Annotated in this window: 53 protein-coding genes, 1 tRNA gene and 1 pseudogene (1 of these 55 only partly in view); 12 read left to right on the top strand and 43 right to left on the bottom strand. The window is 74.6% G+C overall.

From position 1 onward, the window contains the following. Positions 1–75: 75 nt before the first annotated feature. The 5 genes from rlmB to ACI793_RS01900 are packed head-to-tail and all read right to left on the bottom strand — an operon-like array spanning position 76 to position 4,168. The gene (gene rlmB / locus ACI793_RS01920) at positions 76–1,053 is read right to left on the bottom strand and encodes a 23S rRNA (guanosine(2251)-2'-O)-methyltransferase RlmB (protein ID WP_456604668.1); all 978 of its coding nucleotides are present in this window, start codon (positions 1,051–1,053) and stop codon (positions 76–78) included. Continuing rightward, entirely contained in the window at positions 1,035–2,435 is a 1,401-nt protein-coding gene (cysS, locus tag ACI793_RS01915; RefSeq protein WP_456604667.1) for a cysteine--tRNA ligase, read from the bottom strand. The genes rlmB and cysS overlap by 19 nt, the downstream gene beginning before the upstream one ends. Before the next feature lie 10 nt (positions 2,436–2,445). Then, the gene (gene ispF / locus ACI793_RS01910) at positions 2,446–2,967 is read right to left on the bottom strand and encodes a 2-C-methyl-D-erythritol 2,4-cyclodiphosphate synthase (RefSeq protein ID WP_456604666.1); all 522 of its coding nucleotides are present in this window, start codon (positions 2,965–2,967) and stop codon (positions 2,446–2,448) included. Beyond that, on the bottom strand, positions 2,964–3,641 hold the full coding sequence (gene ispD, locus ACI793_RS01905; RefSeq protein WP_456604665.1) for a 2-C-methyl-D-erythritol 4-phosphate cytidylyltransferase: 678 nt from the start codon (positions 3,639–3,641) through the stop codon (positions 2,964–2,966). The genes ispF and ispD overlap by 4 nt, the downstream gene beginning before the upstream one ends. Before the next feature lie 44 nt (positions 3,642–3,685). Continuing rightward, positions 3,686–4,168 carry a CarD family transcriptional regulator gene (locus tag ACI793_RS01900; protein ID WP_040337433.1) on the bottom strand — a complete coding sequence of 161 codons (483 nt, stop codon included), beginning with the start codon at positions 4,166–4,168 and terminating at the stop codon, positions 3,686–3,688. Positions 4,169–4,375: 207 nt separating this feature from the next. Here ACI793_RS01900 and ACI793_RS01895 point away from each other — a divergent pair, with 207 nt between their 5' ends. Further along, entirely contained in the window at positions 4,376–5,146 is a 771-nt protein-coding gene (locus tag ACI793_RS01895; protein ID WP_456604664.1) for a UbiA family prenyltransferase, read from the top strand. Here ACI793_RS01895 and ACI793_RS01890 read toward each other — a convergent pair whose 3' ends face one another. Further along, entirely contained in the window at positions 5,147–5,329 is a 183-nt protein-coding gene (locus tag ACI793_RS01890) for a hypothetical protein (protein ID WP_456604663.1), read from the bottom strand. A 192-nt stretch (positions 5,330–5,521) separates the two neighbouring features. Between ACI793_RS01890 and ACI793_RS01885 the strand changes: the two genes are divergently transcribed. From ACI793_RS01885 to disA, 3 genes are all read left to right on the top strand, one after another. After that, entirely contained in the window at positions 5,522–6,145 is a 624-nt protein-coding gene (locus tag ACI793_RS01885; protein WP_456604662.1) for a copper chaperone PCu(A)C, read from the top strand. A gap of 58 nt (positions 6,146–6,203) precedes the next feature. Next, positions 6,204–7,568 (top strand): DNA repair protein RadA, encoded by a 1,365-nt coding sequence (gene radA, locus ACI793_RS01880; protein ID WP_456604661.1) that lies wholly within the window; start codon positions 6,204–6,206, stop codon positions 7,566–7,568. Between the two features lie 107 nt (positions 7,569–7,675). Continuing rightward, on the top strand, positions 7,676–8,761 hold the full coding sequence (gene disA / locus ACI793_RS01875) for a DNA integrity scanning diadenylate cyclase DisA (protein WP_311344667.1): 1,086 nt from the start codon (positions 7,676–7,678) through the stop codon (positions 8,759–8,761). Here disA and ACI793_RS01870 read toward each other — a convergent pair. Both ACI793_RS01870 and ACI793_RS01865 read right to left on the bottom strand, forming a co-directional pair. After that, complete coding sequence (locus ACI793_RS01870) at positions 8,752–9,042, bottom strand: hypothetical protein (protein WP_456604660.1); 291 nt, start codon at positions 9,040–9,042, stop codon at positions 8,752–8,754. The genes disA and ACI793_RS01870 overlap by 10 nt on opposite strands. Positions 9,043–9,291: 249 nt before the next feature. Then, entirely contained in the window at positions 9,292–9,996 is a 705-nt protein-coding gene (locus ACI793_RS01865; RefSeq protein WP_456604659.1) for a MucR family transcriptional regulator, read from the bottom strand. A 76-nt stretch (positions 9,997–10,072) separates the two neighbouring features. On the opposite strand from ACI793_RS01865, the gene ACI793_RS01860 reads away from it, so the two are divergent. After that, positions 10,073–10,975, top strand: coding sequence for an A/G-specific adenine glycosylase (locus ACI793_RS01860; RefSeq protein WP_456604658.1), 903 nt, complete (start codon positions 10,073–10,075; stop codon positions 10,973–10,975). A gap of 180 nt (positions 10,976–11,155) precedes the next feature. On the opposite strand, the gene ACI793_RS01855 is transcribed toward ACI793_RS01860, so the two are convergent. From ACI793_RS01855 to ACI793_RS01825, 7 genes are all read right to left on the bottom strand, one after another. Beyond that, positions 11,156–13,693, bottom strand: a complete 2,538-nt coding sequence (locus tag ACI793_RS01855; protein WP_456604657.1) for an ATP-dependent Clp protease ATP-binding subunit — start codon at positions 13,691–13,693, stop codon at positions 11,156–11,158. 293 nt (positions 13,694–13,986) lie between these two features. Next, entirely contained in the window at positions 13,987–14,334 is a 348-nt protein-coding gene (locus ACI793_RS01850; protein ID WP_456604656.1) for a histone-like nucleoid-structuring protein Lsr2, read from the bottom strand. A gap of 156 nt (positions 14,335–14,490) precedes the next feature. Continuing rightward, positions 14,491–16,014 carry a lysine--tRNA ligase gene (gene lysS, locus ACI793_RS01845; RefSeq protein WP_456604655.1) on the bottom strand — a complete coding sequence of 508 codons (1,524 nt, stop codon included), beginning with the start codon at positions 16,012–16,014 and terminating at the stop codon, positions 14,491–14,493. A gap of 25 nt (positions 16,015–16,039) precedes the next feature. Then, on the bottom strand, positions 16,040–16,825 hold the full coding sequence (locus ACI793_RS01840; protein WP_456604654.1) for a type III pantothenate kinase: 786 nt from the start codon (positions 16,823–16,825) through the stop codon (positions 16,040–16,042). Between the two features lie 25 nt (positions 16,826–16,850). Next, on the bottom strand, positions 16,851–17,264 hold the full coding sequence (panD, locus tag ACI793_RS01835) for an aspartate 1-decarboxylase (protein WP_311344675.1): 414 nt from the start codon (positions 17,262–17,264) through the stop codon (positions 16,851–16,853). A gap of 8 nt (positions 17,265–17,272) precedes the next feature. Next, on the bottom strand, positions 17,273–18,121 hold the full coding sequence (panC, locus tag ACI793_RS01830; protein WP_456604653.1) for a pantoate--beta-alanine ligase: 849 nt from the start codon (positions 18,119–18,121) through the stop codon (positions 17,273–17,275). Next, positions 18,118–19,089, bottom strand: a complete 972-nt coding sequence (locus ACI793_RS01825) for a Rossmann-like and DUF2520 domain-containing protein (protein WP_456604652.1) — start codon at positions 19,087–19,089, stop codon at positions 18,118–18,120. Before ACI793_RS01825 ends, panC begins: the two co-directional genes overlap by 4 nt. A 291-nt stretch (positions 19,090–19,380) precedes the next feature. Between ACI793_RS01825 and ACI793_RS01820 the strand changes: the two genes are divergently transcribed. Further along, the gene (locus ACI793_RS01820; RefSeq protein ID WP_456604651.1) at positions 19,381–20,130 is read left to right on the top strand and encodes an SDR family oxidoreductase; all 750 of its coding nucleotides are present in this window, start codon (positions 19,381–19,383) and stop codon (positions 20,128–20,130) included. A 99-nt stretch (positions 20,131–20,229) separates the two neighbouring features. On the opposite strand, the gene ACI793_RS01815 is transcribed toward ACI793_RS01820, so the two are convergent. Beyond that, a complete protein-coding gene (locus tag ACI793_RS01815) occupies positions 20,230–21,735 on the bottom strand; it encodes a DUF6779 domain-containing protein (protein ID WP_456604650.1) in 1,506 nt (501 codons plus the stop codon). A gap of 92 nt (positions 21,736–21,827) precedes the next feature. On the opposite strand from ACI793_RS01815, the gene ACI793_RS01810 reads away from it, so the two are divergent. After that, the gene (locus ACI793_RS01810) at positions 21,828–22,436 is read left to right on the top strand and encodes a DUF1684 domain-containing protein (protein ID WP_456604649.1); all 609 of its coding nucleotides are present in this window, start codon (positions 21,828–21,830) and stop codon (positions 22,434–22,436) included. A gap of 1 nt (position 22,437) precedes the next feature. Here the strand turns inward: ACI793_RS01810 and ACI793_RS01805 are convergent, their stop codons facing one another. The 3 genes from ACI793_RS01805 to ACI793_RS01795 form a co-directional block, all read right to left on the bottom strand. Continuing rightward, the gene (locus ACI793_RS01805; protein WP_456604648.1) at positions 22,438–23,436 is read right to left on the bottom strand and encodes a glycine betaine ABC transporter substrate-binding protein; all 999 of its coding nucleotides are present in this window, start codon (positions 23,434–23,436) and stop codon (positions 22,438–22,440) included. Positions 23,437–23,580: 144 nt separating this feature from the next. Next, positions 23,581–24,315 (bottom strand): ABC transporter permease, encoded by a 735-nt coding sequence (locus ACI793_RS01800; protein ID WP_456604647.1) that lies wholly within the window; start codon positions 24,313–24,315, stop codon positions 23,581–23,583. Next, positions 24,312–24,977, bottom strand: coding sequence for an ABC transporter permease (locus ACI793_RS01795; protein WP_456604646.1), 666 nt, complete (start codon positions 24,975–24,977; stop codon positions 24,312–24,314). Before ACI793_RS01795 ends, ACI793_RS01800 begins: the two co-directional genes overlap by 4 nt. Before the next feature lie 59 nt (positions 24,978–25,036). Between ACI793_RS01795 and ACI793_RS01790 the strand changes: the two genes are divergently transcribed. Beyond that, positions 25,037–26,233, top strand: coding sequence for an ABC transporter ATP-binding protein (locus tag ACI793_RS01790; RefSeq protein ID WP_456604645.1), 1,197 nt, complete (start codon positions 25,037–25,039; stop codon positions 26,231–26,233). Positions 26,234–26,345: 112 nt separating this feature from the next. Here ACI793_RS01790 and ACI793_RS01785 read toward each other — a convergent pair whose 3' ends face one another. The 10 genes from ACI793_RS01785 to dacB form a co-directional block, all read right to left on the bottom strand. Further along, on the bottom strand, positions 26,346–26,852 hold the full coding sequence (locus tag ACI793_RS01785; protein WP_456604644.1) for a DUF3180 domain-containing protein: 507 nt from the start codon (positions 26,850–26,852) through the stop codon (positions 26,346–26,348). 10 nt (positions 26,853–26,862) lie between these two features. After that, positions 26,863–27,363, bottom strand: a complete 501-nt coding sequence (gene folK / locus ACI793_RS01780; RefSeq protein ID WP_456604643.1) for a 2-amino-4-hydroxy-6-hydroxymethyldihydropteridine diphosphokinase — start codon at positions 27,361–27,363, stop codon at positions 26,863–26,865. Continuing rightward, positions 27,360–27,746 (bottom strand): dihydroneopterin aldolase, encoded by a 387-nt coding sequence (folB, locus tag ACI793_RS01775; RefSeq protein ID WP_456604642.1) that lies wholly within the window; start codon positions 27,744–27,746, stop codon positions 27,360–27,362. Before folB ends, folK begins: the two co-directional genes overlap by 4 nt. Next, positions 27,739–28,587, bottom strand: coding sequence for a dihydropteroate synthase (gene folP, locus ACI793_RS01770; protein WP_456604641.1), 849 nt, complete (start codon positions 28,585–28,587; stop codon positions 27,739–27,741). Before folP ends, folB begins: the two co-directional genes overlap by 8 nt. 11 nt (positions 28,588–28,598) lie before the next feature. Continuing rightward, positions 28,599–29,216, bottom strand: a complete 618-nt coding sequence (folE, locus tag ACI793_RS01765; RefSeq protein ID WP_456604640.1) for a GTP cyclohydrolase I FolE — start codon at positions 29,214–29,216, stop codon at positions 28,599–28,601. 25 nt (positions 29,217–29,241) lie between these two features. Continuing rightward, positions 29,242–31,221, bottom strand: a complete 1,980-nt coding sequence (ftsH, locus tag ACI793_RS01760) for an ATP-dependent zinc metalloprotease FtsH (RefSeq protein WP_456604639.1) — start codon at positions 31,219–31,221, stop codon at positions 29,242–29,244. Between the two features lie 398 nt (positions 31,222–31,619). Next, positions 31,620–32,204 (bottom strand): hypoxanthine phosphoribosyltransferase, encoded by a 585-nt coding sequence (hpt, locus tag ACI793_RS01755; RefSeq protein ID WP_456604638.1) that lies wholly within the window; start codon positions 32,202–32,204, stop codon positions 31,620–31,622. Then, positions 32,201–33,223 carry a tRNA lysidine(34) synthetase TilS gene (gene tilS, locus ACI793_RS01750; protein WP_456604637.1) on the bottom strand — a complete coding sequence of 341 codons (1,023 nt, stop codon included), beginning with the start codon at positions 33,221–33,223 and terminating at the stop codon, positions 32,201–32,203. Before tilS ends, hpt begins: the two co-directional genes overlap by 4 nt. Positions 33,224–33,225: 2 nt before the next feature. Continuing rightward, on the bottom strand, positions 33,226–34,308 hold the full coding sequence (locus tag ACI793_RS01745; protein WP_456604636.1) for a zinc-dependent metalloprotease: 1,083 nt from the start codon (positions 34,306–34,308) through the stop codon (positions 33,226–33,228). Positions 34,309–34,360: 52 nt separating this feature from the next. After that, positions 34,361–35,785 carry a D-alanyl-D-alanine carboxypeptidase/D-alanyl-D-alanine endopeptidase gene (gene dacB / locus ACI793_RS01740; protein WP_456604635.1) on the bottom strand — a complete coding sequence of 475 codons (1,425 nt, stop codon included), beginning with the start codon at positions 35,783–35,785 and terminating at the stop codon, positions 34,361–34,363. A gap of 57 nt (positions 35,786–35,842) precedes the next feature. Here dacB and ACI793_RS01735 point away from each other — a divergent pair, with 57 nt between their 5' ends. Next, complete coding sequence (locus ACI793_RS01735; protein WP_456604634.1) at positions 35,843–36,337, top strand: inorganic diphosphatase; 495 nt, start codon at positions 35,843–35,845, stop codon at positions 36,335–36,337. A gap of 121 nt (positions 36,338–36,458) precedes the next feature. After that, positions 36,459–36,926, top strand: a complete 468-nt coding sequence (locus tag ACI793_RS01730; RefSeq protein WP_456604633.1) for a hypothetical protein — start codon at positions 36,459–36,461, stop codon at positions 36,924–36,926. A 3-nt stretch (positions 36,927–36,929) separates the two neighbouring features. Here the strand turns inward: ACI793_RS01730 and ACI793_RS01725 are convergent. From ACI793_RS01725 to ACI793_RS01695, 7 genes are all read right to left on the bottom strand, one after another. Beyond that, positions 36,930–37,002: transfer RNA gene (locus ACI793_RS01725), tRNA-Thr, on the bottom strand. Positions 37,003–37,059: 57 nt separating this feature from the next. Next, positions 37,060–38,235 carry a DNA polymerase III subunit delta' gene (locus ACI793_RS01720; protein WP_456604632.1) on the bottom strand — a complete coding sequence of 392 codons (1,176 nt, stop codon included), beginning with the start codon at positions 38,233–38,235 and terminating at the stop codon, positions 37,060–37,062. Beyond that, positions 38,232–40,445, bottom strand: coding sequence for a dTMP kinase (gene tmk / locus ACI793_RS01715; RefSeq protein ID WP_456604631.1), 2,214 nt, complete (start codon positions 40,443–40,445; stop codon positions 38,232–38,234). The genes ACI793_RS01720 and tmk overlap by 4 nt, the downstream gene beginning before the upstream one ends. A gap of 401 nt (positions 40,446–40,846) precedes the next feature. Continuing rightward, positions 40,847–43,681 carry a type I DNA topoisomerase gene (gene topA / locus ACI793_RS01710; protein WP_456604630.1) on the bottom strand — a complete coding sequence of 945 codons (2,835 nt, stop codon included), beginning with the start codon at positions 43,679–43,681 and terminating at the stop codon, positions 40,847–40,849. Positions 43,682–43,922: 241 nt separating this feature from the next. Beyond that, positions 43,923–45,440, bottom strand: coding sequence for an alpha/beta hydrolase (locus ACI793_RS01705; RefSeq protein WP_456604629.1), 1,518 nt, complete (start codon positions 45,438–45,440; stop codon positions 43,923–43,925). Between the two features lie 22 nt (positions 45,441–45,462). Then, positions 45,463–45,786, bottom strand: a complete 324-nt coding sequence (locus ACI793_RS01700) for a type VII secretion target (protein WP_456604628.1) — start codon at positions 45,784–45,786, stop codon at positions 45,463–45,465. A gap of 173 nt (positions 45,787–45,959) precedes the next feature. Then, positions 45,960–48,236 (bottom strand): sodium-translocating pyrophosphatase, encoded by a 2,277-nt coding sequence (locus ACI793_RS01695; RefSeq protein WP_456604791.1) that lies wholly within the window; start codon positions 48,234–48,236, stop codon positions 45,960–45,962. A gap of 363 nt (positions 48,237–48,599) precedes the next feature. On the opposite strand from ACI793_RS01695, the gene ACI793_RS01690 reads away from it, so the two are divergent. After that, positions 48,600–51,047, top strand: coding sequence for a DEAD/DEAH box helicase (locus ACI793_RS01690; RefSeq protein ID WP_456604627.1), 2,448 nt, complete (start codon positions 48,600–48,602; stop codon positions 51,045–51,047). A 54-nt stretch (positions 51,048–51,101) separates the two neighbouring features. Here the strand turns inward: ACI793_RS01690 and ACI793_RS01685 are convergent. The 7 genes and pseudogenes from ACI793_RS01685 to ssd all read right to left on the bottom strand — a co-directional run. Continuing rightward, positions 51,102–51,434: pseudogene (locus ACI793_RS01685) on the bottom strand (Rv3654c family TadE-like protein); the annotation flags it as partial. Continuing rightward, positions 51,431–51,823 carry a TadE family type IV pilus minor pilin gene (locus ACI793_RS01680; RefSeq protein WP_456604626.1) on the bottom strand — a complete coding sequence of 131 codons (393 nt, stop codon included), beginning with the start codon at positions 51,821–51,823 and terminating at the stop codon, positions 51,431–51,433. The gene ACI793_RS01680 and the pseudogene ACI793_RS01685, both read right to left, overlap by 4 nt. A 1-nt stretch (position 51,824) precedes the next feature. Then, complete coding sequence (locus ACI793_RS01675) at positions 51,825–52,106, bottom strand: DUF4244 domain-containing protein (RefSeq protein ID WP_456604625.1); 282 nt, start codon at positions 52,104–52,106, stop codon at positions 51,825–51,827. A 143-nt stretch (positions 52,107–52,249) separates the two neighbouring features. Further along, positions 52,250–52,996, bottom strand: a complete 747-nt coding sequence (locus tag ACI793_RS01670; RefSeq protein ID WP_456604624.1) for a type II secretion system F family protein — start codon at positions 52,994–52,996, stop codon at positions 52,250–52,252. A 19-nt stretch (positions 52,997–53,015) separates the two neighbouring features. Beyond that, positions 53,016–53,789 (bottom strand): type II secretion system F family protein, encoded by a 774-nt coding sequence (locus ACI793_RS01665; RefSeq protein WP_456604790.1) that lies wholly within the window; start codon positions 53,787–53,789, stop codon positions 53,016–53,018. A 5-nt stretch (positions 53,790–53,794) separates the two neighbouring features. Continuing rightward, positions 53,795–54,934, bottom strand: coding sequence for a TadA family conjugal transfer-associated ATPase (locus ACI793_RS01660; RefSeq protein ID WP_456604623.1), 1,140 nt, complete (start codon positions 54,932–54,934; stop codon positions 53,795–53,797). After that, positions 54,931–56,016 (bottom strand): septum site-determining protein Ssd, encoded by a 1,086-nt coding sequence (gene ssd / locus ACI793_RS01655; RefSeq protein WP_456604622.1) that lies wholly within the window; start codon positions 56,014–56,016, stop codon positions 54,931–54,933. Before ssd ends, ACI793_RS01660 begins: the two co-directional genes overlap by 4 nt. Positions 56,017–56,143: 127 nt before the next feature. On the opposite strand from ssd, the gene ACI793_RS01650 reads away from it, so the two are divergent. Continuing rightward, on the top strand, positions 56,144–56,168 hold the 5' portion of the coding sequence (locus tag ACI793_RS01650) for an HAD family hydrolase (RefSeq protein ID WP_456604621.1). The gene runs 821 nt beyond the window's last position; 25 of the gene's 846 nt are visible here — the first part of the coding sequence; it begins with the start codon at positions 56,144–56,146; the stop codon falls past the right edge of the window.

The raw sequence follows: 56,168 nt of genomic DNA, 5'->3' as shown, positions 1-56,168 counted from the left end.
CTCGGAGCGGTGCCGGGAGTGTGCAGCTCCTCCGGCCCCGCGGGCAACGGTGGCGTCCGCACCGCCGCGCACCGATCAGCGGCGGGCCATCCCGGCGGCGTACAAGGCGATGCCGGCGGCGACGCTGACGTTGAGGGACTCGGTGTCGCGGTCGATCGGGATGCGCACGACGACGTCGCACTTCTCCCGGACCAGCCGGGACAGACCCGTGCCCTCGGCGCCGACGACCAGCGCCACCGGGTCGGCGAAGCCGTCGTACTCGTGCAGGTCCACGTCGCCGTCACCGGCCAGGCCCACGGTCTGCAGCCCGGCGTCCTGGTACGAGGCGAGCGTGCGGGCCAGGTTGACCGCCCGGGCCACCGGGATCCGTGCGGCCGCACCGGCGCTGGTGCGCCAGGCCGACGCCGTCATGCCCACGGCCCGACGCTGCGGGACGACGACGCCGTGGGCGTCGAAGGCGGCCGCCGAGCGGACGACGGCGCCGAGGTTGCGCGGGTCGGTCACGCCGTCGAGCGCGACGAGCAGCGGCGGACGCCCGGAGTTCCGGGCCACGTCGATCAGGTCGTCCGGGTGCGCGTAGTCGTAGGGCGGCACCTGCAGGCCGATCCCCTGGTGCAGGGCGCCCTGGGACATCCGGTCGAACTCGGCCTTGCCCACCTCGAGCAGCGGCAGGCCGCGGTCGGCGGCCAGCCCCAGCGCCTCGGTGATCCGCTCGTCGGTGGCGCGGGCGCTGTCGCCGGTGACCACGTACAGCGCGGTCGCCGGGATGCGGGCGCGCAACGCCTCCACGACCGGGTTGCGGCCGAGCAGGAGTTCCGGGGCCTCCTCGGCGCGCTGGCGGGCGCGGGTGCGGTCGGCGCGCTGCCGCTCCGCGGCCTGCGCCTTGCGCTGCGCGGGGTGGCCGTAGCGCTCGGCGGCCGGCGGGGTCGCCCCGCGGCCGGCCAGCGACCGGCGGTTCTTGCCGCCGGTGCCCGCCGTGGCGGTCTTCTTGCCTGCGCCGGTCGTGCGGCCGCGGCGCTGGCTGTTGCCGGCCATCAGCGGGTCAGCTCCCATCGGGGTCCGTGCGGGGTGTCCTCGACGGAGACGCCGAGGGTGGTGAGCTGGTCGCGGATCGCGTCGGCGGCGGCGAAGTCCTTGCGGGCACGGGCGGCCTGGCGCTGCTCGAGCGCGAGCGCCACCAGCCCGTCGGTCGCCTGTGCGAGGCGGTCGTCCGAGCCGGTGGCCCACTGCGGGTCCAGCGGGTCCAGGCCGAGGACGCGCAGCATCGCGCGCACCGCGCCCAGCGCGGCGGCGGTGGCTGCGTCGTCGCCGTCGGCCAGTGCGGTGTTGCCCTCCCGGACCGCCTCGTGGACGGCGGCGATCGCGGCCGGCGTACCGAGGTCGTCGTCCATCGCGGCGCGGAACGCCCCCGGCAGGGTGGACTCACCGGAGTCGGCCCCCACCGTCTCCGCGGCCCGCTTCACGAAGGACTCGATCCGCCGGTAGCCGGCCGCCGCCTCGTCCAGCGCGGTGTCGGTGAACTCGATCATCGAGCGGTAGTGCGGCGCGACCAGGTAGTAGCGCAGCTCCACCGGGCGCACCCGCGTGACGACCTCGTCGACCTGCGCGGTGTTGCCCAGCGACTTGCTCATCTTCTCGCCGCCGAGCGTGACCCAGCCGTTGTGCATCCAGTACTGCGCGAACCGGTCACCGGCCGCGCAGGACTGTGCCTGCTCGTTCTCGTGGTGCGGGAAGCGCAGGTCCAGGCCGCCGCCGTGGATGTCGAACGCCTCGCCCAGGTACTTGCCGGCCATCGCCGAGCACTCCAGGTGCCAGCCGGGGCGGCCCCGCCCCCACGGCGTCGCCCAGGAGGCGGTCTCCGGCTCGCCGGGCTTGGCCGCCTTCCAGAGCGCGAAGTCGCGAGGGTCGCGCTTGCGCTCGTCGGTGTCGGTGTCGGCCGCGGGCTCGAGGTTCTCCAGCCGCTGGCCGGTGAGCGCGCCGTACGCGGGGAACGACCGCACGTCGAAGTACACGTCGCCGTCGACGGCGTAGGCGTGCCCGCGGTCGATCAGCCGCTGCATCAGCTCGACCATCTCGGGGATGTGGCCGGTGGCCCGCGGCTCGTAGGTGGGCGGCAGCACGCCGAGGACGTCGTAGGCCCGGGTGCAGGCGCGCTCGTTGAGGTACGCCCAGGCCCACCACGGGACGTCGCGCTCGGCGGACTTCGCCAGGATCTTGTCGTCGATGTCGGTGACGTTGCGGACGTAGGTGACCTCGAGGCCGCCGGCCTCCAGCCAGCGGCGCAGCACGTCGAACGACACGGCGGCCCGGATGTGCCCGACGTGCGGCGGGCCCTGCACGGTCAGACCGCAGACGTAGAGCGACGCCCGACCGGCACGCAGGGGCGTGAAGTCGCGGACCGCACGGGCGGCCGTGTCGTACAGGCGGAGGCTCACCGGTGGGAGTCTACGGAGTCCCGGGAGCCCCTTCCGCCTGCGTTGAGCCCGCCTCCTCCGTCCGGACCACCAGGGCGGTGGCCACCGCGGCCCGGCCCTCGCCCCGCCCGGTCAGGCCCAGGCCGTCGGTCGTGGTCGCGGTCACGCTGACCGGGGCGCCCAGCGCGATCGAGAGCACCGCCTCGGCCTCGGCCCGGCGAGGTCCGACCTTGGGGCTGTTCCCGATCAGCTGCACCGAGGCGTTGCCCACCTGCCAGCCCGCGGCGGTGAGCACCTCGCGCACGTGCGCGAGGACGTCGGCCCCTCGGGCTCCGGCCCACCGCGGCTCGTCGGTGCCCAGCAGCCCGCCGATGTCGCCCAGGCCGGCGGCGGACAGGACGGCGTCGGTCAGCGCGTGGGCGACGACGTCGCCGTCGGAGTGCCCGGCGCAGCCGTCGACGCCGGGCCACTCCAGACCGGCGACCCAGCAGGTGCGGCCGGCCTCGATCGGGTGCACGTCGGTGCCGACGCCGATCCGGGGCAGCGGGTTCACGGGGTGGCCTCTCCGGCGGTCAGTGCGAGTGCGGCCAGGCTGAGGTCGTGGGCGACGGTGACCTTCGCGCACCGCTCGTCGCCCTCCACGGTGGTCACCGTCACGCCCGCGCGCCGGACGACGGCGGCGTCGTCGGTGAGGTCGGCGTCGGCGTCGAGCGCTGCGTAGGCGGCCTCGAGCGACGCGCGGTCGAAGCCCTGCGGTGTCTGCACGCGGCGCAGCGGCGCCCGCGGCACGGCGTCGGTGACCAGGCCGTCGTCGTCCACCAGCACCGTGGTGTCGACGACGGGGAGCACCGGGATCACCGCGGGGGTGCCGGAGTCGAGCGCGGCGAGCACCCGGGCGATGACCGCGGCCGGCGTGAGCGGGCGGGCCGCGTCGTGCACCAGGACGGCGGTCGCCGCCGGACCGATCGCGACCAGGCCGGCGCGGACCGAGGCCGTCCGGGTAGCCCCTCCGTCGACGACGGCGACGCCGCGGGGCAGCACGGCCTCGAACTCGGCGCGCTGCGCGGCGGGCACGACGACCACCACCTCGGCCACCCCGCCCTCGAGCAGGGCGTCGACCGCCCAGCAGACGAGCGGGCGGCCGCCGAGCGGGACCAGTGCCTTCGGCAGTTCGGCCCCCAGACGCGAACCACTCCCGGCCGCTGCGACGATCGCTGCAGCGTGCACGGGAGTGGTCCGGATGTCTTTCTGGGTGCTCGGGGAACGCGAGCTCAGCTGGCGAGAACCTCGTCGAGCAGGATCTCGGCCTTGTCCTCGTTCGTGCCCTCGGCGAGCGCGAGCTCGCTGACCAGGATCTGACGGGCCTTGGAGAGCATGCGCTTCTCCCCCGCCGACAGACCACGGTCCTTGTCGCGGCGCCAGAGGTCGCGGACGACCTCGGCCACCTTGTTCACGTCACCCGAGGCCAGCTTCTCGAGGTTGGCCTTGTAGCGGCGCGACCAGTTGGTCGGCTCCTCGGTGTGCGGTGCACGCAGCACCTCGAAGACCTTGTCCAGGCCTTCCTGACCGACGACGTCGCGCACGCCGACGATCTCTGCGTTGTCAGCCGGGACGCGCACGGTGAGGTCGCCCTGGGCGACCTTCAGCACGAGGTACGCCCTCTCGACTCCCTTGATGGTCCGCTGCTCGATCGCCTCGATCAGCGCGGCACCATGATGCGGATAGACGACGGTCTCGCCGACAGTGAAGCCCATGTGAATGTGACCCCTTTCGCTGTCCCCAGGCTACCACGGCAGACTGACCCGACGGACCCGAGCCGTGCCGCAAAGGTGCAGGTCAGAAGGCAGGTCCGCCTCCAGCGAGGGGTTGACAGAGGCATGTCCGATGTGCGTGCACCCGGGGGGCGCAGGGGTCTCGGGGCGGCCCTGACGCGCGCGACGCACCCCGGCCCGACGGTCGCGGTGACGCTCGTCGGCACGCTGCTGGCGGTCGCGGCGGGCGCGGGCCCGGGACGGACGGCGCTGGTCTGCGCCGCCGTATTCGCAGGTCAGCTGTCCATCGGGTGGAGCAACGACTGGCTGGACGCCGACCGCGACCGCGCCGTCGCGCGCTCCGACAAGCCGGTCGTGCGGGGCGCGGTCGACCCGGTGCTGCTGCGGACCGCCGCCCTCTCGGCACTCCTCGCCGCCGTCGTCCTGTCGCTGCTGCTCGGGGTCGTGCCCGGGCTGCTCCTGCTGGTCCTGGTGGCCAGCGGCTGGGCCTACAACGCCGGCCTGAAGCGCACCGCCGCGTCCGTACTCCCCTACGTCACCGGGTTCGGTGCACTGCCGGCCGGCGTGGTCGCCGCGGCCCCGGGCACGCCCGCGGCGCCGTGGTGGCTCGTCGCCGCGGGCGGGGCCCTCGGCGCCGCCGCCCACCTGGCCAACGTCGCCCCCGACATCGAGGAGGACCTCGCCACCGGCGTGCGGGGGCTCCCGCACCGCCTGGGGGCCACCGCCTCGGCGGTCACCTGCGCCGTGCTGCTGCTGTCGGCCTCGGTGGTCCTCGTCCTCGGTCCGGACGGGTCGCCGACCCTCGCCGGGTGGGCCGGACTGGTCGTCGCGGTGCCGGTGGCCGTCGTCGCCGCCCTGGCGGGCACCGCGCGCTACCGGCGGCTCGCCTTCCCGGCCGTCATGCTGCTCACCGTGCTGGACGTGGTCCTGCTCCTGACCGGCGGCGCGTCGCTCGGCTGACTACGGCGGCTCGGTGCCGCGCAGCCGTTCCTGCTCCACCACCCCGGGCAGGTCCGCGAGCCGGTCGAGGCCCTGCAGCGGCCGGCGCATCCGGTGGTTGCCGGCCAGCCGGTCGCGGGTGCGGTCGAGGAAGGCCCAGTACCCCGCGATGAAGGGGTAGGGAGCTGCCCGGCGAAGCACCACCTCCGGGCAGCCGGCCCCCGGAGGCGGTGAAGTCAGCGAGAGCGGGGTCGCGGCGATCGCCGTCCCCGGCTGCGCTGGACGCCAACGACCTCACCTCCCGGCGATCATCGTGGGGTGACCGATACGCTGGGCGCGACTCGGTCCCGATCCCCCGGGAACCGCTACCCCGAACCCGTGTGGAGGTCGACGGCCGTGACCCGCGCTCTGCGCGCCGCCATCGTGGGCGTTGCTCTGTTCTCCCCCATCGCCCTCTCCGCGTGCAGCGCGGGTCAGGTGACGCAGACGGCCACCCAGGAGCGCGACAAGGTCGGCGCGATGGCGCAGACCGGCGACATCACGCTGCGCGCGGTGCAGCTGGCCTACCCGCGCAGCGAGAGCTACGACGCCGGTGACGACGCAGAGCTCACCATGGCCGTCGTCAACACCGGCGACGAGACCGACCGGCTCGTCTCGGTCGAGGGCGAGGGCTTCGGCTCCGCCGAGATCTCCGGTTCCTCGACGACGGGCGCGGGCTCCTCCGACGAGCTCGAGCTGCCTCCGGACGTCACCGTCTTCGTCGGGCCCGACGAGGACGCCACGGTCACGCTGACCGACCTGTCCGAGTCGCTCACGGTCGGCCAGCAGGTCCCCCTCGTGCTGACCTTCGAGAACGCCGGCGAGATCTCCCTGCAGGCCACGGTCGCCACCCCGGACTCCGAGCTCGAGCGCGGGGAGGCCTTCGACTTCCACCACTCGGAGGAAGAGGGCGGCGAGGGTGCCGAGGGCGCCGAGGACATCGCCCGCGAGCGCGAGTCCGACATCGGCGACGAGGACTGACCCTCCCGGTCCGCTGCGGCTGCCCGGACTTGTCGGTGGCCGGGGTTAGCGTCGCCGCGTGCCGCCTGCTGGAGTGAAGACCGCCCGCCCCGCCCACCGCTGCACCGAGTGCGGCTACGCCTCGGCCAAGTGGGTCGGCCGATGCCCCGAGTGCCAGGCGTGGGGGACGATCGCCGAGATCGGCACGACCGGCCCCGGCCTGCGTGCGGTGTCCGCCGGACCTGTCACCGCTCCGGCCCGCCCGATCGCAGAGGTGGAGCTGGCCGGCGCCCGGGCGGTGCCCACGGGCATCGGCGAGTTCGACCGGGTCCTCGGGGGCGGGCTGGTGCCCGGCGCGGTGCTGCTGGTCGCGGGTGAGCCCGGGGTCGGCAAGTCCACGCTCCTGCTCGAGGTCGCCCACCGCGTCGCGGCGAGCAACGGCCCGGCGCTGGTCGTCTCGGGCGAGGAGTCGGCCGGTCAGGTCCGGCTGCGCGCCGAGCGCATCGGTGCGCTGCACGAGCGGCTCTTCCTCGCCGCCGAGACGGAGCTGTCGGCCGTCCTGTCCCACGTCGAGCAGGTGAACCCGACGCTGCTCGTCCTCGACAGCGTCCAGACCGTCCGCTCCCCCGGTGACGGCACCGACGGGGGTGCCACACAGGTCCGGGCGGTGGCCAGCGCGCTGACCGCCGTCGCCAAGAGCCGCGGCATGACCACGATCCTGGTCGGCCACGTGACCAAGGACGGCGCCATCGCCGGTCCGCGCACCCTCGAGCACCTGGTCGACGTGGTGATCTCGTTCGACGGCGAGCGGCACTCGACGCTCCGCCTGGTCCGCGCCACGAAGAACCGCTTCGGACCGGCCGACGAGATCGGCTGCTTCGAGATCGGGGACTCCGGTGTCGTCGGCGTCCCCGATCCCTCGGCGCTGTTCGTCTCCCGCCGCGCGGCTCCGGTGCCCGGCAGCTGCGTCACGGTCACGATGGAGGGCAGCCGGCCGCTGCTGGCCGAGGTGCAGGCGCTGGTCGCGAGTTCGTCCGGCGGGGGCTCACCGCGCCGGGCGGTGAGCGGTCTGGACGCTCAGCGCGTCGCGATGGTGAACGCCGTCGTCGAGCGCCGCGGCGGGGTCAAGCTGGCCGACGCCGACGTCTTCGCAGCCTCCGTCGGCGGCGTGCGCATCGCCGAACCGGCGGCCGACCTCGCGCTGGCCCTCGCCATCGCCTCTGCCGCGCACGACCGCGCGCTCCCGGCCGGGATGATCGCCCTGGGCGAGGTCGGGCTGTCCGGCGAGATCCGCCGGGTGGGGGGCACCGGGCGTCGGCTGGCCGAGGCAGCCCGGCAGGGCTACAAGGTGGCGCTCGTGCCGGAGGACGCCGGCCCGCCCCCTCCGGGGATCCGCCTGGTCGAGGTGCCCGACCTCGGGTCCGCCTTCCAGCGGCTTTTCTGACCCGGACCGGTCTCGCATCTGGGATGCTGACCGGCAGCCGAGCCCGGTGACCGTCCGAACGGGCACGTAGACTCGGCATCCGTACCACTCGACCGTCAGGAGCGCTCGTGCCCGCCGTTGAGGACCCCGAGGTCGCACTGCGCGAACTCCTCGGCCGGATCGCTCCCGGTACCGCGCTGCGGGACGGGCTGGAGCGGATCCTTGCCGGGCGCACGGGGGCACTGATCGTCCTCGGGTACGACCGCGTGGTCGAGGGGCTGTGCACCGGCGGGTTCGCCCTGGACGTCCAGCTCTCCGCCACCCGCCTCCGCGAGCTGGCCAAGATGGACGGCGCGGTGATCGTCTCCTACGACGGCACCCGGATCGTCCGCGCCGGCGTGCATCTCATGCCCGATCCGACCGTCCCCACCGAGGAGTCGGGCACCCGGCACCGCACCGCCGAGCGGGTCGCGATCCAGACGGGCTTCCCGGTGATCTCGGTCAGCCAGTCGATGCACATCATCAGCGTCTACGTGGCCGGGCGCCGCTACACCCTCGAGCACCCCACCACGATCCTGGCCCGCGCCAACCAGGCCCTCGCGGCCCTGGAGCGGTACAAGCTGCGGCTCGACGAGGTGGCCAGCACCCTCTCCGCACTGGAGATCGAGGACCTGGTCACGGTGCGCGACGCGATGAGCGTCAGCCAGCGGCTGGAGATGGTCCGCCGGATCGCCGACGAGATCGAGGGCTTCGTCGTCGAGCTGGGCACCGACGGCCGCCTGCTGGCCCTCCAGCTGGACGAGATGCTGGCCGGCGTCGAGGAGGACCGCGGCCTGCTCGTGCGCGACTACCTCCCCGACGGTGGCCGGCGGGTGCGCACCATCGACCAGGTGCTCACCGACCTGCGGGCGCTGTCGGCCACCGAGCTGCTCGACCTGTCGGCGGTGGCCCGCTGCTACGGGCTGCCGACGTCGCCCGATGCGCTCGACTCGCCGGTCAGCCCGCGGGGATACCGGCTGCTCAACCGGGTCCCCCGGCTGCCCTCCGGGATCATCGACCGGCTCGTCGACCACTTCGGCGGGCTGCAGAAGCTCCTGGCCGCCACCATCGAGGACCTGCTGGCCGTCGAGGGCGTGGGCGAGGCCCGGGCCCGGGGCATCCGCGAGGGGCTCTCCCGCCTCGCCGAGACCTCGATCCTCGACCGCTACAGCTGACGCCCCGGCGGAGGGCGCCACCGCGTCGCCAGGACCAGCATCCCGACGTACGCCACGACGGCCACCGTCCCGAGCACGCCGCGCGCCACGTGCAGCCACGTCCCGCCGACGTCGAGCAGGCCGTCGAAGACGAATCGGGAGATCACCGCTGCACCCCAGGCGGCGATGGCCGCGTCCGACCAGGCGCGCGCCCGGACGACGGCCGGGTCGTCTGCGACCGGGAGGACGGACCAGGCCCGGCGCAGGAACACCGGAGCGAGCAGGGCGCTGATTGCGGCCACGACGAGGAGGATGCCCACCGCCGGCCGCAGCTCCTCCCGGTCGGCGAGCCAGGTCAGCAGCGCCGCGACGCCGCAGGCGACCGCCAGCTAGCCCAGCACCAGACCGGTGCGCCGCCACCCGGGAACGCTCCGCACGTCGGCCGCGGAACGGGCCTCATTCGCCGCGTCGGGTACGGGCTCGCTGCTCATGTCGGCAGACCGTAACGGTTCCGGGCATCCCGTTCCGGGCGCACGTGCCACCTCCGCCGATCAGGTGAGGGTGAGCGGGGCGTCCGGCGAGACCGTGGTGTCCAGCCGACCGCGCACCGAGTAGTCGCCCGGCGGTGGCGGGTTCCGCTCGGCGGCGCAGTCCGGGTCGCTGGTGAGCCCGCCCCACACCACCGGGAAGACGACGTCCTCGCCGGGGGCCAGCGTCCGCACGTCGGGGCCGGACTCCGGGAAGCAGTCGTTGCTGCCCCACACCCGGGCGCCGTCGCCGTCGAGCAGGATCAGCTCCTGCAGCCCCTTGTCCAGGTCCCGCACGCAGGGCACCTCCGACGCGTTGGTCACCACCAGCTCGAAGACGGGCTTGGTGCCCGTCGCCACCGATCCCGGCGTGCGCACCTCGATGGCCAGCATCTCGTCCGTGCAGGGTCCCCCGGCCACAGGTCCGGGCGACGCAGCGGCGCTGGGCGGGGGCGGCAGGGCCTCGGCCGCGTCGTCGGCCACCGGTTCGGGTGCCACCGGGGTGCGCACGGCGGTCAGCGGTGGGACCACGTCGGCGAGCGCCGGCGTGGGGACAGCGGAGCCGGCGGCCGCGGGCACCGTCCGCTCGTCCGCCGCACCGGCACCACCGGACAGCAGCACCACGCCGCCCCAGGCGCCGGCGCCCAGGAACGCCAGCAACACGGTCAGCACGACCGCCCGGCGGCGCCAGTAGACGCGCGCCGGCAGGGGTCCGACCGGGTGCAGCACGGGGAGGACGCTAGCCCGGGGTCGCCCGGCGCCCGACCCGGCACGCCGCTCCCCCGGGACGGCACACTGGACCCCCGTGACCAGTTCTCCGACCCGTCCCGCGCCGGAACCCGGCCCGGAGGCCGGCGAGGTGATCGTCGACTGGTTCGCCACGGCCGCCCGTGACCTGCCGTGGCGCCGTCCAGGCGTGGACGGATGGGCGGTGCTGGTCAGCGAGGTGATGCTGCAGCAGACCCCCGTGGCCCGGGTGGAGCCGGTCTGGCGCGACTGGCTGGCGCGCTGGCCCACGCCGTCCGCCCTGGCCGCGGCAAGCCCGGCAGAGGTCATCCGCGCCTGGGGGAAGCTCGGCTACCCCCGGCGGGCCCTGCGGCTGCGGGAGGCCGCGGCGGCGATCGCCGAGCGGCACGGCGACGTCGTCCCCTCGTCGGTGCCCGACCTCGAGGCGCTGCCGGGCATCGGCACCTACACCGCGCGGGCCGTGGCCTGCTTCGGCTACGGCCAGCGGCAGCCGGTCGTCGACACCAACGTCCGGCGCGTGGTGGCCCGGCTGGTCCACGGCCGGGCCGAGGCCGCGAACGCCCGGGCCGCCGATCTGGCCGACATCGCAGCACTGGCACCGGAGGACGACGGGCGCGCGGTCCGGTTCTCGATCGCGATCATGGAGCTGGGTGCGCTGGTGTGCGTGGCCGGCACGCCCCGGTGCGGCGCCTGCCCGGTGCGCGACCGCTGCGTGTGGCGACTGGCGGGGTCCCCCGCCCACGAAGGGCCCGCCCGGCGGGTGCAGAAGTTCGCCGGCACCGACCGGCAGGTGCGCGGACGGCTGCTCGACGTCCTGCGGGCGGCATCGGAGCCGGTGGACGCCCCCGCGCTGGAGCCGGCGTGGGACGACCCTGCCCAGCGCGCGCGCTGCTTGGACTCGCTGCTCACCGACGGCCTGGTCGAGCAGACCGAGGACGGCCTCTTCCGCCTCCCCGCCTGAGGCAACCCCGCGCCCGGAAACGTCCTCCCTCACCGGAGAGCGTCCTCCCCCGCGGTGCACTGTGAGGGAGGACGCGCCACGATCAGGTCACCTGATCCCAGCAGTGCCCAGCCCGGACAGCGACGAGGGCCGCCCCCACCTCGCGGTGGGAACGGCCCTCGTCGTCGTGCGGGTCGGTCGTTACTCGGCGGCTGCCGCCGGCCCGTCCTCGTCACCGTCGGCGCCCGAGAGGGCCACCGGCGGGGTGTCGGGGAGGTCGACCGGCTTCGCCTCGCCGCGGAAGGTGAACTTCTGCGCCGGGCCCTCCGCGTCGTCGACGTCCACCACGATGATCTGACCCGCGGTCAGCTCGCCGTAGAGGATCTTCTCGCTCAGCGCGTCCTCGATCTCGCGCTGGATGGTCCGGCGCAGCGGCCGGGCACCCAGGACGGGGTCGAAGCCACGGGCGGCCAGCAGCTGCTTGGCCGCGGGCGTGATCTCCAGCGCCATGTCCTTGTTCGCCAGCTGGGTCTCGAGCCGGGCGACCATCAGATCGACGATCTGGATGATCTCGTTCTCGGTCAGCTGGTGGAACACGACGATGTCGTCGATGCGGTTGAGGAACTCCGGCCGGAAGTGCTGCTTGAGCTCTTCGTTGACCTTGAGCTTCATCCGGTCGTAGTTGCTCGACGAGTCGTTGCCGGCCTGGAATCCGAGACCGACGGCCTTCGAGATGTCCCGCGTACCGAGGTTGGTCGTGAGGATCAGGATCGTGTTCTTGAAGTCCACGATCCGGCCCTGACCATCGGTGAGGCGACCGTCCTCGAGAACCTGCAGCAGCGTGTTGAACACATCTGCGTGCGCCTTCTCGATCTCGTCGAAGAGGACCACCGAGAACGGCTTGCGCCGCACCTTCTCGGTCAGCTGTCCACCCTCGTCGTAACCGACGTAACCGGGAGGTGCACCGACCAGTCGCGACACGGTGAACTTGTCGTGGAACTCACCCATGTCGATCTGGATCAGGGCGTCGTCCTCACCGAAGAGGAACTGCGCGAGCGCCTTGGCGAGCTCGGTCTTACCGACACCCGAGGGGCCGGCGAAGATGAACGAACCACCGGGACGGCGCGGGTCCTTGAGACCCGCCCGCGTGCGCCGGATCGCCTGGCTGACGCTCTTGATGGCCTCTTCCTGGCCGATGATCCGCTTGTGGAGCTCGTCCTCCATGCGGAGCAGCCGCGAGGTCTCCTCCTCGGTCAGCTTGAACACCGGGATACCGGTCCAGTTGGCCAGGACCTCGGCGATCTGCTCGTCGTCGACCTCGGCGACGACGTCCATGTCGCCGGCCTTCCACTGCTTCTCGCGCTCGGCCTTCTCGCCCAGGAGGGTCTTCTCGGTGTCGCGCAGCGATGCGGCCTTCTCGAAGTCCTGCGCGTCGATCGCCGACTCCTTCTCGCGGCGCACGGCCGCGATCTTGTCGTCGAACTCGCGCAGGTCCGGCGGCGCGGTCATCCGCTTGATCCGCATCCGGGCACCGGCCTCGTCGATCAGGTCGATCGCCTTGTCCGGCAGGAAGCGGTCGGAGATGTACCGGTCGGCCAGCGTCGCGGCGGCCACGAGGGCGCTGTCGGTGATGCTGATCCGGTGGTGCGCCTCGTAGCGGTCGCGCAGGCCCTTCAGGATCTCCACCGTGTGGGCGAGGGTCGGCTCGCTGACCTGGATGGGCTGGAAGCGGCGCTCGAGAGCGGCGTCCTTCTCCAGGTGCTTGCGGTACTCGTCCAGCGTGGTGGCGCCGATGGTCTGCAGCTCACCGCGAGCCAGCATCGGCTTGAGGATGCTGGCGGCGTCGATCGCGCCCTCCGCGGCACCGGCCCCGACGAGGGTGTGGATCTCGTCGATGAACAGGATGATGTCGCCGCGGGTGCGGATCTCCTTGAGGACCTTCTTCAGCCGCTCCTCGAAGTCACCGCGGTAGCGGGAACCGGCGACGAGCGCGCCGAGGTCCAGGGTGTAGAGCTGCTTGTCCTTCAGCGTCTCGGGCACCTCGCCCTTGACGATGGCCTGCGCCAGGCCCTCGACGGCGGCGGTCTTGCCGACGCCGGGCTCCCCGATGAGCACCGGGTTGTTCTTGGTGCGTCGGGACAGCACCTGCATGACCCGCTCGATCTCCTTGGCCCGCCCGATGACCGGGTCGAGCTTCTGGTCGCGCGCGGCCTGGGTCAGGTTGCGCCCGAACTGGTCGAGGACCAGCGAGGTCGACGGGGTGCCCTCGGCGGGGCCGCCGGCCGCGGCCGGCTCCTTGCCCTGGTAGCCCGAGAGCAGCTGGATGACCTGCTGGCGGACGCGGTTGAGGTCGGCGCCGAGCTTCACGAGCACCTGGGCGGCGACGCCCTCGCCCTCGCGGATCAGGCCGAGCAGGATGTGCTCGGTGCCGATGTAGTTGTGGCCGAGCTGCAGGGCCTCGCGCAGCGAGAGCTCGAGGACCTTCTTCGCCCGCGGGGTGAAGGGGATGTGACCGGACGGCGCCTGCTGGCCCTGCCCGATGATCTCCTCGACCTGCTGGCGGACGCCCTCGAGCGAGATGCCGAGGGACTCGAGCGCCTTGGCGGCGACGCCTTCACCCTCGTGGATCAGGCCCAGGAGGATGTGCTCGGTGCCGATGTAGTTGTGGTTGAGCATCCGGGCCTCTTCTTGGGCCAGGACGACGACACGGCGGGCTCGGTCGGTGAACCGTTCGAACATCTGCTGTTTCTCCTTCGACCGGCTGGTCCGGCACTGTCCCTCCCTGGTCTGGGGAAGGAGCACCCGACATCCGTCGGCGCTGGGGGCACCGGTCATTCCACTGTAGTCGCGAACCAGGCCGTCCCGTCGCTGTCGACGGGCGCGGTGGATGGCTGCTGGGTAGAACCGTCGCCCACCCGGGCCTGTTCCGGGGTGGTTACGCCGTCAGCGGACGCGACCGGGCCGCTCCCGGGACGACGAAGGCCCGGCTCCCCCGAGGGGGAGCCGGGCCTGTCGGCGTGCTGGAGCAGCGCTCAGTGAGCGGCTTCGTACGCCTCGACGACGCCGGCCGGGATGCGGCCGCGGTCGCTGACCTGGTGGCCGTTCTTGCGGGCCCAGTCCCGGATGGCACCGGCCTGCTCGCGATCCATGCGGCCGCCGGTCGCGCGGGAGCGGCCACCACCGGAGGCGCCGCGGCTGCCGCGACCCACCTTGCGCGCGGCCGACACGTAGCGCGCGAAGACGTCGCGCAGTTCCTTGGCGTTCTTCTCCGCGAGGTCGATCTCGTACGACGTGCCGTCGAGCGAGAAGCTCACGGTCTCGTCGGCGGGGAGGTTCTCGTCGAGGTCGTCACTCAGGATGACCTGTACCTTGCGCGCCATTTGTTGTTCCTCACTTCTGTTTCCCCAGCCCCGTGTTCGGATGGGTGCGTCACCGTCGGCGACAGAACCATTACAGCACACCGCCGGACCCATTCGCTGCGACAAATGCGCAGGGGACCCGAATAGGGCAGGCAACAGAAACGTGCGTTCTCGGAATTACGACGATGCGATCGGGCGGACGAGCGGGAACAGGATGGTCTCGCGAATACCGAGACCGGTGAGCGTCATCATGAGTCGGTCCATCCCCATGCCCATCCCGCCGGTGGGCGGCATTCCGTACTCGAGCGCCTCGAGGAAGTCCTCGTCCAGCGCCATCGCCTCGGGATCGCCGGTCGCGGCCAGGACGGCCTGGGCGGTGAAGCGCTCGCGCTGCACGACCGGGTCGACCAGCTCGGAGTAGGCGGTGGCCCGCTCGGTCCCCCCGATGTAGAGGTCCCACTTCTCGGCGAGCCCCGGCGTCGACCGGTGGGCGCGGGTCAGCGGCGAGGTGTCCACCGGGTAGTCGACGACGAAGGTCGGCGCCTGCAGCGTGTGCTGCACGAGCGCCTCGAAGATCTCCTCGACGACCTTGCCGGGCAGCCAGGTGGGGTCGACGCCGACGTCGTGCCGCTCGGCGACCGCCCGCAACGCCTCGACCGGCGTCTCGGGGGTGATCTCCTCGCCGACGGCGTCGGACACCGCCGTGTAGAGCGGGATCTGCGGCCACTCCCCCGACAGGTCCACCTCGGTGCCGTCGTGGTGCCGGGCGGTGTGGTCACCGAACAGGGCGAGCGAGGCGTCCTGGATGAGCTCACGGGTCACCGTGGCCATCTCCTGGTAGTCCGCGTACGCCTGGTACGCCTCGAGCATCGCGAACTCCGGCGAATGGGTGCTGTCGGCGCCCTCGTTGCGGAAGTTCCGGTTGATCTCGAAGACCCGGTCCAGCCCGCCGACGATGCAGCGCTTGAGGAACAGCTCCGGCGCGATGCGGAGGTACAGGTCGAGGTCGAAGGCGTTCATGTGCGTGCGGAAGGGACGGGCCGCCGCACCACCGTGCACGGTCTGGAGCATCGGCGTCTCGACCTCGAGGTAGCCGCGCGCGGTGAGCCCGGCCCGTACCGAGGACATCACGGTCGCGCGCTGGCGCACCGTGCGGCGGGCCTCGTCGCGCACGATCAGGTCGACGTAGCGCCGGCGGACCCGCAGCTCCTCGCTCATCGGCTTGTGGGCGACCGGCAGCGGCCGCAGCGCCTTGGCGGTCAGCTGCCAGGAGTCGGCGAAGACGGACAGCTCGCCGCGGCGCGACGTCCCCACCTCGCCGGTGACCAGGACGTGGTCACCGAGGTCGACGTCGGCCTTCCACGCCGCCAGCGACTCCTCGCCGACGCGGTCGCGGGACAGCATCACCTGCAGCTCGGCGTCGCCCTCGCGCAGCGTGGCGAAGCAGAGCTTGCCGGTGTTGCGGAAGAAGATGACCCGCCCGGTGACGCCGACCTGCTCGCCGGTCATGGTGTCGGGTTCGAGGTCCGGGTGCGCGCCCCGCACCGCGGCGAGCGTCGTCGTCCGCGCGACGGTCACCGGGTAGGGGTCGACGTCGGACTCACGGAGCCGGTCGAGCTTGGCGCGGCGCACCCGCATCTGCTCGGGCAGCTCGTCGGTGCCGCCGTCGTCCTCGCCTGGGGCGTTGGGTCCGTCGTTCACGGGGTCCGAGCCTACGGGCAGGGGCCTACCGGGCCTGCTGGCGCTCGAACGCCAGCCGGAGGCCGTGCACGGTCAGGTCGGGTTCCCGCTCGGAGATCGTCCGGCAGTTGTCGGCCATCAGCGGTGCCAGTCCCCCGGTGGCGACGACGACGGGAGCGGCGCCGAACTGGGCCACCAGCTCCGCCGCGATCCGGCCGACCAGCCCGTCGACGAGCCCGGCGAACCCGAGCACCAGCCCCGACTGCAGCGCGGCCACGGTGTTCTTCCCGATCGCCTGGCCGGGCACCGTGAGCTCCACCGAGCGCAGCTGCGCGGCCCGGGAGGCCAGCGCGTCGTGGCTGACCTCGACGCCCGGGGCCAGCGCACCGCCGAGGAACTGCCCGCCGGGCCCCACGGCGTCGACGTTGGTGGACGTGCCGAAGTCGACGACGACCACGGGCCGGCCGGCGCCGTCGGGCCGCCGGCCGAACATCTCGTGCGCGGCCAGCGCGGTGACGACGCGGTCGGCACCGACCTCGCGGGGGTTGTCGACGTGCAGCGGCACGCCGGTGCGGACGCCCGGGCCGATGAGGACCACGGGTACCTCGAGGGAGTCGAGGAGCTGGCGCAGCGCGGGCAGGAGCGCGGGCACCGCCGAGCAGACGGCCACGCCGGTGACCGTGGTGTCTCGCAGCAGACCGCGCCAGAGCATGCGCAGCTCGTCGGCGGTCGCCTTCGGCGCGGTCGTCACCCGCCAGCAGTCCACCCGCCGCGGGCCGTCGAAGGTGGCGAGGACGGTCTGGCTGTTGCCGACGTCGACGGTCAGCAGCACGGCCGCACCCCGCCCTGCCCCGGGGTCACCGGACCGGGACGCCGAGGTCGCTGCGCCGCTGGTCGGGAGCGCCGGGGACGGGGGCCGAGGGGTCGGCGCCGAGCTCCACGATCCGGTTGTCGCCGTCGACGTGCACGACCGTCGGGAGGTAGCTCTTGGCCTCGGTCTCGTCCATCAGGCCGTAGCTGATCAGGATCACCATGTCGCCGGGGTGCACCAGGTGCGCGGCCGCGCCGTTGATGCCGATGACGCCGGTGCCGCGCTCGCCGGGGATGACGTAGGTCTCCAGCCGGGCGCCGTTGGTGATGTCGACGATCGCGACCTGCTCGCCGGGCAGCAGGTCGGCGGCGTCGAGGAGGTCCTCGTCGACGGTCACCGAGCCGACGTAGTGCAGGTCGGCCTGGGTGACCGTCGCGCGGTGGATCTTGGACTTGAGCATCGTGCGCATCATCGGGTCGCTCCCAGGGTGATCGGTGCGTTGTCGAGGAGTCGGGTGCTGCCGGCGCGGACCGCGACCAGCAGGCGGGCGGGACCGGCGGCGGGCGCCGGCCCCAGATCGGTATCGGTGAGTTCCAGGTAGTCCTGGAGCAGGTCGGGGCGCTCCGCGAGCACGGCCCGGGCGGCGGCGAGCACGGCATCGGCGCCCTGCGGCCCGGCCGCGGCACCTGCCCGCAGCGCGGCCGAGATCGTCGCGGCGGCGGACCGCTGGGCGGGGTCCAGGTAGCGGTTGCGGCTGGACAGGGCCAGCCCGTCGTCCTCGCGGACGGTCGGGACACCGACGACCTCGACGCCGAGTGCCAGCTCCCGGGCCAGAGCGCGGACGAGCGTGAGCTGCTGGTAGTCCTTCTCGCCGAAGAAGGCGAGGTCGGGGCGCACGAGGCCGAACAGCTTGGCGACGACGGTGAGCACGCCGGCGAAGTGGCCGGGGCGGACCGCCCCTTCCAGCACCGAGCCCAGCGGCCCCGGGTCGACGGTCACGTCCACCGCGCCGGGCGGGTAGACCTCCTCGACCGGCGGGTGGAGGACGACGTCGGCGCCCTCGTCGGCGACCGCGGCGAGGTCGGCGTCCCAGGTGCGGGGGTAGCGCTCGAAGTCCTCTCCGGGACCGAACTGGGTGGGGTTGACGAAGACGGAGACGACGACGGTGGCCGCGCGCTCGCGGGCGGCGCGGACCAGCGTCCGGTGCCCCTCGTGCAGCGCGCCCATCGTCGGCACCAGCGCGACCGGCCCGGGCAGGTCGGCGAGGAGCTTCCGGAGGTCGGCGGCGGTCTCGACGACCACCGGCCCGCCGGTCACCGGGAGCCCGCCTCGTCGTGGGTGTCCGCCGGGGTCGTGGGGTGGGTGGACGAGCGCAGCAGGTCGAGCAGCGGCGCGCCCTCGTGCCGCTTCAGCCGGCCGGCGGCCAGCGCGCGCTCGGTGGTCCGGCGGGCCATCGCGACGTAGCCGGCGACGGACTCCGGGGCCCGCTCCGCGAGCGTCTCCAGGTGACCGCCGACCGTGCCGACGTCGCCCCGGCTGACCGGGCCGGTGAGCCCGCGGTCGCCCCGGCGCAGGCCGTTGTCCAGCGCCGCGGTCAGCAGCGGCGCCAGGACGCGGGCCGGCTCGGCCACCCCGGCGGTGCGCAGCAGGTCCGCGGCCTCGGCGACGAGGGTGACCAGGTGGTTGGCGCCGGTGACCAGCGCCGCGTGGTAGAGCCCGCGGTCGGACTCGGCGACGAAGAACGGCTCCCCGCCCATCTCCAGGACCAGGGTCTCGGCGACCGGCCGGTAGGCCGGGTGGCTGGTCACCCCGAAGGGGGACCCCTGGAGCCGGTCGGCGTCCTCGGGAGCGCCGGTGAAGGTCATCGCCGGGTGCAGCGCCAGCGGCAGCACACCGGCCCGCTCGGCCGGGGCCAGCACGGCCAGGCCGTGGGCACCCGAGGTGTGGAAGGCGAGCTGGCCGGCCCGCCAGGCGCCGGTCTCGGCCAGTCCCGCGACGAGGCCCGGGAGGGTGTCGTCGGGGACGGCCAGGACGACCAGGTCGGCGGCGGCGACCACCTGGTCGGCGGGCAGCAGCGGGACGCCGGGCAGCAGCCGGGCGGCGCGTTCGGCGGAGGCGGCGGACAGCCCCGAGGCGGCCACGACGTCGTGACCTGCGGCGGAGAGCGCGGCACCGACGACGGCGCCGACGCGGCCGGCGCCGATGATCCCCACGCGCAGTCGCGCGGGCGCTTCGCTCGCTGCGGGGAGGCCGGCAGCGCGGACGTTCCTGCGGGCAGCAGGCATCGGTGCACCTCTCGTTCCAGTCCCGAACGGGTACCGGACGTCGGTTCCCGGCCCCCTGTCAGGAGCCGGTTCGTGCTGGTCTCGCTGGCCGTGCACGGCGGGTCCTGCTGCAACCGTCTGTGTCGCGCAGGTGCCGCACTCGTGCAACGCCGGGAGAGAGTCTGGAACTCCCTCGTCCGCCGTGCAACGCGCGGGAGGTGTGGCATGGCTCACCCGAGGTGGCTGCGTGCCTGTGCAGCGGCGCCCCTAACGTGACCGGGAACACCCCACCAGCGACGAACGGGAGACGGCGTGAGCAGCTTCGAGGGAAAGACCGCCCTGGTCACCGGCGGCAGCCGCGGGATCGGCCTGGGCATCGCCCAGAGCCTGGTGAACCGCGGGGCCAAGGTGGTCCTCACCGCCCGCAAGCCCGAGGCGCTCGCCGAGGCGGTGGAGTCGCTCGGCGGCTCCGACGTCGCCGTGGCGGTCGCGGGTAACGCCGGCGACGCCGAGCACCGCGCCACCGCCGTCCGCACCGCCGTGGACACCTTCGGCAGCCTGGACGTGCTGGTCGGCAACGTCGGGATCAACCCGGTCTACGGGCCGATGATGGACCTCGACCTCGGCGCCTTCCGCAAGATCCTGGACACCAACGTCGTCGCGTCGCTGGACCTGGTGCAGCAGGCGTGGCGGGCGTGGATGTCCGAGCACGGCGGCTCGGTGCTGTTCGTGGCCTCGGTGGCCGGGCTGCGCTCCTCGCAGAACATCGGCGGCTACGGCGTCAGCAAGGCCGCGGTCATCAACCTCACCACCCAGCTCGCGGTGGAGATGGGGCCGAAGGTCCGGGTCAACGCCGTGGCCCCGGCCGTCGTGAAGACCCGTTTCGCCGAGGCTCTCTTCGAGGGCCGGGAGGCCGAGGTCGCCTCCGGCTACCCGGCGGGCCGGCTCGGCGTTCCCGAGGACATCGGCGAGGCCGCGGCGTACCTGCTGGGCGACGGCGCCGGCTGGGTCACCGGCCAGACGCTGGTACTGGACGGCGGCTCGGGGTCGCGCGGCCGCTGATCGCCCGGACCGCCGCTCGCCCGTCCCACCGGCAGCCGCCGGCCCCCTCGCAGGGTCCACCCCGAGCCTGCGAGGGGTGGGGGGCGAGGGGGCCCTCGTTCAGTCCCGGCCGAGCACCCGGGAGAGCACGTCGTCGGACTCGTCGTCGTCCCGGTAGCGCCGGCGCCGGCGGCCACCGGTCACCGGGCTGACGCCGTTCTCCGCCAGGATCTCGGCCAGCCGGTTCCCGCTGCCCGGTGAGGTCGTGGGATCGGCTGCGGCGGGGTGCACGGGCGCGGGCGGCGGGGTCGGCGCCGGGTCCGGTACCGCGACGCGGTAGCCGCCCCGGTCCTCGATGCGCGTGCGGGGCGTCGGGCTCGGCCGCTCCGCCGTCCTGGCCTGCGCGTCCGGCAGCTCCGGCCGGTCACCGCGCCGGCGACGCGGCGCGGGCGGTGGCGGCGGCTGCCAGGCCTGTGGCGCGTCCGGGATGTCCAGGTCCTGCGGGGCGGCCGGGGTGTCGAGCAGCTCGCGGGCCACCAGCCAGTCCAGCGGCGAGGGCGGCGGCTCGACGGGGGGCGGCGGCGGGAGCTCCTCCGGGGCGGCCGGGGGCAACAGCGGGAACGACGCCGTCGACGGCGCGGCGGGGGCGGGGTCCGGCAGCGCGGGCGTCGCGGTCGGCGCCGCTCCGGCCGGCGACGGCGGCGGCCCCAGCCGGGAGGGCTGCGGCCCGGCGAACATCGCCGTCGGGGGTGACGGCGTCCAGGATCCGGTCGTGTGGGTCTCGCGTGCGCGGGGCTCGGCAGCCGGCGCCGACCGGGCGTCGGTCCGCTCGACCCGGATCTGCTCGAACTGGCGGGTCTCCCGCGGCTCGTCGAGGTGGACCGCCGGCCAGCCACCGGTCAGCTCCCGCGGCGGCTCCTGGCTCCACGGCTGCCCGTCCAGCGTCCGCGCGGGGCCGTCCAGGCGGCCCGGCTCGCCCGGGAACCGGCTGGCCTGGGTGCGCATGACGATCCGCTCGACCAGCATCTCCGAGGACAGCTGCTCGGTCAGCTCCACGCGCAGCCGGCCCATGTCGTCGCGGAGCTCGTGCAGCTGGCCCAGCTCCTGCCGCAGCGAACCCAGCGCGACGATGTCCTCGCGCAGCGCGGCCACGCGCGCGACCTCGTCCCGCAGCGCGGAGAGCCCGGCGATGTCCGAGCGGAGCGCCGCGACGCCCGCGACCTGGTCCCGCAGGTCGGCCAGCGCCGCCAGTTCGCCGCGGAGGGCGTCGACCTCCTCGCGCATCGACTGCTCGGTCTCGCGGCGCAGCTCGTTCTCCAGCTCCAGCTCGTACTCGCGCCGGGCGGCGACCTCGCGGTCGAGCTCGTGCTCGTAGGCCCGGCGGAGCTCCGCCTCGCGGGCCGCGGCGACCTCCCGGTCCCCGCCGCGGCGACCGGCGGCGAACGTCGCCAGCACGAAGGCCCAGGCCACGGCGACGACGGCGATCCGCAGGTACTGCGGGTTGTCGGTGAGGAAGACGGCCAGGGTGGCGCCGACCGCGAGCAGGAACCCCCCGGCGACGACCAGGGCGCGTCGGCCAACGAGGGCTGACCCCCCTGCGGCGTCGTCGTCCGGGCGGCGGGGCATGCACCAAGAGTAGCGGCGCGCGACCCTCTGTCCCACTCTCCGAGGGCCGACGTCGCGGTCGTCCCGTCGCCCGTTGCTGCGACAGTGGGCGGGTGACCTTGTCGCTGCTGGACTGGCGCCGCCGCACCGCCGCGCTCTACGCCGCCGCCCGCTCGGCCACCGACCCGGAGGTGGGCTGGCGGACCTGGCGGGACGGGCGGGACGAGCTGTTCGCGACCCACCCCGACTCACCGCTGGACGACACCGCGCGCGGGGGGTTCCGCGGGCTGCCGTTCTCCGCCTACGACCCGGCGCTGCGGTTCGAGCCGGTCCTGGAGGCCGCTCCCCCGGGTCGGCTGGAGATCCCCACCGCCGCCGACGGCAGCGTGCCGCTGGAGCGGATCGGTGCGGTGACGCTGCCGGGCCTGGGCCGGCTGGACGTGTGGTGGGTCGCGCTCTACGGCGGTGGGGTGTTCCTGCCGCTGCGCGACGGGACGGCGGGCCGTACGACCTACGGCGGCGGCCGCTACCTGCTGGACACCGTCAAGGGCGCCGATCTCGGCGCGGACGGCGACCGGCTGGTGGTCGACCTGAACCTCGCGTACCACCCGTCGTGCGCCTACGACCCGCGCTGGTCGTGCCCACTGGCGCCCGAGGGCAACCGGGTCGAGGAACCGGTCGCCGCCGGGGAGCAGCTGCCCCCCGGCGGCGGTTGGTACTGACTCAGCCCTGGGCGAGCGCGCCGTCGGAGCTGAACACCAGGCCGATCGAGATCTCACCCTGCTGGATGGCCGCCTTGGTCAGCGGGCCGCCGGGGTCGAGCTCGCGGAAGCTCTCGAACTCCAGCCCGTAGGTCTCCTCGAGACCCGGCTGGCAGAACGGCCGGGTCGGGCACTCGGTGGGCCCGCCCAGGATCAGCGACCCGTCGTCGCAGGCCTCGGCCAGCTCGGAGAGGGTGCTGACCCCCAGCTCGTCGGCGAATGCCTGGGTCACGGCGAAGGCGTTCTGGTCGGCGGCTTCCGACGGCTCGCCGAACACCAGCCCGTTGGCCTCGGCCAGCGGCTGGAGGGCGGCCAGCGTCTCGTCCACGTCGGGGGAGGCCACCTGGGTGGCGTCGTCGCCCTCGAGGAACTCGGTCACGGTGGAGAGGTACTCCGGGAACACCTGGATCTGCCCGTCCTGCAGGGCCTGCAGGTAGAGCTCCCGGCTGCCCACCTCCTGGACCGAGGCGTCGAAGCCCGCAGCCGTGAGGACGTCGGCGTAGATGGTCGCGAGCACGGTGGACTCGGTGAAGTTGCCGCCGCCCACGACGATCGCGCCGCTGCCCTGCTGCAGCCCGTCGGTGACGCCGTTCTCCTCGACCCAGGTCGCGGCCACCTCCTCGGCGCTCTGCCGCTGGACGTCCACCGCGGCGTTGAGCTCGATCAGCTCCTCGGTGGTCAGCGCCTCGGACACCGCGTTCAGCGCCGGCAGCAGCGCCGGGTTCGCCTCGGCGGTGGCCGCGTTGACCGCCGGGATGATGTTGTCCGCGTTCTGCAGGTTCTGGTCGTCCTCGAGGACCACCAGCTGGTCGTCCTCCATGGGGGCGCAGGCCTCGCCGGAGGCCGTACCGCCGCCGCCACTGCCGCCGTCGTCGGAACCGGAGGAGCCGGACTCCCCGCAGCCGGCGGTGAGCGCCACCACCATCGCGAGAGGAGCTACGACCCGGATACGCGTGCGCATGTGCCCGCCTTCTGTGTCCCGTGGCTGCCCTGTTGCAACCACGCGTGTCTGGCGGGAGAACTCCCGCAGCCCTGATCGAACCGCTCCGTTGCGCGCAACGCAATCCGATTCCGCGTCTCGCCGTCGAACCGTGACACCCCCAGGTCAGAGCGGGACGCCGCTCGCCGTCGGTTCGGGCACTCCTGCCGACGTGCGCTCGCGGAGCCGGGCGAACGGCCGTCGCCTCGGGCCGGGGGTGACCGCCCGCGTGACGAGCACCAGGGCGAGCTCGGTGAGCAGTGCGAGGGCGGCGATGAGAACCGCCCCGGCGATGATCTGGCCGTAGTCCTGCTGGCCGAAGCCGAGGTTCACGATCCGGCCCAGCCCACCGCCCCCGACGAGGGCGGCCAGTCCCGCGGTGGCCACGACCTGCACCGCCGCCGTCCGCAGGCCGGTCATGACCAGGGGGAGGGCGAGCGGGAACTCGACCCGGCCGACCACCTGCCACCGGCTCATGCCCATGCCCCGCGCTGCCTCCCGGACGTCGGCATCGACGCCGCGGAACCCGACGAACGTGTTGGTCAGGATGGGCGGGACCGCGAAGACGGCCAGGGCGATGGTCGTCGCCTCGTTGCCGAACCCGATGGGGCTGACGGCGAACAGCGTCAGCAGGGCGAGGGTCGGGACCGCACGGCTGACGTTGGACAGGACGACGACGATGCCGCTCCCCCGGCCCGAGGTGGCCAGCCCGATCGCGACGGGCACGGCGAGCACGAGGGCAGCGAGCACCGCGACGGCGGAGATCGCCAGGTGCTCGCGGAGCAGCTCCAGGATCCCCCCGCGGCGGGTCCAGTTGAGCGGGTCGTTCAGGTAGACCAGCGCGTCGGAGAAGCCGGTCATGACCGCACCGCCCGAGCCCAGGGGGTGAGCAGCCGCTCGACGCCGGCCAGCAGCACGTCGGCGACGAGGGCGAGCAGCACGCAGGCGATCGCGCCGGTGACGATCTCGGCCCGGTAGAAGTTGGCGTTGAACCCACCGTAGATGAGCTGTCCGAGGCCGCCGTGGCCGACCAGCACGCCCACCGTCGTGAGCGCGACGGTCGAGACGGTGGCGATCCGCAGCCCGGCCATGAACGCAGGCAGCGCCAGCGGGAGGTCGATCTGCCAGAACTGGCGCAGGCTGCCGTACCCCATGCCGCGGGCCGCCTCGCGCACGTCGGCGGGCACCCCCTGCAGGCCGACGAGGAAGTTGCGCACCAGGATCACCAGCGAGTACGCGGTCAGCCCGACGAGCACCGTGGTCGCCGACAGCCCGGTGAACGGGAAGATCAGCGCGAACATGGCCAGGGACGGGATCGTGTAGACGATCGTGGACAGGCCCAGGACGGCCCCGCCGAGCAGGCGGTGGCGGCGGGCGAGCAGGGCCAGCGGCAGCGCGATCGCCGCGCCGATGAGGACCGCGCCGATCGTGAGGCGCACGTGCTCGCCCAGGTACCGCAGAATGGTGTCCCAGTTGTCGGCCACGTAGGAGCCGTCGAACCACGGATTCGGTGCAGCCTCCACCGCGAGCAACGCATCCGCCCCCGCGCTCAGCACCGGGCGCCGTCCAGGAAGGCCACGACGTGGACGCTACTGCGCAGGCCGGTCGCCCGGCGAGTGCGAAGGACGCCGCCCCTGCAGTCGACATCCGGCTCGAGGGGATCAGCAAGGTCTACGCCGACGGCACCGTCGGCGTGGCCGAGCTCGACCTGACCTTCGCCGCCGGTGAGCTGACCGTGCTGGTGGGCCCGTCCGGGTGCGGCAAGACCACGACGATGAAGATGATCAACCGGCTCATCGAGCCGACGACCGGCCGGATCCTGCTCGGCGGTGAGGACGTCACCCGGGCCGATGCGCAGCAGCTGCGGCGGCGCATCGGCTACGTCATCCAGAGCATCGGACTCTTCCCGCACCAGTCGGTGCGCGCCAACGTCGGCACCGTGCCGCGGCTGCTCGGCTGGGACAAGGACCGCATCCGCACGCGGGTGGACGAGCTGCTGACCACCGTCGGGCTGGACCCCGCGGCCCACGGCGACCGCTACCCCGCGCAGCTGTCCGGGGGGCAGCGGCAGCGGGCCGGCGTCGCCCGCGCGCTGGCCGCCGATCCCCCCGTGCTGCTCGTCGACGAGCCGTTCTCCGCCGTCGACCCGGTGGTGCGCGAGCGCCTCCAGTCGGAGTTCCTGCGGCTGCAGCAGGCCGTCCGGAAGACGATCGTGTTCGTCACCCACGACATCGAGGAGGCCGTCCGGATCGGCGACCGGATCGCCGTGATGAGCCAGGGGGGCCGGGTCGAGCAGTACGCCACCCCCGCCGAACTGCTCGGCCGCCCGGCCAACGACTTCGTGGCCGACTTCGTGGGCGCGGACCGCGGCCTCAAGCGCCTCGCGGTCACCGGCATCGACCCGCGGGACCTGGAGCGGCCGCCGGTCGTGCACGTCGCCGACGGGCTGGCCGACGCCCGCGCCGCGCAGGAGCGCGCCGGCGCCCGCTGGGCCGTCGTCCTCGACGACGACGAGAAGCTGCACGGCTGGCTCTCGCTGGAGCGCACCGTCGGCGCCGGGACGGTCGGCTCCGCCGCCCGGCGGATGGAGGCGTGGGTGCCCGCCGACTCCTCGCTCAAGGCCGCGTTCGCCACGATGCTGCAGCACGAGGCCGGCTGGGTCGCGGTGCTCGACGGGGACCGCTTCCTCGGCGTCCTCACCCCCGAGTCGCTGCACGCCGCGCTGCGCCGCTCGGTCGAGGGCACCGTTCCCGAGACCGCGGGCGCGACGCTGGTCTGATCCGTGTCGTCCCGAGTGGGCCCCGGAGGGGTCCGCGCAGGGACGACGAAGCGGCTCAGCGGCACGGGGGACGGCTCGCGGCCGCGGTGTCGTCCGGAGGACGACGAGGTGCTCAGGCGCTGACGCCCTCGGTGGGCTCCTGGTCCTCCGGCGGGATGCGGCAGACCGACTCGAGCCAGAGCGCAGCGGCGACCAGGGCGAGGGAGCAGAGCACCCCGATCACCGCGGTGACCGTGTCGCTGCGTGCGTCCTGGACCCGGGCGGCGAGCGGACCCGCGTGCGCCAGAACCCCTGCCCACACGCCCGTGAAGACCGCGCCGACGTAGGCGCTGGCCTGGGCGAGCACCGCCACCCTCGCGACCAGCAGCGGCTCGACCGGGCGGGCAGCCCTCTCCCCCGCCCGCGGTGCGCGGCCCGCGCGCGCCGCGCGCTGGGCGGCCAGCCGGGCCCGCAGGGTGCGCGCACCGAGCGCCTCCACCAGGGCGAGCACCGCCAGTGACACCGGCAGCCACCAGTCCAGGGCGGGCAGTTCGCCGTACCAGGCGCGGACCAGCAGCCAGGCGGCCACGGCCAGCCCTCCGGCGAGGACGACGAGATCACGACGGCGCACCGGGGTCATCGGCGGCGGGTCACCCCTCGTGCCACGGGACGACGGCGGCGACCTCGGCGGGGTCCAGGGTCGCGACCAGGTCGCCGACGCGTCCGCGCCCGGGCAGCTCGGCGTCGGCGTCCACGGCCAGCCACGGCACGAGGACGAACGCCCGCTCGTGCGCCCGGGGGTGCGGCAGCGTCAGCTCCGGGTCATCGGCGAGCACGGGGTCCCCGTGCTTCCCCGTGACGGTCACGACGTCGACGTCGAGGGTGCGCGCACCCCAGCGGACCTCCCGCGTACGCCCGGCGGCCTGCTCCAGCTCGTGGGCACGGGCGAGCCAGCCCCGGGCGCTCCGGTCGCCCTCCAGGACGGCGACCGCGTTCAGGTACGGGGGCTGCTCGACCGGCCCCCAGGGTGGGGTCTCGTAGAGGCCGGAGTGCGCCAACGGGCCCTCCTCGGCCAGCGCGGCGAGGGCCGCGCGGACGGTGCCGGCCCGATCGCCGAGGTTGGCGCCCAGCGAGAGGACGACCCGGCTCATGCGCGCTCGCGCCGGATGCTCACGGTCACGTCGTCGAAGGGCACGCCCAGCTCGGCCTGCGGCTTGTGCACGGTGATCTCCACCGCCTCGACGAGCGGGTCGGCCAGGCAGACGTCGGCCAGCCGCTGGCACAGGGTCTCCAGCAGGTCGACCGGGTCGCCGGCCAGCACGTGGTGCAGCCGCTGGGCGAGGTCGGCGTAGTTGACCGTGAGCGCCAGGTCGTCGCCCGCCGCGGCGGGCGCGGTGTCCAGCTCGAGGACGGCGTCGACCGTGAAGATCTGCCCGCGCTCGCGCTCGAAGGCGTAGACGCCGTGGTGGGCGTGGGCCCGGACGCCGCGCAGCTCGATGCGGTCGGGACGGCGGGAAAGGGGGCGCTCAGCCACGACGGGCTCCTCGGGAAGCGCGGACGGCGTCCAGTGTGCGCAGCGCGTCCACCGACGCGCCGGCGTCGTGCACCCGCACGCCCCAGGCGCCGGCCTGGGCGGCCAGCACCGTCGTCGCCAGCGTCGCGGCGTCGCGCTCGTCGGCCGGCCTCGGGGCACCGTCGGCGCCGGCGAGCAGCCGGCCCAGGAACGTCTTGCGGGAGGCACCGACCAGCACCGGCAGGCCGAGTGCGGTCAGCCGGTCGAGCCCGGCCAGCAGCGCCCAGTTGTGCTCGGCGCGCTTGGCGAAGCCCAGTCCCGGGTCCAGGACCAGCTGCTCGGGGGCGACGCCCGCGGCCACGACGTCCTCGACCCGGGCGGTGAGCTCGGCGGTGACCTCGGTGACCACGTCGCCGTACTGCGCGGCCGCGTACATCTCCCGGCTGTGCCCGCGCCAGTGCATGAGCACCCACGGGACGCGGGCCTCGGCGACGAGGTCGGCCATGTTCTTGTCCGCCAGGCCGCCGCTGACGTCGTTGACCAGCTCCGCTCCGGCGGCCAGCGCCGCCTCGGCGACCTCGGCCCGGGTGGTGTCCACGCTGGTGCGCACGCCCGCCGCCGACAGTTCGCGGATCACCGGCACCACCCGGCTGCACTCCTCGCCGGCGTCGACGCGGTCGGCGCCGGGGCGGGTCGACTCCCCGCCGACGTCGACGTAGTCGGCCCCGGCCGCGTGCATGGCCAGGCCGTGCTCGATCGCCGTCGCCGGGTCGGAGAAGCAGCCGCCGTCGGAGAACGAGTCGGGCGTGACGTTGAGGACGCCCATCACCACGCACCGGCCAGGGCGGGGCAGCGGGATCACCGGGATCTCCCTCAGCGGCCCAGCACGAGGCTCATCGCCTCGGCGCGGGTCGCGGCGCTCTCGCGGAAGATCCCCCGGACCGCGGAGGTGACCGTGCTCGTGCCGGGCTTGCGGATCCCGCGCATGGCCATGCAGAGGTGCTCGGCCTCGATGACGACGATCACGCCCTGCGGCTTGAGGACGTCGTTCAGCGCGTCGGCGATCTGGCGGGTCAGCCGCTCCTGGACCTGGGGGCGGCGGGCGTAGACCTCGACCAGCCGGGCGACCTTCGACAGGCCGGTCACCCGGCCGTCGGCGCCCGGGATGTAGCCGACGTGCGCGACCCCGTGGAAGGGCACCAGGTGGTGCTCGCAGGTCGAGTACATCGCGATGTCCTTGACCAGCACGAGCTCGTCGTGGTTCTCGTCGAACGTCGTCGCCAGGATCTCGTAGGGGTCCTGCCAGAGCCCGGCGAAGGTCTCGGCGTAGGCGCGGGCGACTCGCGCAGGGGTGTCCTGCAGCCCGGGGCGGTCGGGGTCCTCCCCCACGGCCACCAGCAGCTCCCGGACGGCCGCCTCCGCGCGGGCGGAGTCGATCCGGTCGAACGCGGGCGCGACCTGGTCCTCGGGCTCGACCGGGATCTCACTCACGCGTGCCCCACGGCCGTCACCGGGCTCACCGCTGGACCGGCGCGCCGACGTCCCCGACCGGCATCGGGTCGCCACCGGCCGATCCGTTCTGGCCGGCCCGCTCCGACGGCGTGAGGACGGGGGGCTGGTCCGACGGCGTGCGCTTGCCGAAGCCGTTGTACGGGGCCAGCGAGGGACGCTTGGTGACCGGCGCGCAGATCCGCGCCATGTCCTCCTTGGACAGCGTCTCCTTCTCCATCAGCTCCAGGACGAGCTGGTCGAGGACGTGCCGGTGCTCGACCAGGATCTCCCAGGCCTCGTCGTGGGCGGCCTCGATCAGCGCCCGGATCTCGGCGTCGATGTCGGCGGCGACGGCCTCGGAGTAATCGGGCCCGGAGTGCATGTCCCGGCCCATGAACGGCTGGGCGTCACCGCTGCCGTACTTGACCGCACCGAGCTTGGCGCTCATGCCGTACTGGGTGACCATCGACCGGGCCATCGCGGTGGCCTTCTCGATGTCGTTCCCGGCACCGGTGGTGGGCTCGTGGAAGACCAGCTCCTCGGCCGCGCGCCCGCCGAGGGCGTAGGCCAGGGTGTCGATCATCTCCGACCGGGTCTGGGTGTACTTGTCCTCGGTCGGCAGCACCAGCGTGTGCCCCAGCGAGCGGCCGCGCGGCAGGATCGTGACCTTGTGCACCGGATCGAGGTTCGGCAGCGCGTGGGCGACGAGGGCGTGCCCGCCCTCGTGGTAGGCGGTCACCTTCTTCTCCTTCTCGCTCATCGCCCGCGTCTTGCGCTCGGGGCCGGCGATGACGCGGTCGATCGCCTCCTCGAGGGTCTCGTCGGTGATCAGCGAGCCGTTGTTGCGCGCGGTGAGCAGCGCGGCCTCGTTGAGCACGTTGGCGAGGTCGGCGCCGGTGAAGCCGGGGCTGCGGCGGGCGACGGTCTCCAGGTCGACGTCGGGCGCGAGCGGCTTGCCCTTGGCGTGCACCTCGAGAATCTTCTTGCGGCCCATCAGGTCGGGGCGGTCGACGGCGATCTGCCGGTCGAAGCGGCCCGGGCGCAGCAGCGCCGGGTCGAGGATGTCCGGCCGGTTGGTCGCGGCGATCATGATGACGCCGCCCTTGACGTCGAAGCCGTCCATCTCGACGAGCATCTGGTTCAGCGTCTGCTCGCGCTCGTCGTGCCCGCCGCCCGTTCCTGCGCCGCGGTGCCGGCCGACGGCGTCGATCTCGTCGACGAAGATGATCGCCGGGGCGTTCTCCTTGGCCTGGGTGAACAGGTCGCGGACGCGGCTGGCACCCACGCCGACGAACATCTCGACGAAGTCCGAACCGGAGATGGAGAAGAACGGCACGCCGGCCTCGCCGGCCACGGCGCGCGCGAGGAGCGTCTTGCCGGTTCCGGGCGGGCCGAACAGCAGCACGCCCTTGGGGATCTTCGCGCCCACGGCCTGGAACTTGACCGGGTTCTGCAGGAAGTCCTTGATCTCGTGCAGTTCCTCGATGGCCTCGTCGGCGCCGGCGACGTCGGAGAACGTCGTCTTCGGGGTGTCCTTGGTGACCTGCTTGGCCTTGGACTTGCCGAAGGCCATGACGCCGCGGCCGCCGCCCTGCATGGAGTTGAACAGCCAGAACAGCAGCAGCAGGATCAGCAGGATCGGGAGGAAGCTGATCAGCAGGCTGGCCAGCAGGCTGTCCTGGGTGACGTTGGTGTCGAACTCGGCGTCACCCTCGCCGGCACCGGAGGCGAGGTCGAAGATCTCGTCCTCGGCGCCGATCGGGTAGGAGGCGGTGATCTGCTCGCTGCCGTCGACGGCCTCGGCGAGGTCGAGGTCGACCGTCTGCTCGCGGTCGTTGATCGTGACGCTCTCGACGTTGTCCCCGCGCAGCTGCTCGAGCGCCACGGAGGTCGAGACCTCCTGGTACTCGCTGCCGCCGCGGAACAGGGAGGAGAGCGTGAGGGCCAGGAGGACGACGATGACGACCCAGAACCACACGGAGCGGTAGAACTTCTTACGTTCCATACACCGATGCCGGGCACCGGCGAGACCGGTCTGCCCGTCGACCCTCCTGATCGTCCGGTGACGCTGCCTGCGACCCGGGCAGGGCCCCCGGCGCTCCGTGCAGCGTCGTCGGGTCCGAAGGTACACCGGCGCACCTGTGCATTCCCTGGGCTTACGCCCTGACGAGTGGCCCGGTCGAGTGGGGCGGTCGCGGGGCCCGGAGGGTCCCCGACCGCGACACGGGGAGAGGCCGCGCGCGAGCCGGGACGCGACCGAGTCGCTGCCGCAGCGCGAGCCGCCCCGCGGGGGTCGTGCCGCGCGGCGGGGCCGCAGGCTCCCCGGGCGGTGCGACGGAGGGGCTCAGCGCAGGAGGGGAACGGCTCCTGGTGGCGGTCGTCGGCCCGGAGGGACGACAAGAGCTACGTGTACACCTCGGGCTTGAGGGTCGCGATGTAGGGCAGGTCGCGGTACCGCTCGGCGTAGTCGAGGCCGTAGCCGACGACGAACTCGTTGGGGATGTCGAAGCCGATGTACTTCACCGGCACCTCGACCTTGACCGCGTCGGGCTTGCGCAGCAGCGCGCAGACCTCCAGCGACGCCGGGGAGCGGCCGCCGAGGTTCTTGAGCAGCCAGGAGAGCGTGAGCCCGGAGTCGATGATGTCCTCGAGCACCAGCACGTGCTTGTCGGTGATGTCGCGGTCGAGGTCCTTGAGGATGCGCACCACGCCGGAGGAACTGGTGGCCGAGCCGTAGGAGGAGACGGCCATGAACTCCATCTGCGTCGGCAGCTGCAGCGCCCGGGCGAAGTCGCTCATGAACAGCACCGCACCCTTGAGGACACCGACGAGGAGCACTTCCCTGCCCGCGTAGTCGTCGGCGATCTGGGCGGCGAGCTCGCCGATCTTGGCCTGGATCTGCTCCTCGCTCAGGAGCACGTGGTCGATGTCGGGTCCGTAGCCGTGGTCGGGGCCGAGGGCCCCGGTGCTGGTCGCAGACTCGCTCACGCGTCGGGCTCCTCGCGGTCGTGTGGTGCAGGGGGCGGGCCGCCGTCGTCGCGCACGGACACCAGCCTCAGGGTGCCAGACGCCCGGACGACGCCGGCGCCGCCCGGCAGGTCGACCCGGCCCTGCCCCCGCCAGCGCACCAGCAGCGCATCGACGGCGTCCAGGTGCACCGCCTGCAGGTCCGGGACCCCCGCAGCGCGCAGCCACCCCCGGAGCACCCTCGTGCGCAGCGCCGCCGGCAGCTCGGCGACGGGTGCGGCGGGCAGCCCGTCGTCGCAGCTCAGCGCGTCGAGGTGCTCGGCAGCCGAGGCGTCGAGCGCGTCGAGGTCCGCCCGCAGCAGCGCGGCGGTGCGGGCCAGGGCCGGCGCGACCCCACCGCCGAGCACCTGCTCCAGCAGCGGCAGCACCTCGGTCCGCAGGCGCACGCGGGTGTAGGCGGGATCACCGTTCCACGGGTCGTCCCAGACGGCCAGACCCTGGGCTGCGCAGGCGGCCCGCGTCGTCGCCCGCCGGACGCCCAGCAGCGGGCGCCACCAGGCGGTGCCGGCGGTGCGGCGGTGCTCGACCATGCCGGCCACCGAGCGGGGGCCGGAGCCCCGGCCCAGGCCGAGCAGCACCGTCTCGGCCTGGTCGTCGAGCGTGTGCCCCAGCGTCACCCGCGCGTCGTGCTCGGCGGCGGCGTGGGCGAGGGCGGCGTACCGGGCGGTGCGCGCCGCGCCCTCCGGCCCGCCGTCCGCCCCGACGTCGACCCGGACGACGAGCACGGGCGCGAGACCGAGGTCCCGCAGCACCGCGGCGGTCTGCTGCGCACGCTCCGCCGAGCCGGCCTGCAGCCCGTGGTCGACCGTGACGGCGCCGGCCGGCACCCCGGCACGGGGCGCCTCGAACGCGACGGCGGCCGCCAGCGCCAGGGAGTCGACTCCCCCGCTGCAGGCGACGAGCACCGGCCGGCCGTCCGCGGTCAGGCCCGGACGGACGGCGCTGCGCACCTGCGCGACCGCCGGATCGGGACCGGCCACGCTCAGGCGGGGATGGCCGGGCGCCCCAGCACCCGCTCGACCCAGCGCTCCGGAGCGGTGAGCTCCTCGATGAGCGGCAGGTTCTCCGGCCGTGCCCACACCTGGTTGAAGCCGTCCATCCCGGCCCGGTCGATCACCCCGCCGACGAACACCCGCCCGTCGGCGTACTGCTTCATCTTCTGCTCGAGCCCGAGGAGCCGGCGCAGCACGCGGTCGATCGGCCCCCGGCCCTTGCGGCGCTGGGCGAACCGCTTGCGCAGCGTGCGCACCGTCGGCACGACGTCCGGCCCGACGCCGTCCATCACGTACTCGGCGTGCCCCTCGACCAGGCTCATCACGGCGGTGATCCGGTCGAGCACCGCGCGCTGGCGCGGGTCCTTGATCAGCGCCATGAGGCCCTCGGACTCACCGTCGTCCCCGCGCACCGCGTCGGTGAGGCCGCGCAGCACGTCCTGAAGGCGCTCGCGCAGGACGTCGGTGGTGAGGTCGGTGGCCGCGACGAACTCCTCGATCTGGCTCTCGAGGTAGGTGCGCAGCCACGGCACGGCGGTGAACTGCAGTTGGTGGGTGACCTCGTGCAGGCACACCCAGAGCCGGAAGTCCGACGGGTCGACGCCCAGCTTCTGCTCGGTCGCCACGATGTTGGGGGCGACGAGGAGCAGCCGCCCGCCGGTGCCGAACACCTCGTACTGGCCGAGGACGCGGGAGCTGAGGAACGCCAGGACGCCGCCGGCCTGGATGCCGGTCGCCCGGGAGCCGATGGCCGTGGCCAGGGCACCGGGCCGGTTGCCGGTCCGCTCGGCCAGCGCGTCGACGAGCGGATCGAGCAGCGCGGCCATGCCGCGGGCGTTGGCGTCGACCCAGCCGGGACGGTCGACGACGGCGACCTCGGGCGGCGCACCTCCGGGTACGGCGGTCATCCCGGTCAGGCGCTCGACGTGCGCGACGGCGACGGCCGCGGCCTCGTGCAGCTCGCGGACGACGGCCGCGGCGTCCTCACGGGTGGTCCGCGGACCGGGCCCGGCGAGGCGGCGGGCGGTGCGGCCGGCGAGGTCCCAGTCGACCATCGAGGAGGCGCTGCTCATCGCCTCACCGTACCCGCGGGCACCGACGCGGCCCGGGCCACGAGAAGGGCGGTCAGCTGCAGCCGCAGGCGGCCAGCGCCGCGGCGACGTCGTCGAGGGCCGCCTCGGCACGGGCCTCGCTGTCCGACCCGTTCGCGATGACGGCGAAGGCCAGGAGCCGGCCCTCCGCGGTCACCGCGGTGCCGGCGAGGGCGTGCACCCCCATCAGCGTGCCCGTCTTCGCCCGGACGACGCCCGGGGCGGTGTCGGCGTCCCCCCGGTCGAACAGCGTGCCGTCGTAGCCGGCCACCGGCAGGCCGGACAGCATCGCGGACGCGTCCTCCAGCGAGCCGTCCGCCGCACCGGCCACGAGATCGGTGAGGACCCCGGCCGGCACCTGGTCCAGCCGGGAGAGCCCGCTGCCGTCGGCGAGGCTGACACCGGTGGTGTCGACGCCGGCGTCGGCGAGCGCGCCCACGACCGCGTCGGCCCCGCCCTCGAAGGAGGCGGGCAGGTCGCGGGCCAGCGCCACCTGACGGGCCAGCGCCTCGGCGAGCACGTTGTCCGACATCGACAGCGCCTGCTCCACCAGCCGGGCGATCGGCGCGGACTCGACCGCGGCGAGCTGCTCCGCGCCGGCGGGTGCCTCCCCGAGGACCACGGTGGCGTTCGGCGCCCCGAGGGCGTCGGCGAGGGCGACCCCGGCGTCGATCCCGGGCTGGCCGCTGCGGGCCTGCGAGCCGGGACTCACGCGAGCTCCGTCCACGGCCGTCGCCGTGACCGGTGCGGCGTAGCTCGACGGCGCGTCGGACGCCCCCCAGCCCTGGGCGGTCAGCGGGCCGGTGAACAGCGAGCTGTCGACGACCACCCGGGTGACCGAGGTGCCCGGCGGCAGGGCCGCGACGACCTGCGCAGCGAGGTCGGCGACCGTGGCGGCACCGGGATAGCTCTGCGACGGCGAGGTGCGCGACAGCGTGGGGTCGCCGCCGCCGACGAGGACGACCTCGCCGGGTGCCGAGCCGGCCACGACTTTCGTGGTGAGGGTCTGCGCGGGATCCAGCGCGGTGAGCGCGGCCGCCGCGGTGAGCAGCTTCGCGGTGGACGCCGGCACGGCCGGGGCGTCCGCGTCGAGATCGAGCAGGACCTCACCGGTCTGCACGTCGACGACCTCGGCGGAGACGCCGCCGCCCAGGCCCGGGTCCGCCAGCAGCGGACCGAGCGTCGCGGCCAGGACCGCCGGCTCGGGGGCGGGGGCCGCGGAGTCGAGCGAGGCGAGCACGGGTTCGGCCGCGCCGAGCTCGGGGAGGACCGCGTCGGAGACGGTCACCGTCTCACCGCCGGCGGTCTCGTCCCCGCTGCCGTCCAGCACACCAGCGAGGGCGAGGCCACCGCCGACGAGCACCAGGACCAGCGCGATGACGCCCAGTGCGATGCGCCGACGGAACCGTCCGGTCTTGGCTGTGACGATCGTCGAACCACTCGACGCGATGCTGCCCACCCCCCAGAAAGTGACCTCCGCGGATCGCGCGGAGACACCATGGGCCAGACTAGGCGGGTGCAGTTCGACGTGACGGTAGAAATCCCGAAGGGCCAGCGGAACAAGTACGAGCTGGACCATGCCACCGGACGCATCCGATTGGACCGGATGCTGTTCACCTCCACCCGCTACCCGGCGGACTACGGCTACATCGAGAGCACCCTGGGACAGGACGGCGACCCGCTCGACGCCCTGGTGCTGCTCGAGGAGCCGACGTTCCCCGGGTGCCTGATCACGTGCCGGGCCATCGGCATGTTCCGCATGACCGACGAGGCCGGCGGGGACGACAAGGTCCTCACGGTCCCGGCGACCGACCCGCGGATGTCCCACCTCAAGGACATCACCGACGTGTCGGAGTTCGACCGCCTGGAGATCCAGCACTTCTTCGAGACCTACAAGGACCTCGAGCCGGGCAAGTCGGTCGAGGGCGCCAACTGGGTCGGCCGCGAAGAGGCCGAGGCGGAGATCATCGCCTCGCTCGAGCGCGCCAAGAACGAGTCCCCCGCTCACTGACTCCCCCGGGTCCTCCGGGCCCCGGACGTCGCCGAGCACACCTGACGGCGGCACGCCACTCCTGACGGCGTGCCGCCGTCAGCCATGTCCTGGGACAGCGCAGCGCTGGCAGGCTGCCCGCATGACCGAACCACCGGACCGCGCGTACACCAGCGAGCTGCGCCTGCAGTTCGGTGCTACGGACCCCGATCCCGAGCCACCGTCGGTGACCGACGCGACCGATGCGGCGCTGTCCCGGCTGCGCGACGAGGTGGTGCTGCCCGTGGCACGCAGCATCCTGCGCGACGGCGAGACGGTCAGCGCCCGGCTGCGGCTGGTGGACGACGACGCACCGGCCGACATCTGGCTGCAGATGACGGTCGGGGACGACGTCTTCGCGCTGCTGCTGAGCAGCGCCTCGTGGGAGGGCGTCGAGCGTGCCGGCGACGACCAGCTGGCGCAGCGACTGGCCGACGCCCTCGAGGACTGGGTGCCGGAGACCTCTTTCGGCTGGGGCGAGCAACGCCGCGCCGACCCGAGGGCGCACCGGCGGCCCGGGCCCCGGAACGACGCAGCGGGCCCGTCCCGGAGGACGGACCCGCTGCGGTGAGTGAGCCGCCTGTCGGAATCGAACCGACGACCTTCTCATTACGAGTGAGATGCTCTACCGACTGAGCTAAGGCGGCGGACGTGCCGACACAGACTACGGCACCCTCGCAGCGCTCCGGCGCAGGGGCGGGGCGTCACGCGGGCAGTCGCAGCGCCACGGTCAGCGCCTCCAGCGCGATCTGCGGCTTGACGTTCTGCTCCAGCGCCGTGCGGCACTCGAGGATGGCGTCGATCCGCCGCAGCGCCCCCTCGGCACCGATGAGCCGGGCCAGCTGGTCGGCGTCGGCGCGGCGGTCGGGGTGGTTGAGCGGCAGCTCCCCCGCGGGCGCCGACGCCAGCACCAGCGCGTCCCGGTAGAGGCCGGCCAGGTCGACCAGCGCGCGGTCGAGGGAGTCCCGGCCGATGCGGGTGGCCCGCGACTTCTGCCGGCGCTCCAGCTCCTTGAGCTGACCGGCGCTCCCCCGGCTCGCCGCGACCACGCCGGGACCGCGGGCGCCCACGCCGAGGCTGTTCTTCAGGGCGTCGGTCTCGGCGCCGTCGAGGACCTCGGTCGCGGCCTCGGTCTCCTCCTTGGCCGCACCGACGAGGTCGTCGGCGGCGTCCAGGCAGGCGGCCAGGGACACCAGCCGCAGCGGGACGTCGAGCACCGCCTTGCGGGCCAGCCGCGCCTCCTCGTCCCGCGCCAGCCGGCGAGCCCGGCCCACGTGACCACCGGACGCCGCGGCCGACCAGGAGGCCAGCGCCGGGTCGACGCCGTCGCGGACCAGCACGTCGGCGATCGCGGGAACCGTCGGCGTCCGCAGCGCGACCACCCGGCAGCGGGACCGGATGGTCACCGGGACGTCCTCGGGGTGCAGGCTCGGCGCGCACAGCATGACGACGGTGCGGGGCGGGGGCTCCTCGATCATCTTGAGGACGGCGTTGGACGCTGACTCGCTCATCCGGTCGGCGTCCTCGACGATGATCATCTGCCAGCGACCCTGCGACGGCGAGCGACCGGCCACGCGGACCAGCTCGCGCGCCTCGTTGACTCCGATCGAGAGCCCGTCCGGGACGATCACGTTGACGTCGGCGTGCGTGCCGGCCAGCACGGTCCGGCACTCGTGGCAGGTGCCGTCGCCGCCCGCGGGGCACTGCAGCGCGGCCGCGAACGCCCGCGCGGCGACCGAGCGCCCGGATCCGGGCGGTCCGGTGAACAGCCAGGCGTGCGTCATCGCGGCCGGGTCGTCGACCGCGGCCCGCAGCTCGTGCACCACCGCGGGCTGGCCGATGACCCGCGCCCACACCCCCTCGTCCGCCGCGACGCTCATGGGTGCAGCTGGGGGGTCGCGCCGGTCTGGGCGTGCGGATGGCGCTGCACGGGCGTCGTCGCCGTACCCGGCGCCCCCGCCTGCTGCGGGAGCGTCTGCAGGGGCAGGCCCGACAGCAGGTCGGTGACCCGCACCCGGATGGCGGCGGCCAGCTCGTCCGCGGGCCGGGTGGCGTCCAGGACGAGGTAGCGGTCGGGGTCGCCCTCCGCGAGCACCCGGAAGGTCTGCCGCACCCGCTGGTGGAACTCCAGGGACTCCGACTCCATCCGGTCGGCCACCGACCGCCCACGGGCCCGGGCCAGGCCGGTCTCCGGCGGCAGGTCCAGCAGCACGGTGAGGTCGGGTTCCAGCCCACCGGTGGCCCACCGGGAGAGCATCCGGACGTCGTCCAGCGGGATCGTCCGGCCCGCGCCCTGGTAGGCCAGCGAGCTGTCCACGAAGCGGTCGGTGATGACCACCTCGCCGGACTCGAGGGCCGGCCGGAGGACGTCGTGCACGTGCTGGGCCCGGTCGGCGGCGTACAGCAGCGCCTCCGAACGTGGGGAGATGGCCGTGTGCGAACGGTCCAGCAGGATCGCGCGGATGCCCGCGCCCGACGCGGTCGCGCCCGGCTCGAACGTCGTCCGTGCCACCAGCCCCTCGTTGGTCAGCCACTCCTGCAGCCGCTTGACCTGGGTGGACTTGCCGGCGCCCTCACCACCCTCGAAGGCGATCAGCACGCCGCCCCCGGCCAGCCGCCGTCGGGCGGTGGTGTCCCGGCGCAGCGCGGTGACGACGTCGGCCAGCAGCGGCACGGGCCGGCCGTCGTCCATCTGCCGGTAGGCAAGCACGCCCACACCGACGGCCAGCAGCCCGGCCACGAGCAGCATGACCCGCTCCCCGGTGACCGGAAGGGTGACGGCGCCGAGGTCCACCGAGTGCCGGCCGATCAGGCCCACCCCGAACGGCACGACCGCCAGCGACAGGATCAGCGCCGCCCGGACCAGCGACTGCACGATCGCGAAGGTGCGGCCGCGCACGTCGTCCTGGACCTCGGTGCCCAGCAACGTGAAGCCGGCGAGGTAGGCGATGCCGGCGAAGAAGCCCATGAGCACGACCAGGACCAGCGCGAACCACAGCGTCAGCGTCCACGCCATGAGCACGACCATGACGCCGGCGGCGACGATGGCCAGGCCGAAGATCCGCTCGCGCGCCAGGTCGTGCGCCACGCTGGGCCCCAGCGCGATGCCCAGCCCCAGCCCGATGAACACGGCGCCGAACAGCAGGCCGTAGGCGGCCTCGCCGCCGCCGAGCGCGTTCGCGTACGCCTGCCCGGTCGCGATGATCACACCGGCCGCGACGAAGGCCCCGGTGATGCCCACGACCAGGCCCCGGACCAGCGGGGTGTGCCCGGCGAAGGAGAAGCCGTGCCTCAGCGAGCCCAGGAAGCTCTCCTGCTCGGTCGTGGCGTCCGCCGCCCGGCGGCCGCTGATCGAGGGCAGGTTCCAGATGACGAACGCGGCGACGAGGAAGGTCAGCGCGTTCAGGTAGAGCGCGACGTCGACCTGGTCGACGGCCGGGAAGAGCGACTGCAGGCGCCCGCCGGTGGAGTTGAGCAGCGCGAACACGATCGCGGCCAGCACCGGGGTCAGCCCGTACGTGGTGACCAGGGAGAGCTGGTTGGCCGGCTCCAGCTGGTCCTTGCGCAGCATGTTGGGGACGGCGGCGTCCTTGGCCGGGATCCAGAACAGGCTGAACGCCTCGATGAGGAACTGCGCGATGAACAGCCACACGAGGGTGTCCACGATGGGGATGGATGCGAACAGCCCGAAGCGGATGACGTCGGTGACCACCATCGTCTTGCGGCGGTCGAACCGGTCGGCGAAGGCGCCGGCCAGCGGCCCCAGCACGATCGCCGGCAGCAGGCGGAACAGCAGCACGCCCCCGAGCGCGAAGTTGGCCGCCGCGAAGCCGTCCACGAGTGACGTGGCGGTCGCCGTGATGGCCAGCAGCCCCAGCCAGTCACCGAAGCTGGACAGCGACATCGACAGCCACAGCTTGCGGAAGTCGCGCACCCGCAGCACGGCCCGGATCCTGGCGACCAGACCCACCGACGCCACCCCGCCCGACGGCGGACCGTCCGCGTCGCGCTCCGTCCCGGCGGCGGTGGGCGAGGGGCCCGGCCGGTCGGCGTCGACCTCGCCGAGCGGCACGGCCGCGTCCGCGGGCACGGGCGTGTTCGCCGGCGGCAGCCCGTCGGGCGGAGGCGTGGTCCCCTCGTCGGGTGCCGCCGGCTCCTCGCGCGGCGGCACCGGAGGCGTCGGGTCGGACTGGATCTCGGCTCCCCTGGTCGTGGGAACGGGGGCGGAGGCCGGCCCCCAGCGGGGTCACGGTACCGGCCGCCGCCGACGAATCGGACCGGTTTCCGCCCGGAACGATCCGGGAGGCGGAACCGTGCGGTCGCGTTCACCTGCCGGAGGCCCGGCGTTCGCGACGACGAGCGGGGCCGGCACGATGCAGCCCGGTGCGTGCGGCCCGACGGCGGCACACCGCTGCCGACCGGCATCCCGGGAGGGAGGCCGTGCCCCCGGTGTCGGATCCCGGACCCCCTGGACGAGGGGCCCGGGACCGCTCAGCTGGTCGCGACCGGGTCGGCCGCCTTCTTCGCGGCCGCCTTCTTCGCCGGCGCCTTCTTGGCCGTCGTCTTCTTGGCCGTGGTCTTCTTCGCGGCCTTCTTCTTCTTGGACGGGCCGGCAGCCCGGCGGTCGGCGAGCAGCTCGGCGGCGCGCTCGATGGTGATCGACTCGACGTCGTCCCCCTTGCGGAGGCTGGCGTTCGTCTCGCCGTCGGTCACGTAGGGCCCGAACCGGCCCTCGCGCACCGTGACCACGCCCTCGGTCACCGGATCGGGGCCCAGCTCCTTGAGCGGCGCCTTGGCCGCCGCGCGCCCCCGCTGCTTGGGCTGGGCGAAGATCGCCAGCGCCTCCTCGAGGGTGATCGTGAAGAGCTTCTCCTCGCCCTCCAGCGACCGGGAGTCGGTGCCCTTCTTGATGTAGGGCCCGTAGCGGCCGTTGAGCGCCTGGATCTCCTCGCCCTCGGGCGTGACGCCGACGGTCCGGGGCAGCGTCAGCAGCTTGAGCGCGTCGTCGATGGTCACCGTCTCCGGCGACATGGACGCGAACAGGCTCGCCGTGCGGGGAGCCTCCTTGCTGCCCTCGGGGACGACGGTGGTGATGTAGGGGCCGTAGCGGCCGGCCTTCACGACCACCGGGAGACCCGACTCCGGGTCGGTGCCCAGCTCCCGGTCGCCCGACGGGGCCTCCAGCAGTTCGCGCACCTTCTCCTCGGTGAGCTCGTCGGGGGCGATGTCCTCCGGGATGCTGACCCGCGCACCGTCCTCACCGGCCTGGAGGTAGGGGCCGTAGCGGCCCACCCGGGCCACGACCGGCTCGCCCTCGGGGCTGGTCGCGCGCAGCGGGATCGAGTTCACCCCGCGGGCGTCGATCTCCTCGAGCCGCTGGCCGATCACGTGCTTGAGTCCGCCGGACTGCGCGATGGCACCGGCGTGCCGGCCCTCGCCGCCGAAGTAGAACTCGGTGAGCCAGTCGACCCGCTGCAGGGTGCCGCCGGCGATCTCGTCGAGCTCCTCCTCCAGCGACGCGGTGAACTGGTAGTCGACCAGCTGCGCGAAGTGCTGCTCGAGCAGGTTGACCACGGCGAACGCGACGAAGGAGGGCACGAGCGCGTTGCCCTTCTTCCAGACGTACCCGCGGTCCTGGATCGTCTGCATGATCGAGGCGAACGTCGACGGACGCCCGATGCCCAGCTCCTCGAGCCGCGCCACCAGGCTCGGCTCGGTGTAGCGCGACGGCGGGCTGGTGGTGTGCCCCTTGGCGTCGAGCTCCCGGGTGTCGAGCTGCTGCCCGCGCTCCAGGCGGGGCAGCCGGCGCTCGGCGTCGTCGCTGCCGTGGTCGTCGTCGCCGGTGTTCGCCGCACCCTCGTCGCGGGACTCGACGTAGGCCCGCAGGAAGCCGGGGAAGGTGATCGTGCGGCCGCTGGCGGTGAACTCGACCGCCTCGTCGGTGGCGCTGCGGCCGGCCAGGCGGATGCTCACCGTCTGACCGACGGCGTCGGCCATCTGCGAGGCGACCGTGCGCTGCCAGATCAGCTCGTAGAGCCGGAACTCGTCGCGGGCCAGTTCGGCAGCCAGCTGCCCGGGCGTCCGGAAGCTGTCACCGGCGGGGCGGATGGCTTCGTGCGCCTCCTGGGCACCCTTGCTCTTCTTGCTGTAGCGGCGGGCCTCGGCCGGCACGTACGCGTCGCCGTAGAGCTCGCGGGCCTGCTGCCGGGCGGCGTTGATGGCCTCCTCGGACAGGTTCGTCGAGTCGGTGCGCATGTAGGTGATGTGGCCGTTCTCGTACAGCCGCTGGGCCACGCGCATGCTCTGCGCCGACGACCAGCCGAGCTTGCGCCCGGCCTCCATCTGCAGCGTGGACGTGGTGAACGGCGCGTACGGCCGCCGGCGGTAGGGCTTCTCGTCGACCCTGCTGACGGCGACCTGCCGGCCCTCCAGGCGCGCGGCCAGGCCGCGGGCCCCCGCCTCGTCGAGGTGCACGACCTCGCCGGTCGTCCGGCCGGTGGCGGCGTCGAAGTCCTTGCCGGTGGCGATCCGGCTGTCGTCGACGCTGACGAGCTTCGCGCGCACCGTGGTGGGCTCGCCCTCGTCGGCGCCGGCGGCCTTGCCGGGGACGGCGAAGGTGCCCTCCAGCGACCAGTAGTCGGCGGAGTGGAAGGCCATCCGCTCGCGCTCGCGCTCCACCACGATGCGGGTGGCCACCGACTGCACGCGGCCGGCCGAGAGCTTGGGCAGCACCTTCTTCCACAGCACAGGGCTGACCTCGTAGCCGTAGAGGCGGTCGAGGATGCGGCGGGTCTCCTGCGCGTCGACCAGGGCGGTGTCGAGCTCGCGGGGGTTGGCGACGGCGCGGGCGATGGCCTCGGGGGTGATCTCGTGGAAGACCATCCGACGGACCGGCACCTGCGGCTTGAGCGTGTCGATCAGGTGCCAGGCGATGGCCTCGCCCTCGCGGTCCTCGTCTGTCGCGAGGTAGATCTCGCTGGCGTTCTTCACCAGCTGCTTGAGCCGGCTGACCTGCTGCTTGCGGTCGGGGCTGACCACGTAGAGCGGTTCGAAGGAGTTGTCGACGTCGACGCCGAGCCGCGCCCAGGCGGCGCCCTTGTGCTCGGCCGGGACGTCGGCGGCGTTGCGCGGCAGGTCGCGGATGTGCCCGACGCTGGCCTCGACGACGTAGTCGCTGCCCAGGTACCCGGCGATCTTGTTCGCCTTGGTGGGCGACTCCACGATGACCAGCGGCTTGCCGCCGGCCGCAGCCGAGCTGCGCCGCGGGGTCTTGGTGCCCCCGGCGCTGGGCTCGGTGCTCTCGGTCTGCGTGGTCTTCGTGGGCACGGTGCTCCTGTCGGTGGTGCCTGGTGGTGCTGGGGTGCGGCCTGTCCGGACGGTGCTCCGCTCCCCGCGCGGGGCCCGGCGCCAGGCGGCGCGGCCGCGAAAGGGCCCCTCGGCGGGCCACGGTAAGCCACCCGGCCGAACTGGAGCCGGGGACGACCTCCCGTGGGCGTGCCGTTCTCCTTACCGAACGTGCATGGTGCGCTGCTGTTCCCGGGCGGGGAAGAGCGGTCCCGCGTTGGGGTCAGTCGGGCCGCCGCCCCACGACCACCTCCCCCATGGCGGCCAGCGTCGGCCGGTCGCGGTCGAAGTAGTCCGAGTGACCGGTGCCGAGGTCGGCGGGCAGCCCGGTGGACCCGAACCTGCGTGCCCACGTCTCCGTGCCGAACCAGCCGACCCACGAGACGGGGTCCGCCGGTGATGCCGCGTCGTACACCTCGGGCGCCTCCAGGGCCGTGGCGTCGTCCTCCATGCCGGGACTGCCCAGCAGGACGACGGCGTCCGCCGCCAGCCGGCCCGGCCGGTCGGCCGCCTCGTCCAGGACCACCGTCCCGTAGCTGTGCCCGACCACTGTCGTCCGCGAGCGGGGCACGCCCGCAGAGGTGCGTGCCGCGGCCAGCCCGTCCAGCGCCGCGTCCAGGGCGGCGCCTCCCCTGGTGGCGGCTCGGCGGTTGGTCACCGAGTAGATGGTGTGCGGCGCCCGGTAGCCCAGCCAGGCCACCGCGGCCACGGCCGGTCCTGGATCGGCTCGCGAGGCCGAGGCGGCGAGGTCCCGCGCGTTGCCGGCCACGCCGTGCAGGTCGTCGCCCGGGGAGACGTTCATGCCGGGGACGACGAGCGCCACCGCGGCCGCGGCGTCGAGGTCGCCGAACGCGACCGCCACGCGCTCACCGGCCAGGTCCAGGAGGTGCAGCTGTGCTGTCCGGCCCGCGGCCTCCTCGGCGGCCAGCAGCTCCGCCACGACCCGGGCCGTCGCCCGCTGGCCGTCGTCGGCGCGCGGGTCCTCGATGGCCTGCCGGAGCGCGTGCCGGTTCGCGCGGTCCCGGGCCCATGCCGGCACGCCGTCCAGCGAGCCGACGGTCGCCGGGGCGGTGTCCACCAGCGTGAGCTGCGCGGCGGACGGAAGGGACGCCCACCAGCGGGCCACCTCCCGTGGGTCGGCACCGGTCGGCGGCTCGAGCGGGAAGGAGCCGCTGCCCAGCTCGTCGAGCCGGCCGGCGGATCCGGCGTGCGCACCTGCGGAGGCGAGCGCGGCCTCGGCCCGCACCGCGGCGGCCTCCGCATCGGCCGCGGCCGCCAGCGCCTCCCTCGCCATCGCGACCGCGGGGGCCACCGACTCCGGGCCGAGCACCAGCCGGTCGACCGCCGCGGCGAGCGTGCCCTCGTGGGCGAGTGCGGCCTCCAGGGGCACCGGCAGCTCCGGCGCCAGGGCCAGCGCGGTGGCCGCGCGCCCGGACGCGGTGTCCACCGAACGCACCAGGTGCGCGCACTCCGCACGGGAGGTGGCGAACCCGGCGTCCGCGGCGGCCGCGGCGCTGGACAGGCGCAGGAGCAGCCGGCCGGCCTGCGCCGCGGCGGGGCCCTGCCAGCACCCCTCGTCCTCCAGGGCCCGGACGACGGCGTCCAGGCGGGTCCGCCAGGCCGGGAAGCCGTCGTCCAGCGCCGTCAGGGCGCGCAGTCCCGCCCGCAGCGCAGGGGCGTCCCAGGCGGCCAGCGCCTGCAGCCGGAGCACGTCGTCCTGGGGCGCGACGGGGCTCGTCACGGCTTCTCCTGCGTGGGACCGCTCAGCACGCCGCGTCCCCGTCCGGCAGCACCGGCCCGCCGAGCCGCCCGCCGAGCTCCTCGTCGGCCGAGCGGTAGGCGAGCACCGCGGCACGCAGCGTGCCGGCAGCTGCCTCCGTCCCCTGCGCGAGGGCAGCGGCCACCGCCGCCCAGGCGGTGCCGACGGCCCCGGCGGCCGCGCCCTCCCGACCGCCCAGCACGGAGTCCAGGGCACCGGCGGCGGACCGGCAGCGGTCCCCGTCCGTGGCGAGCTCGGCCGCCAGCCCGGCCAGTTCGTCGGCGAGCGCGGCCAGCGCGTCCGGCTGCACGGAGATGCTCGGCGCCATGGGCTGCCTCCCGGGTCGGTCGTCACCCGTCGGTGCGGACGGGAGGCGGCGACGCTAGGCAGGAACGACGACGGCGGGCCGCCGCACGTCCACAGCGGAGGACGACGTCCACAACGCGCACCGCGACCCTCCCGCCGAGGGGTTCTCGGCGGGAGGGTCGCGGGGTGGGTGGATCAGGGAGCGGTGGTGGTGAGCGATCCCGAGTCGGGCTGGCTGCTGACCTCCCCGACCACGACCGAGCGCCGCTTGGACACCACGACGGCGCCCACGATCACCAGGGTCGCCGCCAGGGCGATGGCCACCCGGACCACGTCGTTGGCGTCCTCGCCCACGGAGAGGCTGACGACGGCCGGGGCGATGATCAGCGCGACCAGGTTCATCACCTTGATCAGCGGGTTGATGGCCGGCCCGGCGGTGTCCTTGAACGGGTCCCCGACGGTGTCGCCGATGACGGTGGCGGCGTGCGCCTCGCTGCCCTTGCCGCCGTAGGCGCCGTCCTCGACCATCTTCTTCGCGTTGTCCCAGGCGCCGCCGGAGTTGGACAGGAAGACGGCCATCAGGGTGCCGGCCGCGATGGCCCCGACCAGGTACGCCGCGAGCGGCCCGAACCCGAGCCCGAAGCCGACCGCCACGGGAGCCAGGACGGCGAGCAGGCCGGGCGTGGCCAGCTCGCGCAGCGAGTCCTTGGTGCAGATGTCGACCACGGCCCCGTAGTCGGGCTTCTCGCTGTAGTCCATGATCCCGGGCTTGGTGCGGAACTGCTCCCGGACCTCGAAGACCACCCGGCCGGCGGCCCGCGAGACCGCGCTGACCGCCAGGCCGGAGAAGAAGAACACCACCGCGGCGCCGATGACGGCCCCCACGACGTTGTTCGGGTTCACCAGGCTGAAGGCCTCCTGCAGCGTCTCTCCCGCGGTGTCGCCGGCGTCCTCGAGGGCTGCCTCGAGCTGGGCGTTGTAGGAGCCGAAGAGCGCCGTCGCCGCCAGGACGGCGGTCGCGATCGCGATGCCCTTGGTGATGGCCTTGGTCGTGTTGCCGACGGCGTCGAGGTCGGTGAGGACGCGAGCGCCCTCCTCGTCGATGTCGCCGGACATCTCCGCGATCCCCTGCGCGTTGTCGCTCACCGGACCGAAGGTGTCCATGGCGACGATGACGCCCGCGGTCGTGAGCAGGCCGCAGCCGGCGAGGGCGACGGCGTAGAGCGCCGCACCGCCGCCGATGAGGAACGCCCCGTAGACGGCGCCGCCGATGAGCAGCGCGGCGTACACGGCGGACTCCAGGCCCAGCGAGATGCCGGAGAGGATGACGGTCGCCGGGCCGGTGAGCGAGCTGCGGCCGATGTCCTTGACCGGCTTGCGGCTGGTCTCGGTGAAGTAGCCGGTGAGCTGCTGGATCGCCGCGGCGAGCACGACGCCGATGAGCACGGAGACGAAGCCGAGGACCTGGGGGCTGACCTCCATGTCGACGCCGTCGGAGATGCTGGGCAGGTAGGTGAAGGACGCCGCCGCGACGAGCACGAGGGAGACCGCGGCGGAGGTGAAGAAGCCGCGGTTGATCGGCGCCATGCCGCTCGCGTCGGTCGTCGCGGGCCGGGTGGCGAGCACCCCGACGATCGAGGCGATGACGCCGATCGCGGCGATCATCAACGGGAACACCATGCCGACCGAGCCGAAGAAGACCTGCCCCAGGATCAACGCGGCGACCAGCGTGACGGCGTAGGACTCGAAGAGGTCCGCAGCCATCCCCGCGCAGTCGCCGACGTTGTCGCCCACGTTGTCGGCGATCGTCGCGGCATTGCGCGGGTCGTCCTCGGGGATCCCCGCCTCGACCTTGCCGACCAGGTCGGCGCCGACGTCGGCCGCCTTGGTGAAGATGCCGCCACCGACGCGCATGAACATGGCCAGCAGCGCCCCGCCGAACCCGAAGCCCTCCAGCACGATCGGTGCGGTCTCGTCGAAGAGCAGCAGCACCAGCGCGGCGCCGAAGAGGCCGAGCCCGATGGTGATCATCCCGACGACGCCACCGGTGCGGTACGCGGTGCGGAAGGACGGCAGGTAGCCCCCGGCGTTGGCGGCAGCGGCGACCCGCACGTTCGCGCGGGTGGCCAGGGTCATGCCGATGAAGCCGACCGATGCCGAGAACAGCGCACCGACGAGGAAGAAGATCGCGCGGCCTATACGGGTCTCCCAGCCACCGTCGGCGACCGGCAGGACCAGCAGGAGCAGGAAGACGATGACGGCGAAGATGCCCAGCGTCCGGAACTGCCTGCGCAGGAAGGCGGCCGCACCCTCCTGGACCGCCTGGGCGATCTCCCGCATCTTCACCGTGCCCTGGTCGGCGGCCATCACGGCCTTGACCAGATAGGCGGCGAAGGCCAGGGCGGCGAGCGAGATGGCGAGGATGACGACGACCAGCGCCGTATCTCCCCCGGACAGCGAACTGTCGGGCATGCGTTCCTCCCAGCGTCGACTGCCGCCGGGGAGCGCCGGTGCTCCCCGGTGCGGCGGAGGTGCCGATGCGGTGCGGACGGTGGCGCACCGCAACGGGTGCGAAGTGTAAGGGAGATCACACGATGTGCATCCCCCTCGAACGCTGCGTTCTCCCGCGGGGCGACCAGGCCGGATGACCGGCCCGGCGGGGGTGCCGGGAGGTGTACGGGGGGAGGTCGCCGGGAGGTGTGCGGGCGGGGTTGCCGGGAGGTGTGCGGGCGGGGTTGCCGGGAGGTGTGACAGTGGAGGTCCGGAGCGGCCGCACCGCCGCCCAGGCACAGCAGCAGTCGGCCACCTGACGGGCCGGCCCAGCGAGGAGGACCGGTGACCACGCTCCACCCGGCCCGGTCGGGGGCACCCGCCGCGACCGACGGAGCGCCGCCGCTCGGCGGCCCGGACGGTCCGCCGCCCGGTGCCGAGCTGCTGGCCACCCTGCTCGCCGGCACCGTGGAGGAGGACCGTCCGGTCACCCACGTGCACTCGGTGCCCGTGCGCGAGCGCCGGACGCTGCCGTGGCCGGCGTGGGTCAGCGAGCCGCTGCGCGAGCGCCTGCAGGAGCGTGGCGTGGCGGCCCCGTACGCACACCAGGTGGAGGCGGCGCAGCTCGCCCACGACGGCCGGCACGTCGTCGTGGCGACGGGGACGGCGTCGGGCAAGTCGCTGGCCTACCAGCTGCCCGCGCTGAGCCGGTTGGCCGAGGACCCCCGGGCCTGCGTGCTCTACCTGGCCCCGACGAAGGCGCTGGCCCGCGACCAGCTGGCCGCGGTGGCGGCCCTGGCCGACCCCTCGGTGCGCCCGGCGGCCTACGACGGCGACACCCCGGGCGAGGAGCGCGACTGGGTGCGGCGGCACTCGCGGTGGATCGTGACCAACCCCGACATGCTGCACCGCGGGATCCTGCCCGCCCACCAGAAGTGGTCGAGCACCCTGCGCCGCGTCGCCTACGTCGTCATCGACGAGTGCCACGCCTACCGCGGGGTCTTCGGCTCCCACGTCGGCCACGTGCTGCGCAGGCTCCGCCGGATCTGCCGGCGGTACGGCGCGGAGCCGGTGTTCGTGCTGGCGTCCGCGACCGTCGCCGACCCGGCTGGGGCCGCCGGGCGCCTCGTCGGCGAGCCGGTGGTCGCCGTGACCGAGGACGGCTCCCCTCGCCCGGGAGCGACCTTCGCTCTCTGGGAGCCACCCCTGACCGAGCACACCGGTGAGCACGGCGCTCCGCTGCGCCGGTCCGCCGCCGCCGACGCGGCGGGGCTGCTGGCCGACCTGGTGGAGCGGGGCGCCCGGACGCTGGCCTTCGTGCGCTCTCGGCGCAGCGCGGAGTCCGTCGCCGACCAGGCCCGCCGGCTGCTGCGCGACCGCGGCCGGGAGGACCTCGTGCGGAGGGTCGACTCCTACCGCGGCGGTTACCTGCCCGAGGAGCGGCGGGAGCTGGAACGGGCGCTGTCGTCCGGCGACCTGCTCGGGGTCGCGACCACGAACGCCCTGGAGCTCGGCATCGACATCGCCGGCCTGGACGCGGTCGTGCTCGCCGGCTACCCGGGGACGCTGGCATCGCTGTGGCAGCAGGCCGGGCGGGCGGGCCGGGCGCAGCGGGAGTCGCTCGTGGTGTTCGTCGCCCGGGACGACCCGCTGGACCACTACCTCGCCCACCATCCGGCAGCGGTGTTCGGCCGGGCGATCGAGGCCACCGTCACCGATCCGGCCAACCCCTACGTGCTGGGCCCGCAGCTGTGCTGCGCCGCCGCGGAGCTGCCGCTGGTTCCTGCGGACCTGCCGGACTTCGGCGGAGCGGTCGCGGAGGCGGCGCTCGAGCAGCTCGTCGCCGACGGGCAGCTGCGGCGGCGGCCCGCGGGTTGGTACTGGGCCGGGCGCGGACGTCCCGACGTCGACATCCGCGGCAGCGGCGCGGAGCCGGTGGCGATCATCGAGGGCGCCACGGGGCGCCTGCTCGGCACCGTCGACGGCGGTGCCGCCCATGCCACGGTGCACGAGGGCGCGCTGTACGTGCACCGGGGCGAGACCTTCGTCGTCGACCAGTTCGACGTGGACGACGCCTGCGCCGCGGTGCACCCGGAGAGCCCGGAGTGGACCACGGTCGCGCGCGACGTCACCGACCTCTCGATCGTGTCCCCCGGCCGGAGCCACCGGCTGGGCACGGTCACCGCCCACACCGGCGTGGTCGACGTGACCAACCAGGTGGTGGCCTACCAGCGCCGCCGGCTCGGCACCGGCGAGGTGCTCGCCGAGTTCCCGCTCGACCTGCCCGCCCGCCAGCTGCGGACCCGCGCGGTCTGGCTGACCCTCAGCGACCGGGGGGTGGAGCGCGCCGAGCTCGACGAGACCGAGCTGCCCGGCTCGCTGCACGCGGCGGAGCACGCCGCGATCGGCATCCTGCCGCTGCTGGCGACCTGCGACCGCTGGGATCTCGGCGGCCTGTCGACCGCGCTGCACCCCGACACGGGGACCGCGGCGATCTTCGTCTACGACGGGCATCCCGGCGGTGCGGGCTTCGCCGAGCGCGGCTTCGACGTGCTGCGCGAGTGGCTGCAGGCGACCCGGGCCACCGTCGCCAGCTGTGAGTGCGACAGCGGCTGCCCCTCGTGCGTCCAGTCGCCCAAGTGCGGCAACGGCAACGACCCGCTGGACAAGGCGGGGGCGGTGCGCGTGCTGGACGTGGTGCTCGACGAGCTGGCCGCCGCCGGCGACCTGGTCGCCGACGACGAGGCCGCGGCGCCCGACGCCGCCGACCCGGAGCCGGACCTGGTCTTCTGAGGCGCCGTCTTCCGAGATGGTGGCGTCCGCGGCCGCCACCACGGGACCGGCCCGGGCCCGTGCGGCCACCGTCCGGGAGCCGACCGGGCCGAGCTGCACCCGCACGCTGACCGTCACGTCGGCGAGGCCGCCCGGCTCGACCGTGCAGGCGTCCAGCCGGGCACCGTTCTCGCCGGCGACCTCCCCGGCGACGGCGCACGCCCCGGGATCGGCGAGCACCGCCCGGCCGGCGGCGGCCAGCGCGGTGAGGTCGGCCGCGCTGCCGGCCCGGTGCCGGGCCACCGCGGCCGCACCCACCAGCACGCCGGCCAGACCCACCAGCGCCAGGACGCCGCCGAGCGCCAGCACCCACACCGTGGCCGAGCCGCGCTCGCCGTCGTCCCTCACGGCGGCCCACCGGGCTCGCGCTGCGCCACCGCCTCGGCCGACACCCGGGTGCGCAGCGGAACCGGTCCCAGCGGCGACACCTGGACGCTCACCGTGACCCGGACGCGGTCCTCCGCCGTGCGCAGGCTCGTGACCGCCCCGTCGGGCGCCACCCGGCCGGCCAGCTCGGCCACCACCGCGGCGGTCTCCCCGCGTGCGGCGGCGCGGGCGCCCTCGCGGGCGGCGTCGACGCAGCGCAACTGGGCGCCGACCACGCTCACCGCCGCGACCGCGCAGAGCAGCACGAGCACGAGCACGGGCAGGACGACCGCCGTCTCGGCGGTGACCATCCCGGACTCGCGGTCGGCGCCCCGGCGGTGCACCCGCCGGACGTCCCCCGGACCCCGCACGTCAGGCCAGCGTGGCCAGTGCGCGGTCGACCAGGTCGGTCAGGCCGTCGACGACGGAGTCCCCGGTGACGACCCGGTACAGGACGGCCGCGAAGGCGCACGCGGCCACCGTGCCGACGGCGTACTCCGCGGTGCTCATGCCTGCCTCCGGCTCCTCCTGCAGCACCGCGAGCCGTCGGGCGAGAGCCTCGCGGGCCCGGGCCCAGCGCGCCGGGGTGCCGGCCGTCGGCGGCTCCGGCTGATCGCCGGCCGGGTCGAGCGTGGATGTGGGAGTGCTGGACATGGTCGTCTCCTGGCGTCGGGGCCCGCGGGTCGGGCCGTGCACCGAGCCTCGGGTCCCCCGGCCGGCCGGCCCATGGCCTGCCGCCATCTGTGGAGGGCACCCACGGCTGTGGACGGCCACCCCGTCGGCCGGTTCGGGCGCCGTCAGCCGAAGACGTCGCCGGCGATGCCGATCACCAGGGGTGCCACACCGAGGCAGACGAACGCCGGCAGGAAGCAGGCCCCCAGCGGGGCGAGCACCCACACCCCCGCCCGCTGCACGGCCACCTGGGTGTCGGCGCGTGCGGTGGTCCGGCTCTCCGCGGCCAGCGTGCGCAGCGCGCCGGCGACCATGGCCCCGGACTCCCCCGCCCGCACGACCACCCTCCCCAGCGCGGCGAGTTCCGGCGGTACGTCCGCCCAGGCACGCCGCGGATCGGCACCCAGCCGCGACAGGGCCGCGACCGAGCGCAGCTGCGCCCCCAACGGCCCGCCGACCGCACCCCCGACCGCCTCGAGCGCCCCCTCGACCGGCAGCCCGGCCACCAGGCAGACCCCCAGCAGATCGCATGCCGGGGGCAGGTCCCGGACCAGCGCCGCCCGCTCGGCCCCGGCGTCGTCAGGGGCCCGCGCGCGCAGCATCCGTTCGACGACGACAGCGAGGGCGATGCCACCCACCAACCCGTCGAACCCGCCCACGAGCAGGGCGCCGGCCACACCCGGGGCCGCCGCGAGCAGCCACCGGCGCAGCCGCTCGCGTGTCGCTGCCCGCCGCGGCGCGCGGGCAGGAGCGGGGTCCTCGGCCGGCCGCAGGGCCGACCACCGCGCGGCGCCGGCTCCGCCGCCGACGGGCCACACCGCGAGCGCTACCGCGAGAACCAGCAGGGCCGGCCCGACCCGGTCCGGGGTCATGACCGGGAGCCGGGACGCGTCACCGGAGCGCCCGCTGGACGAGCCGGTGCGACCAGGCCAGGCCGGCCGCCTCGAGGGCCACCCCGCCGACGAGCAGCACCTGCCCCACGCCGGTCGTCGTCAGGATCCGCCATGGATCGGCTCCCACCCCGCTGCCCATGAGCAGTCCGAGCAACGGGAGGCCGGCGAGCACGGCGGCGCTCGCCCGCGGGCCGGCAGTCGCCGCCCGCAGCTCCGTCCGGTGCCGGGCGCGGGCGCGCAGGTCGTCCTCCACCGCGGTGGCCACGGCCGCCAACGAGCATCCCGTGCGCATGCTGAGCCGGGTGGCGGCGGCGATCCTGCCGACGGCGTCCCCCAGGTCGCCGGGCGCCTCGCGGACGGGCACCTCGGGCGTCTGCACCGCACGGGCCAGCAGGCGGCCGGCCCCGGCGTCCCCGCAGGCGTCACCGGCGGCGGCCGCGGCCACCGCCAGGGAGCGGCCGCTGCGCAGCTCGGCCGCCAGGGCTCCCAGCCCGTCCGCCAGCCCACGGAGCGCGGCGTCGTCCCGGGCGGCGGCCCGCCGCCCGGCCCACGCCCGCACGCCGGCCACCGCCGCCACCGCGGCCAGGACCGCGACCAGCGGAGTGCTCACGGCGGCGGCGGCCCCCGCGACCAGCACGGCGACCAGGGCCGTCGGCGGACCGGCGGCGGGCGTGCCACCGGGCGGTGCGTGACGCGCGTCCCGGCCCGGCAGCCGTCCGGCGGCCCGCCGGTCCGGCCAGAGGAGGAGTGCGGCAGCCGCCGCGAGCAGCATCCCGGTCACCGGCGGGCCGTTCCGTCCAGCAACGCGCGCAGGAGGTCGGCGGCGGGGCACGCCCCGCCGTCGGCCCGCCAGCCCGGCTCCACGACCACGAGGTCGCCCGCACGCCGCAGGACACCGAGCTGGTCGACCCGCCGGCCCGCGGGTGTGCGGCGCAGGTGCACGACGACGTGCAGCGCCGCGGCCGCCAGGCTGTGCACCGCGGCGCGGTCGAGTCCCGCGGCCACGCCCAGGGCTTCCAACCGGGCCGGCACCTCGGCCGGCCGGTTGGCGTGCAGGGTGCCGCAGCCACCCTCGTGGCCGGTGTTGAGCGCGGCCAGCAGGTCCCCCACCTCGGCTCCTCGCACCTCGCCCACGACCAGCCGGTCCGGCCGCATGCGGAGCGCCTGACGCACGAGGTCGCGCAGGGTGACCTCGCCGACGCCCTCGACGTTCGGCGGTCGGGTGAGCAGGGCGACGACGTGCGGATGCGCGGGCGCGAGCTCGGCGGCGTCCTCGCAGGTCAGCACCCGTTCGGCCGGCCCGACCTCGCCCAGCAGCGCGGAGAGCACCGTCGTCTTCCCGGTCCCCGTCCCTCCGGTCACGAGGAAGGCCAGCCGCCGCTCCACCAGCGCCCGCAGCAGCCCGGGGCTCTCCCCGGGCAGCGCGCCGAGCGCCTCCAGGTCGGCGAGGCTCCGGGAGCAGCGCCGCAACACCCGCAGCGACAGGCAGGTGGTGTGCGCCACGGGCGCGAGCACCGCGTGCAGGCGGGTGCCGTCGGGCAACCCGACGTCCACCCAGGGCGCGGCGTCGTCCAGCCGGCGTCCGGCCGCGGCGGCCAGGCGGACGGCGAGGCGCCGCACGGCGACGTCGTCGGGGAAGCGGACGCCGGTGAGCTCCAGCCCCGCCCCCCGGTCGATCCACACGCGGTCCGGGGCGGCGACGAGCACGTCGGTGACGTCCGGCAGCCGGAGCAGCGCCTCGAGCGGCCCGGCACCGGCCAGCTCGTCCACCGCGTCGCGCACGGCCCGCAGCACGTCGTCGTCCCCGAGCAGCCCACCGCTTTCCTGGCGGACGACCGCCGCGACGTCGGCCTGCGTCGGCATGCCCGGCTCGAGCGCCAGCCGGGCACGGACGCGGTCGAGCAGCCCGGCGCTCATCCGGCGGCCCTGCGCACCTGGGCCAGCGCACGCCGCGCGACGCCGCCCAGCGGGGTGCGCGGCGCGACGGCCGGCACCTCACCGCGTTCACCCCGGGGCACGGCGCCGCGGTCGTGCGGCAACTCGGCGAGCACGGGCCGGCCCACGACGTCGGCGACCTCGTCGGTGGACAGGCCGCCGGGCACCGGACGCACGACCAGCTGCGCTCCCGCCCACGGCGATCCGGCCGCGGACACGAGCAGGCGCGCCGCACTGGCCGCGCGCAGCCGCGCCGGCACCACCAGCAGCGCGAGGTCGGCCTCGGCGAGCACGGCGTGCGTCGTGGCGCAGAACCCGTCCGGACCCGGGCGGGGCAGGTCCACCACGACCGGCGCGCCGTCGGTCCGCGCGGCCTCCACCACCGCCCGGACCGCCTCCTCCGGCAGCCCGGGGTGACCGGAGCGCGCCGCGGCGAGGACGTGCACGCCGGCCACCTCGGGCAGGCAGGCGAGCAGCGCGTCGCCGGAGACGCGTCCCCGGAGCCCGGTCAGCTCGGGCCACCGCAGCCCCTCGGCCCGTTCGGCACCGAGCAGCAGGTCCAGGCCGGCACCCCACCCGTCGGTGTCGACCAGGACCGCACCCGGGGCGGCGGCCACGGCGAGCGCGGCGGCCACGGTGCTGGCGCCGGCGCCCCCGCACCCGCCGCCGACGGCCAGCAACCACCCACGCGTCACCGGGGTGCGGACCGCGGCGACCGCCCGGGACAGCAACCAGGCCTCGTCGGCGGGCAGCAGCGCCACCCGCTCGGCGCCCACCTCGACCGCCGCGGCCCACTCCTCGGCGGGCAGTTCCGAGCGGGCGGCGACCACGACGCCGGGTCGACGCCCCAGCGCCCGCACCACCGCCGCGCCCACCACGTCGGCACCCAGCACGACCAGCGGCGCGGCGCGGTACGCCCGGAGCAGCGGGGCACCACCGACGGCGATCTCGGGTTCGGTGCCGGCGGCGGCCAGCACGCGCAGCAGGTCGTCGAGCAGGTGCTCGTCACGGCTGACGACCAGCGGACGGGGCGACGGGTCGGGTGTCACGGGAGCGGCAGGCACGTCAGCGAGCCCACCGGAGCGTGGGCGAACTGTGCCAGATCCGCGGCCGAACTGTGGATGACTCCTTCGGGTGTGGACGGCGCGCGCGGCCTGTCACCCCCGGGAGGGCCTACTAGCCTCATGCCTCGTGACCCGCGGAGCGGCGTTCTTCG

The organism is Blastococcus sp. SYSU DS0617 (genome assembly GCF_054051075.1).
Note: the sequence above shows the minus strand (reverse complement) of the source record. Positions and strands in the feature narration are given on the sequence as shown.

Excerpts from the sequence above, each read along its gene's own strand:
- rlmB (WP_456604668.1), bottom strand. The coding sequence starts at position 1,053 with ATGGGAGCTGACCCGCTGATGGCCGGCAACAGCCAGCGCCGCGGCCGC.
- ACI793_RS01900 (WP_040337433.1), bottom strand. The coding sequence starts at position 4,168 with ATGGGCTTCACTGTCGGCGAGACCGTCGTCTATCCGCATCATGGTGCC.
- ACI793_RS01855 (WP_456604657.1), bottom strand. The coding sequence starts at position 13,693 with ATGTTCGAACGGTTCACCGACCGAGCCCGCCGTGTCGTCGTCCTGGCC.
- ACI793_RS01850 (WP_456604656.1), bottom strand. The coding sequence starts at position 14,334 with ATGGCGCGCAAGGTACAGGTCATCCTGAGTGACGACCTCGACGAGAAC.
- panD (WP_311344675.1), bottom strand. The coding sequence starts at position 17,264 with ATGCTCAAGTCCAAGATCCACCGCGCGACGGTCACCCAGGCCGACCTG.
- ACI793_RS01825 (WP_456604652.1), bottom strand. The coding sequence starts at position 19,089 with ATGCCTGCTGCCCGCAGGAACGTCCGCGCTGCCGGCCTCCCCGCAGCG.
- ACI793_RS01815 (WP_456604650.1), bottom strand. The coding sequence starts at position 21,735 with ATGCCCCGCCGCCCGGACGACGACGCCGCAGGGGGGTCAGCCCTCGTT.
- ACI793_RS01805 (WP_456604648.1), bottom strand. The coding sequence starts at position 23,436 with ATGCGCACGCGTATCCGGGTCGTAGCTCCTCTCGCGATGGTGGTGGCG.
- ACI793_RS01800 (WP_456604647.1), bottom strand. The coding sequence starts at position 24,315 with ATGACCGGCTTCTCCGACGCGCTGGTCTACCTGAACGACCCGCTCAAC.
- ACI793_RS01785 (WP_456604644.1), bottom strand. The coding sequence starts at position 26,852 with ATGACCCCGGTGCGCCGTCGTGATCTCGTCGTCCTCGCCGGAGGGCTG.
- folK (WP_456604643.1), bottom strand. The coding sequence starts at position 27,363 with ATGAGCCGGGTCGTCCTCTCGCTGGGCGCCAACCTCGGCGATCGGGCC.
- ftsH (WP_456604639.1), bottom strand. The coding sequence starts at position 31,221 with ATGGAACGTAAGAAGTTCTACCGCTCCGTGTGGTTCTGGGTCGTCATC.
- ACI793_RS01745 (WP_456604636.1), bottom strand. The coding sequence starts at position 34,308 with ATGAGCAGCGCCTCCTCGATGGTCGACTGGGACCTCGCCGGCCGCACC.
- ACI793_RS01730 (WP_456604633.1), top strand. The coding sequence starts at position 36,459 with ATGACCGAACCACCGGACCGCGCGTACACCAGCGAGCTGCGCCTGCAG.
- ACI793_RS01720 (WP_456604632.1), bottom strand. The coding sequence starts at position 38,235 with ATGAGCGTCGCGGCGGACGAGGGGGTGTGGGCGCGGGTCATCGGCCAG.
- ACI793_RS01700 (WP_456604628.1), bottom strand. The coding sequence starts at position 45,786 with ATGGCGCCGAGCATCTCCGTGCAGCCGGACGCGCTGGCCGCGCTCGCC.
- ACI793_RS01695 (WP_456604791.1), bottom strand. The coding sequence starts at position 48,236 with ATGCCCGACAGTTCGCTGTCCGGGGGAGATACGGCGCTGGTCGTCGTC.
- ACI793_RS01675 (WP_456604625.1), bottom strand. The coding sequence starts at position 52,106 with ATGTCCAGCACTCCCACATCCACGCTCGACCCGGCCGGCGATCAGCCG.
- ACI793_RS01670 (WP_456604624.1), bottom strand. The coding sequence starts at position 52,996 with ATGACCCCGGACCGGGTCGGGCCGGCCCTGCTGGTTCTCGCGGTAGCG.
- ACI793_RS01665 (WP_456604790.1), bottom strand. The coding sequence starts at position 53,789 with ATGCTGCTCGCGGCGGCTGCCGCACTCCTCCTCTGGCCGGACCGGCGG.
- ACI793_RS01660 (WP_456604623.1), bottom strand. The coding sequence starts at position 54,934 with ATGAGCGCCGGGCTGCTCGACCGCGTCCGTGCCCGGCTGGCGCTCGAG.